The sequence below is a fragment of the Streptomyces sp. MP131-18 genome, assembly GCF_001984575.1.
Classification (GTDB): domain Bacteria; phylum Actinomycetota; class Actinomycetes; order Streptomycetales; family Streptomycetaceae; genus Streptomyces; species Streptomyces johnsoniae.
Map to the genome: position 1 here is coordinate 5,965,464 of NZ_LZNS01000001.1, position 55,918 is coordinate 6,021,381.

54 protein-coding genes, 1 tRNA gene and 1 pseudogene (1 of these 56 running past the window's edge) are annotated in these 55,918 nt (G+C 73.4%); 29 read left to right on the forward strand and 27 right to left on the reverse strand.

Annotation, left to right across the window (positions count from 1 at the left end; translation table 11 throughout):
* Positions 1-12: 12 nt before the first annotated feature.
* The 4 genes from STBA_RS26930 to STBA_RS26945 all read right to left on the reverse strand — a co-directional run bounded on the left by STBA_RS26930 (position 13) and on the right by STBA_RS26945 (position 4,337).
* Complete coding sequence (locus STBA_RS26930) at positions 13-1,041, reverse strand: hypothetical protein (RefSeq protein ID WP_253195031.1); 1,029 nt, start codon at positions 1,039-1,041, stop codon at positions 13-15.
* Between the two features lie 64 nt (positions 1,042-1,105).
* Complete coding sequence (locus STBA_RS26935) at positions 1,106-2,125, reverse strand: alcohol dehydrogenase catalytic domain-containing protein (protein ID WP_077061682.1); 1,020 nt, start codon at positions 2,123-2,125, stop codon at positions 1,106-1,108.
* The gene (locus tag STBA_RS26940) at positions 2,122-3,288 is read right to left on the reverse strand and encodes a mandelate racemase/muconate lactonizing enzyme family protein (RefSeq protein ID WP_077061683.1); all 1,167 of its coding nucleotides are present in this window, start codon (positions 3,286-3,288) and stop codon (positions 2,122-2,124) included. The genes STBA_RS26935 and STBA_RS26940 overlap by 4 nt, the downstream gene beginning before the upstream one ends.
* 143 nt (positions 3,289-3,431) lie before the next feature.
* The gene (locus STBA_RS26945) at positions 3,432-4,337 is read right to left on the reverse strand and encodes an SGNH/GDSL hydrolase family protein (protein WP_077061684.1); all 906 of its coding nucleotides are present in this window, start codon (positions 4,335-4,337) and stop codon (positions 3,432-3,434) included.
* Positions 4,338-4,580: 243 nt separating this feature from the next.
* On the opposite strand from STBA_RS26945, the gene STBA_RS26950 reads away from it, so the two are divergent.
* Both STBA_RS26950 and STBA_RS26955 read left to right on the forward strand, forming a co-directional pair.
* Positions 4,581-5,075: a DUF3145 domain-containing protein gene (locus tag STBA_RS26950; protein ID WP_077061685.1), complete on the forward strand. Its 495-nt coding sequence runs from the start codon at positions 4,581-4,583 to the stop codon at positions 5,073-5,075.
* Between the two features lie 22 nt (positions 5,076-5,097).
* Complete coding sequence (locus STBA_RS26955; protein ID WP_077061686.1) at positions 5,098-5,967, forward strand: NAD(P)-dependent oxidoreductase; 870 nt, start codon at positions 5,098-5,100, stop codon at positions 5,965-5,967.
* Here the strand turns inward: STBA_RS26955 and STBA_RS26960 are convergent.
* Entirely contained in the window at positions 5,934-6,587 is a 654-nt protein-coding gene (locus STBA_RS26960; RefSeq protein ID WP_077061687.1) for a TetR/AcrR family transcriptional regulator, read from the reverse strand. The two genes, STBA_RS26955 and STBA_RS26960, sit on opposite strands and share 34 nt — an antisense overlap.
* 45 nt (positions 6,588-6,632) lie before the next feature.
* Between STBA_RS26960 and STBA_RS26965 the strand changes: the two genes are divergently transcribed.
* Entirely contained in the window at positions 6,633-7,565 is a 933-nt protein-coding gene (locus STBA_RS26965) for a beta-ketoacyl-ACP synthase III (RefSeq protein WP_077061688.1), read from the forward strand.
* A 99-nt stretch (positions 7,566-7,664) separates the two neighbouring features.
* On the opposite strand, the gene fabF is transcribed toward STBA_RS26965, so the two are convergent.
* The 5 genes from fabF to STBA_RS26990 form a co-directional block, all read right to left on the reverse strand.
* Positions 7,665-8,927 carry a beta-ketoacyl-ACP synthase II gene (gene fabF, locus STBA_RS26970; protein ID WP_077061689.1) on the reverse strand — a complete coding sequence of 421 codons (1,263 nt, stop codon included), beginning with the start codon at positions 8,925-8,927 and terminating at the stop codon, positions 7,665-7,667.
* 95 nt (positions 8,928-9,022) lie between these two features.
* Complete coding sequence (locus STBA_RS26975) at positions 9,023-9,271, reverse strand: acyl carrier protein (protein ID WP_077061690.1); 249 nt, start codon at positions 9,269-9,271, stop codon at positions 9,023-9,025.
* A gap of 58 nt (positions 9,272-9,329) precedes the next feature.
* Positions 9,330-10,328: a ketoacyl-ACP synthase III gene (locus STBA_RS26980; RefSeq protein WP_077061691.1), complete on the reverse strand. Its 999-nt coding sequence runs from the start codon at positions 10,326-10,328 to the stop codon at positions 9,330-9,332.
* Complete coding sequence (locus STBA_RS26985; protein WP_077061692.1) at positions 10,325-11,287, reverse strand: ACP S-malonyltransferase; 963 nt, start codon at positions 11,285-11,287, stop codon at positions 10,325-10,327. The genes STBA_RS26980 and STBA_RS26985 overlap by 4 nt, the downstream gene beginning before the upstream one ends.
* Positions 11,288-11,375: 88 nt before the next feature.
* Entirely contained in the window at positions 11,376-12,557 is a 1,182-nt protein-coding gene (locus STBA_RS26990) for a helix-turn-helix domain-containing protein (protein WP_077061693.1), read from the reverse strand.
* Between the two features lie 75 nt (positions 12,558-12,632).
* Here STBA_RS26990 and STBA_RS26995 point away from each other — a divergent pair, with 75 nt between their 5' ends.
* Positions 12,633-13,310, forward strand: coding sequence for a pirin-like bicupin family protein (locus STBA_RS26995; protein ID WP_077061694.1), 678 nt, complete (start codon positions 12,633-12,635; stop codon positions 13,308-13,310).
* Between the two features lie 170 nt (positions 13,311-13,480).
* Positions 13,481-15,058, forward strand: a complete 1,578-nt coding sequence (locus STBA_RS27000; RefSeq protein ID WP_077061695.1) for a hypothetical protein — start codon at positions 13,481-13,483, stop codon at positions 15,056-15,058.
* A gap of 26 nt (positions 15,059-15,084) precedes the next feature.
* Here STBA_RS27000 and STBA_RS27005 read toward each other — a convergent pair whose 3' ends face one another.
* From STBA_RS27005 to STBA_RS27015, 3 genes are all read right to left on the reverse strand, one after another.
* A complete protein-coding gene (locus STBA_RS27005) occupies positions 15,085-15,621 on the reverse strand; it encodes an AAA family ATPase (RefSeq protein ID WP_077061696.1) in 537 nt (178 codons plus the stop codon).
* A gap of 8 nt (positions 15,622-15,629) precedes the next feature.
* Positions 15,630-16,331 carry a VOC family protein gene (locus STBA_RS27010; protein ID WP_077061697.1) on the reverse strand — a complete coding sequence of 234 codons (702 nt, stop codon included), beginning with the start codon at positions 16,329-16,331 and terminating at the stop codon, positions 15,630-15,632.
* An 80-nt stretch (positions 16,332-16,411) separates the two neighbouring features.
* On the reverse strand, positions 16,412-17,227 hold the full coding sequence (locus STBA_RS27015; RefSeq protein WP_077061698.1) for a serine hydrolase domain-containing protein: 816 nt from the start codon (positions 17,225-17,227) through the stop codon (positions 16,412-16,414).
* 132 nt (positions 17,228-17,359) lie between these two features.
* Between STBA_RS27015 and STBA_RS27020 the strand changes: the two genes are divergently transcribed.
* Positions 17,360-17,827 carry a MerR family transcriptional regulator gene (locus tag STBA_RS27020; RefSeq protein WP_077061699.1) on the forward strand — a complete coding sequence of 156 codons (468 nt, stop codon included), beginning with the start codon at positions 17,360-17,362 and terminating at the stop codon, positions 17,825-17,827.
* Positions 17,828-17,835: 8 nt separating this feature from the next.
* Positions 17,836-18,852: an aldo/keto reductase gene (locus tag STBA_RS27025; protein WP_077061700.1), complete on the forward strand. Its 1,017-nt coding sequence runs from the start codon at positions 17,836-17,838 to the stop codon at positions 18,850-18,852.
* Positions 18,853-18,878: 26 nt separating this feature from the next.
* Here STBA_RS27025 and STBA_RS27030 read toward each other — a convergent pair whose 3' ends face one another.
* The 3 genes from STBA_RS27030 to aceE form a co-directional block, all read right to left on the reverse strand.
* Positions 18,879-19,754, reverse strand: coding sequence for a DUF4429 domain-containing protein (locus STBA_RS27030; RefSeq protein ID WP_077063636.1), 876 nt, complete (start codon positions 19,752-19,754; stop codon positions 18,879-18,881).
* A gap of 65 nt (positions 19,755-19,819) precedes the next feature.
* Positions 19,820-20,986 carry an alpha/beta hydrolase gene (locus STBA_RS27035; protein ID WP_077063637.1) on the reverse strand — a complete coding sequence of 389 codons (1,167 nt, stop codon included), beginning with the start codon at positions 20,984-20,986 and terminating at the stop codon, positions 19,820-19,822.
* 125 nt (positions 20,987-21,111) lie between these two features.
* Positions 21,112-23,844, reverse strand: coding sequence for a pyruvate dehydrogenase (acetyl-transferring), homodimeric type (gene aceE, locus STBA_RS27040; RefSeq protein ID WP_077061701.1), 2,733 nt, complete (start codon positions 23,842-23,844; stop codon positions 21,112-21,114).
* 368 nt (positions 23,845-24,212) lie between these two features.
* On the opposite strand from aceE, the gene STBA_RS27045 reads away from it, so the two are divergent.
* The 5 genes from STBA_RS27045 (at position 24,213) to STBA_RS27065 (ending at position 27,982) form a co-directional block, all read left to right on the forward strand.
* Complete coding sequence (locus STBA_RS27045) at positions 24,213-24,647, forward strand: DUF3052 domain-containing protein (protein ID WP_077061702.1); 435 nt, start codon at positions 24,213-24,215, stop codon at positions 24,645-24,647.
* A 116-nt stretch (positions 24,648-24,763) separates the two neighbouring features.
* Positions 24,764-25,222 (forward strand): peroxiredoxin, encoded by a 459-nt coding sequence (locus tag STBA_RS27050; RefSeq protein WP_077061703.1) that lies wholly within the window; start codon positions 24,764-24,766, stop codon positions 25,220-25,222.
* 118 nt (positions 25,223-25,340) lie between these two features.
* Complete coding sequence (locus tag STBA_RS27055; protein ID WP_077061704.1) at positions 25,341-25,937, forward strand: TerD family protein; 597 nt, start codon at positions 25,341-25,343, stop codon at positions 25,935-25,937.
* Between the two features lie 48 nt (positions 25,938-25,985).
* The gene (locus STBA_RS27060; RefSeq protein WP_077061705.1) at positions 25,986-27,140 is read left to right on the forward strand and encodes a DUF475 domain-containing protein; all 1,155 of its coding nucleotides are present in this window, start codon (positions 25,986-25,988) and stop codon (positions 27,138-27,140) included.
* Between the two features lie 89 nt (positions 27,141-27,229).
* Positions 27,230-27,982, forward strand: a complete 753-nt coding sequence (locus STBA_RS27065) for a Tellurium resistance (protein WP_077061706.1) — start codon at positions 27,230-27,232, stop codon at positions 27,980-27,982.
* 22 nt (positions 27,983-28,004) lie between these two features.
* On the opposite strand, the gene STBA_RS27070 is transcribed toward STBA_RS27065, so the two are convergent.
* Positions 28,005-28,709, reverse strand: a complete 705-nt coding sequence (locus STBA_RS27070) for a TerD family protein (RefSeq protein ID WP_077061707.1) — start codon at positions 28,707-28,709, stop codon at positions 28,005-28,007.
* A gap of 115 nt (positions 28,710-28,824) precedes the next feature.
* Here STBA_RS27070 and STBA_RS27075 point away from each other — a divergent pair, with 115 nt between their 5' ends.
* Genes STBA_RS27075 through STBA_RS27085 form a run of 3 tightly spaced genes read left to right on the forward strand, consistent with a single transcriptional unit; the run spans position 28,825 to position 33,223 of the window.
* Positions 28,825-29,988: an HpcH/HpaI aldolase/citrate lyase family protein gene (locus STBA_RS27075; protein ID WP_077061708.1), complete on the forward strand. Its 1,164-nt coding sequence runs from the start codon at positions 28,825-28,827 to the stop codon at positions 29,986-29,988.
* Positions 29,985-32,369 (forward strand): phosphoribosyltransferase, encoded by a 2,385-nt coding sequence (locus tag STBA_RS27080; RefSeq protein WP_077061709.1) that lies wholly within the window; start codon positions 29,985-29,987, stop codon positions 32,367-32,369. The genes STBA_RS27075 and STBA_RS27080 overlap by 4 nt, the downstream gene beginning before the upstream one ends.
* 41 nt (positions 32,370-32,410) lie before the next feature.
* Positions 32,411-33,223: an HAD family hydrolase gene (locus STBA_RS27085; RefSeq protein WP_077063638.1), complete on the forward strand. Its 813-nt coding sequence runs from the start codon at positions 32,411-32,413 to the stop codon at positions 33,221-33,223.
* A 1-nt stretch (position 33,224) separates the two neighbouring features.
* Here the strand turns inward: STBA_RS27085 and STBA_RS27090 are convergent, their stop codons facing one another.
* Positions 33,225-33,842 (reverse strand): DUF4383 domain-containing protein, encoded by a 618-nt coding sequence (locus tag STBA_RS27090; protein WP_077061710.1) that lies wholly within the window; start codon positions 33,840-33,842, stop codon positions 33,225-33,227.
* A gap of 45 nt (positions 33,843-33,887) precedes the next feature.
* The gene (locus tag STBA_RS38035; RefSeq protein WP_171987796.1) at positions 33,888-34,061 is read right to left on the reverse strand and encodes a hypothetical protein; all 174 of its coding nucleotides are present in this window, start codon (positions 34,059-34,061) and stop codon (positions 33,888-33,890) included.
* Positions 34,062-34,142: 81 nt separating this feature from the next.
* Between STBA_RS38035 and STBA_RS27095 the strand changes: the two genes are divergently transcribed.
* A complete protein-coding gene (locus tag STBA_RS27095; RefSeq protein WP_077061711.1) occupies positions 34,143-34,751 on the forward strand; it encodes a TetR/AcrR family transcriptional regulator in 609 nt (202 codons plus the stop codon).
* On the opposite strand, the gene STBA_RS27100 is transcribed toward STBA_RS27095, so the two are convergent.
* Positions 34,735-36,075, reverse strand: coding sequence for a hypothetical protein (locus tag STBA_RS27100; RefSeq protein WP_077061712.1), 1,341 nt, complete (start codon positions 36,073-36,075; stop codon positions 34,735-34,737). The genes STBA_RS27095 and STBA_RS27100 overlap by 17 nt on opposite strands.
* Positions 36,076-36,206: 131 nt before the next feature.
* Here STBA_RS27100 and STBA_RS27105 point away from each other — a divergent pair.
* From STBA_RS27105 to STBA_RS27115, 3 genes and pseudogenes are all read left to right on the forward strand, one after another.
* A tRNA-Val gene (locus STBA_RS27105) sits at positions 36,207-36,281 on the forward strand.
* Positions 36,282-36,344: 63 nt separating this feature from the next.
* Positions 36,345-36,509 (forward strand): annotated as a pseudogene (locus STBA_RS39035) (DNA-binding response regulator); the annotation flags it as partial.
* A gap of 126 nt (positions 36,510-36,635) precedes the next feature.
* Positions 36,636-37,691 carry an acyl-CoA desaturase gene (locus STBA_RS27115; protein WP_077061713.1) on the forward strand — a complete coding sequence of 352 codons (1,056 nt, stop codon included), beginning with the start codon at positions 36,636-36,638 and terminating at the stop codon, positions 37,689-37,691.
* Between the two features lie 337 nt (positions 37,692-38,028).
* Here the strand turns inward: STBA_RS27115 and STBA_RS38040 are convergent, their stop codons facing one another.
* On the reverse strand, positions 38,029-38,205 hold the full coding sequence (locus STBA_RS38040) for a hypothetical protein (RefSeq protein ID WP_171987797.1): 177 nt from the start codon (positions 38,203-38,205) through the stop codon (positions 38,029-38,031).
* A 255-nt stretch (positions 38,206-38,460) separates the two neighbouring features.
* Between STBA_RS38040 and STBA_RS27120 the strand changes: the two genes are divergently transcribed.
* The 8 genes from STBA_RS27120 (at position 38,461) to STBA_RS27150 (ending at position 48,013) form a co-directional block, all read left to right on the forward strand.
* On the forward strand, positions 38,461-38,784 hold the full coding sequence (locus tag STBA_RS27120) for a hypothetical protein (RefSeq protein ID WP_077061714.1): 324 nt from the start codon (positions 38,461-38,463) through the stop codon (positions 38,782-38,784).
* A 23-nt stretch (positions 38,785-38,807) separates the two neighbouring features.
* Positions 38,808-39,728, forward strand: coding sequence for an SDR family oxidoreductase (locus tag STBA_RS27125; RefSeq protein WP_253195033.1), 921 nt, complete (start codon positions 38,808-38,810; stop codon positions 39,726-39,728).
* A gap of 111 nt (positions 39,729-39,839) precedes the next feature.
* Positions 39,840-40,313 carry a carboxymuconolactone decarboxylase family protein gene (locus tag STBA_RS27130; protein ID WP_077061715.1) on the forward strand — a complete coding sequence of 158 codons (474 nt, stop codon included), beginning with the start codon at positions 39,840-39,842 and terminating at the stop codon, positions 40,311-40,313.
* Positions 40,314-40,576: 263 nt separating this feature from the next.
* Complete coding sequence (locus STBA_RS27135) at positions 40,577-41,377, forward strand: SAM-dependent methyltransferase (RefSeq protein ID WP_253195035.1); 801 nt, start codon at positions 40,577-40,579, stop codon at positions 41,375-41,377.
* 100 nt (positions 41,378-41,477) lie between these two features.
* A complete protein-coding gene (gene lanKC / locus STBA_RS27140) occupies positions 41,478-44,090 on the forward strand; it encodes a class III lanthionine synthetase LanKC (protein WP_077061717.1) in 2,613 nt (870 codons plus the stop codon).
* Between the two features lie 83 nt (positions 44,091-44,173).
* A complete protein-coding gene (locus tag STBA_RS36805) occupies positions 44,174-44,314 on the forward strand; it encodes a SapB/AmfS family lanthipeptide (protein ID WP_107485122.1) in 141 nt (46 codons plus the stop codon).
* A gap of 101 nt (positions 44,315-44,415) precedes the next feature.
* Complete coding sequence (locus tag STBA_RS27145; RefSeq protein ID WP_077061718.1) at positions 44,416-46,161, forward strand: ABC transporter ATP-binding protein; 1,746 nt, start codon at positions 44,416-44,418, stop codon at positions 46,159-46,161.
* The gene (locus STBA_RS27150; protein ID WP_077061719.1) at positions 46,154-48,013 is read left to right on the forward strand and encodes an ATP-binding cassette domain-containing protein; all 1,860 of its coding nucleotides are present in this window, start codon (positions 46,154-46,156) and stop codon (positions 48,011-48,013) included. The genes STBA_RS27145 and STBA_RS27150 overlap by 8 nt, the downstream gene beginning before the upstream one ends.
* Here STBA_RS27150 and STBA_RS27155 read toward each other — a convergent pair.
* Entirely contained in the window at positions 47,900-48,505 is a 606-nt protein-coding gene (locus STBA_RS27155; protein ID WP_077061720.1) for a response regulator transcription factor, read from the reverse strand. The two genes, STBA_RS27150 and STBA_RS27155, sit on opposite strands and share 114 nt — an antisense overlap.
* A gap of 395 nt (positions 48,506-48,900) precedes the next feature.
* Positions 48,901-49,566, reverse strand: coding sequence for a VTT domain-containing protein (locus tag STBA_RS27160; RefSeq protein WP_077061721.1), 666 nt, complete (start codon positions 49,564-49,566; stop codon positions 48,901-48,903).
* A 197-nt stretch (positions 49,567-49,763) separates the two neighbouring features.
* On the opposite strand from STBA_RS27160, the gene STBA_RS27165 reads away from it, so the two are divergent.
* Complete coding sequence (locus STBA_RS27165; protein WP_077061722.1) at positions 49,764-50,342, forward strand: superoxide dismutase family protein; 579 nt, start codon at positions 49,764-49,766, stop codon at positions 50,340-50,342.
* Between the two features lie 156 nt (positions 50,343-50,498).
* On the opposite strand, the gene STBA_RS27170 is transcribed toward STBA_RS27165, so the two are convergent.
* Entirely contained in the window at positions 50,499-51,188 is a 690-nt protein-coding gene (locus STBA_RS27170) for an HAD-IA family hydrolase (protein ID WP_079252199.1), read from the reverse strand.
* A 175-nt stretch (positions 51,189-51,363) separates the two neighbouring features.
* Positions 51,364-53,370, reverse strand: a complete 2,007-nt coding sequence (locus STBA_RS27175) for an MDR family MFS transporter (protein ID WP_077063640.1) — start codon at positions 53,368-53,370, stop codon at positions 51,364-51,366.
* 209 nt (positions 53,371-53,579) lie between these two features.
* Between STBA_RS27175 and STBA_RS27180 the strand changes: the two genes are divergently transcribed.
* Entirely contained in the window at positions 53,580-54,479 is a 900-nt protein-coding gene (locus tag STBA_RS27180; protein WP_077061723.1) for a peptidoglycan-binding domain-containing protein, read from the forward strand.
* Positions 54,480-54,489: 10 nt separating this feature from the next.
* Here the strand turns inward: STBA_RS27180 and STBA_RS27185 are convergent, their stop codons facing one another.
* Positions 54,490-55,329 (reverse strand): ECF transporter S component, encoded by an 840-nt coding sequence (locus tag STBA_RS27185; protein WP_077061724.1) that lies wholly within the window; start codon positions 55,327-55,329, stop codon positions 54,490-54,492.
* Positions 55,326-55,918 carry the final stretch of an ABC transporter ATP-binding protein gene (locus STBA_RS27190; protein ID WP_077061725.1) on the reverse strand. Its footprint extends 1,057 nt past the window's final position, so the window shows 593 of its 1,650 coding nt (coding positions 1,058-1,650); the start codon falls outside the window, past its right edge; it ends in the stop codon at positions 55,326-55,328. Before STBA_RS27190 ends, STBA_RS27185 begins: the two co-directional genes overlap by 4 nt.

The following is a 55,918-nucleotide window of genomic DNA, read 5'->3' on the forward strand; positions in this document are numbered from 1 at the left end:
GAACACGAGCAATCACGACCTCTCAGCAGGCGGAACCTCATCAAAGCCGGCAACGCCGACAGAACCAGCGGAGCCGATGGAGCCGGTGAAACGGTTGAGCGGGCCGGGCAGGCGGGAGCCGAGCGGCGACATGCCGCCGTCGGCGCCGAGCCTGGCCAGCAGATCGAGGGCGAGGCGCCCGCGGCGCACGCGTTCCTTCGCGGTGCTCAGGGTCACGTCGCGCAGGTGGGCCCCGAAGGGGTAGATGCCGGGCGCCTTGCTGAGGCCGAACTTGAGATAGATCGGCGCGCCGCGGCGGATCAACTCGGCGGCGTCGTACATCCGCACGTAGCCGCCGAGATCGTCCGGCGCCTCCAGGTAGAAGTCCAGGGGCACGCGGGTGACCCGGCGGATCTCCGTCAGGTGCTCCAGCGTGAGGTCGGAGGGGATGTTGACGGAGTCGGCGCCGAGCCCCTCGTGAACGGTGACGGCCGCCGGGTTCACCGGGCCGATGAGGGCCGAGACCTTGAACGTCGTCTCCGCGGGCAGCAGGCCCTGGTCCCGCAGCCGGTGCAGCACCCACAGCACGCCCTCGTCGGCCACCAGCAGGCAGCGGACGCCGAGCGAGGCGGCGCGCAGCGCGTCCTCGACGCAGCCGGCCACCGCGCCGTGGCCGCGGGCGCGCAGGCCGCCGCCGCCCGAGGCGGTGCGGGTGGAGGCGCCGATGTCCCAGGAGCCGCGCGGCCCGGTGAACAGGCACAGCTCCACGTTGGCCGCGGCGCACGCGTCGACCATCTCGGTGATCTCCGCGTCGGTGAGCATCCACACGCCGCTGCCCTGGCTGATGCGGTGGATGGGAACGTCGAGCCTGGCCGCCTCGGCCAGCACGGTGTGAAGGGCCTCCGGGCCTTCCACGGACGGTATTTCGGTGCGCCAGCCGCCCCCGTCTGAGAAGGCGTGCGGCGATGCGTCGGCGGGGTCGGCCACCGGGGCTGCGTAGCCGAGCGATGCCAGGGCGGCCTGGCCCGGAAGGCGGGGATGGGCGGGGGCGGACTCAGACACGGTGCTCCAGTGTTCGCGGTGGTTCGGAATTTCGTACGCGGTTCGGATCGTTGAGGTCGGCGCCCTAGGGCTCCAGCAGGACCTTGCCCACTTCGGGGTCGCCGCTACCGACGAGCTCGACGGCTTCCCCGAACGATTCGAGGGGAAGCCGGTGCGTGATCAGCGGGGCCGGTCGCAGCAGGCCCGCGGCGAAGGCGCGCGTCGCGTAGGCCCAGGCGGCGGGCGGGGCCCCGAACACGCTCGCCACGGTGAGCTGGCTGACCGACAGGTGGACGGCGTCGATGCCGTGGGCGCCCGGCGCGGGCAGGCCCGTCAGCACCACCCGCCCGCCGCGGCGGGCGAGCAGGCAGGCGTCGCGCGCGGTGCCGGGCGCGCCGGCGGTCTCCACCACCAGGTCGAACCGGCCGTGCAGCTCCGCGGCCTCCGCCGGGGTCGCGGCCCGGTCCGCGCCGAACGTACGGGCCTGCTCGCCCGGCCGGTCCCTGGGGTCGACGGCGACCAGTTCGGCCGGGGAGGAGGCGGCCAGCAGCTGGACGGCGAGCAGGCCGAGCGTGCCCGCGCCCACCACCGCCACCCGCTCCGCGGGCCGCGGCGCGGCGCGCAGGACGGCCGCCGCGACCACCGCGGCGGGCTCCAGGAGGGCCGCGGCGGTCAGGTCGGCGTCGTCGGGCAGCAGGTGCAGCAGCCGCGCAGGCAGCACGAGGTGGTCGGCGAACGCGCCGGGCCGGGTGAAGCCGGTCTCCTCGTAGCCCGCGGTGCACAGACTCGTCTCGCCGGAACGGCAGCGCGCGCAGACCTGGCAGGCGCGGAATCCCTCGCCGACGGTCCGCGCGCCCACCAGCGCCGGGTCGGTGCCGGGCCCGACGGCCTCGACCGTTCCCGACCACTCGTGCCCGGGCACCACGGGGTAGCGCACGTAGCCGTCCGCCCGGGTGCCCTCGTACACCTCGCGGTCGCTCGCGCACACCCCGGCCGCGTGCACGGCCACCCGCACCTCGCCGGGGCCCGGCTCCGGCGGGTGGTCCGCCGTCGCCAGCCGGTGCCGCCGCGGCGCCTCGACGATGACGCTGCGCCCGGTCGTCATCGTTTGGCCTGCCCGTCCCGCTTGTGCCAGTCCTCGGCCCACAGGTCGAAGCGCGCCTGCTGCTGCGGGAACTCGGCCGCCGCCTCGGTGTCGAGCTCCACGCCGAGTCCCGGCGCCTCGGAGAGCGTGAAGTAGCCGTCGACGACCTGCGGGGCGTTCTTGACGACCTTCTTGATCTCGGCGTCGGCGAAGTCGTTGAAGTGTTCGAGAATCTTGAAGTTGGGCGTGCAGCCCGCCAGCTGGAGGCTGGCCGCGGTGAGCACAGAACCGCCTACGTTGTGCGGCGCCATCAGGACGTAGTGGGTCTCCGCGGTGGCCGCGAGTTTGCGCATCTCGCCGATGCCGCCGAGATGGCCGAGGTCGGGCTGGATGATGTCGACGGCCTGCGACTCGAACAGCTCGCGGAACTCGATGCGGTCGTGGATGCGTTCACCGGTGGCGATGGGCAGTGTCGTCTTCTCCGCCACCTTGGCCAGCGCCTTCAGGTTCTCCGGCGGCACCGGCTCCTCCAGCCAGGAGGGCGCGAACGGCTCCAGCTCCCTGGCCAGCCGGATCGCCGTCGCGGGGGAGAAGCGGCCGTGCATCTCCAGCAGCAGCTCGGCCTCGGGGCCTATCGCGTCGCGGACGGCCTCCACCAGCGACAGCGAACGGACCGTCTCGGCGTGGTCCAGCTCGAAGCTGCCGGTGCCGAACGGGTCGAGCTTCAGCGCCCGGTAGCCGCGCTCGACGACGGTCTGCGCCGCCTTGTGGAACGCCTCGGGGGTGCGCTCGACGGTGTACCAGCCGTTCGCGTACGCCTTGACCCGGTTGTCCGAGACGTCGGCCCGGCCGCCGAGCAGCTGCCACACCGGCACGCCCAGGGCCTTGCCCTTGATGTCCCAGCAGGCCATCTCGACGCAGGCGATGCCGGACATGACGATCTCCCCGGCCCGCCCGTAGTCGCCGTACTTCATGCGGCGCACCAGGTCCTCGACGGCGAACGGGTCGGACCCGGCGATGTGGTTGACCTCCGCCTCCCTGAGGTAGCCGATCAGGGCGTCCGTGCGGCCGAGCATGCGGGTCTCCCCGACTCCGGTCAGCCCCTCGTCGGTGTGGACCTGGACGTAGGTGAGGTTCCGCCAGGGCGTTCCGACGACATGCGTACTGATTCCGGTGATGCGCACGGGAGTCAACCTCCGCTGTTCGAAATTTCGTCAACCGTTCGAAATGCTGACGAGAACGTAATGAGCGGGTGCGTGACCTGTCAATGGTTACGCCCCGCCCCACGGCTTGGGAACCCCGCGTACCCGGGTGGCCGGGACAGGACCTAGCCCTGCATCGTGACCTGCTCGTAGGCCAGTGCCGCGAGCGTCGACTGGCCCTCCCGGCTCGGGTGGAACCAGTCCCAGTCGCTCAGGTGGTGGGAGGTGAAGTCGAAGTCGAAGACAGCACCTCCGTCGTACCGGCACAGCACATCCGCGTTGCACACCTCGGCCAGCACCTCGTTGTACTCCTGCACCCGCGTGCGCACCGCCTCGCGGCGCTCCTCCGCGGCGGCCGAATCGTCGCCCGCGTCGCCGAGCATCGAGGGGCAGATACTGGCCATCTGCCACACCGAGCGCGCCAGCATCGAGTCGCTGCCCTCCGACCACAGCTGCATCAGGTCCGGCACGCTGGAGACGTACACCTGCGACTGCGGCAACTGGCCGCGGATGATGTCCACCGTCTCGGTGAAGTACGCGCGGAAATCCGCGACCGGCGTCATCGACTCCACGTCCGGCGCACAGGCGTCGTTCCCGCCGATCATCACGGTCACCAGCGCCGGCTCGTGGGCGACGGCCTCCCGCGCCTGGGCCGGCAGATCGGCCGCCTGCGCGCCGGACTCCGCCAGGTTCCACGAGCGCTCCGCCACCGACGCCTCGTCGCCCAGTAACTGCTGCGCGAGGCTGGCCATCCCGCTGTCGGTCCCGGTGGCCCACGAGACCTCGGGGCAGTCGGACAGCAGCGAACAGGCGTCGAAGGCGCGGGTGATGGAGTCGCCGATGGCCGCCAGGGACTGAGGGCTGGTGTTCCACTGCGGCGCCGGTGCCGGCTCCGCGCCGCTCCCGGCGGGTGCGCCGCGGTCGGTGTCCTCGGAGCCGTCCTGGCCGCCGGAGGTGCACCCCGCCAGCAGTAGGGCGGCGGCGACGGGCAGGGCGAGCGCGCGGCGGCGCGCGCGGCGGCGGGGCGGCATGCGGACTCCTCGTGTTCTGGGTGACGTCCTTGTGGTGGCGGAGCGGGGCGGTAGCTTGGGTCCTGGCAGGGGCGGCGCCCGACGTGCGCCCACATCAAGAGTAGAAGATGACCGCACGTCACACGCTGTCCAGTTTGCCGAGATATGGCGTGAATGCTGTTTACTGTTCGTGCGCGACGTCGGGGTCATCGGGGGCGCCTTGAGGATCGCGGTGGGCGCAGGCTGGGAAGAGTGGAGGTCCCGATGACGACACGCGGTGTTCTGTATGTGCACTCCGCCCCGCGCGCACTGTGTCCGCACATCGAATGGGCCGTGGCCGGAGTCCTCGGCGCCCGCGTCAGTCTGGACTGGACCAGACAGCCGGCGTCGCCCGGCACCTGGCGGGCCGAGCTGTCCTGGCAGGGGGAGGCCGCCGCCGCCTCCAAGCTGGCCTCCGCGCTGCGCGGCTGGCACCTGCTGCGTTTCGAGGTCACCGCCGACCCGTCGGCCGCGGCCGAGGGCGAACGGTACAGCTGCACCCCGGAGCTGGGGATCTACCACGCGGTGACCGGAGTCCACGGCGACATCATGATCCCCGAGGACCGGCTGCGCGCCGCCGCCGCCCGGGCCGAGACCGGGGAGAGCGACCTGGCGGCCGAGATCGCCCGGCTGCTCGGCAAGCCCTGGGACGACGAGCTGGAGCCCTTCCGGCACGCGGGGGACGGCGCGCCGGTCCGCTGGCTTCACCAAGTGGTCTGACAGAGCTGATCAGGGGGCAGACATGACCTCGGTGGCAGTGCTCGGTACGGGCATCATGGGCGCCGCCATGGCCCGCAACCTCTGCGGCGCCGGGCTCGACGTCCGCGTGTGGAACCGCACCAGGGCCAAGGCCGAGCCGCTGGCCGAAGCGGGCGCCCGCGTCGCCGACGACCCGGCGGGTGCCGTGGACGGCGCCGACCTCGTGCTGACGGTGCTCCACGACAGCGCCGCCACGCTGGCCGCCGTGCACGCCGCCGCTCCCGCGCTCACCGCGGGCACCGTGTGGCTCCAGTGCACGACCGCGGGGCTCGAAGGACTGCCGCCGCTGGCCGGGTTCGCGGCCGAGCGCGGCCTGCTGTTCGTCGACGCCCCCGTGCTCGGCACCCGCGGCCCGGCCGAGGCCGGGCAGCTCACCGTCCTCGCCGCCGGACCCGAGGCGGCCCGCGGCCCCGCCGCGCCCGCGTTGGACGCCGTCGGGGCGCGCACCGTCTGGGTCGGCGAGGAGCCGGGCGCGGCCACCCGGCTGAAGCTGGTCTGCAACAGCTGGGTGCTCGCCCTCACCCACGGCACCGCCGAGGCCCTCGCCCTCGCGGCGGGACTCGGGGTCGACCCGCAGGACTTCCTGGACACGATCGAAAGCGGCCCGCTGGACAACGGATACCTGCGGGTCAAGGCGGCGGCCATCCGTTCCGGCGACCTCGACCCGAGCTTCGCCGTGGACACCGCGGAGAAGGACGCCCGCCTCATCGTCGCCGCGGGCGACGCCGCCGGCGTCCGCCTCGACGTCGCGGCCGCGGGCGCCGAGCGCCTGCGGCGCGCCTCCGAGCTGGGCCGCGGCGGCCAGGACATGGCCGCCTCCTACTGGGCCAGCTTCCCGCCGGACGCCGGCTGAGCGGGGCGGGCGGCCGGTCCTTCCCGGGGGAGCAGGCGGGCGACCGCCGTGGTGGCGCGGGTGGTCGCGGCGTGGTCGCCGTGCAGCTGGATCGCGTGGTTGAGGCTCATCATCACCCCGTACAGCTCGAAGACCAGCTGCGCCGGGTCCGTTCCCCGCGGCAGGCCGCCGTTCGCCACGGCGGTGCGGACCTCGGCCGTCAGCCGCCGGTTCCACGCGTGGAACTGCCGCTGGAGCAGGGCCCGCACCGGACCGCTGCGGCCGTCCTGCTCGAAGGTGGAGCTGACGAACAGGCACCCGCCGGGGAACACCCCGCGGGTGAGGTAGGAGATCCACGCGTCGCACACCGCGCGCAGCCGCGGCAGACCGGGTGCGGCGCCCGCGGCCGGCCGCCAGACCTCCGCGTTGAAGATGACCGCGGCCCGCTCGAGCGCGGCGAGCTGGAGGGCCTGCTTGGTGCCGAAGTGCCCCAGCAGGCCGGACTTGCTGATGCCGAGCCCCGCGGCGAGGCGGCCGATCGTGAGCCCTTCGAGCCCCTCCACGGAAGCGAGGTCGAGTCCGCGTTCGATGATGCGCTCGCGCGTGCGGGCCGCCTCCGCGGCGGAGTGACGGGGACTCATGCCATTCACTATAGAGTCCGACCGATCGGTAGCTATATTGCTTTCATGACGCGAATCTCCGCTCTCGGCCACCATCAGCCGGAGCACGTGATGACCAACGAGGATCTGACGCGGCTGGTCGACACCAGCGACGAGTGGATCGTCCGGCGCACCGGCATTTCCGCTCGCCGCATCGCCCGCGATGAGTCGGTCACGGATCTGGCGGCGGCCGCGGCGGGCAAGGCCCTGGCCGGGTCCGGGACCGACCCCGCGGCCATCGGGCAGGTGATCGTCGCGACGTGCAGCGCCATCGACCGGGTGCCGTCCATCGCCGCCCAGGTCGCCGGCCGCCTCGGCATACCGGACGCCGTCGCCTTCGACCTCAACAACGGCTGCGCCGGGTTCACCACCGCCCTGGCCACCGCCGACCACACCGTCCGGGCCGGCGCGGCCAGGCACGCCCTCGTCATCGGCGCCGAGAAGATGTCCGACGTCACCGACTGGAGCGACCGCACCAGCTGCGTGCTGCTCGGCGACGGCGCGGGCGCGGCCGTCGTCAGCGCGGGCGAGGCGGACGGCATCGGCCCGGTGGTGTGGGGGTCCGACCCGGCCAGGCGGGATGCGGTGCGGATGCGGGACGCCTGGCAGCCGCGGTTCGCGCAGGACGGGCAGAGCGTCTTCCGCTGGGCCACCACGGAGCTGGCCCCGTTCGCCCGCGAGGCGTGCGAACGGGCCGGGATCGGCACGCACGACCTGGCCGGGATCGTCACCCACCAGGCGAACCTGCGGATCATCGAGGCCCTGGTCCGCCAGCTGGACGCCCCGCAGGCGGTCGTCGCGCAGGACGTGGTGGAGTCGGGGAACACCTCGGCCGCGTCCGTTCCGCTGGCCCTGGCCAAGCTCGTGGAACGCCGTGCCGTCCCGGCGGGCGCCCCGGTGCTCCTCTTCGCGTTCGGCGGTGGCCTCTCCTGGGCCGGGCAGGTCGTGCGCTGCCCCTGAACCCGTAGCACGGCGAAGGCCCGCCCCGGCGCGGACACGGAGGAGAGCCGGGCGCGGGCCGCGGGTGCCGCCCGGCGCTGCCGGTGCCGCCCGTGTGCGTCAGACGGTGCGCAGCGCGAGCACCACGTTGTGCCCGCCGAACCCGAACGAGTTGTTGATCGCGGCGATCGTGCCCGAGGGCAGCGTCCGCGGGCCGTCGCGCACCACGTCCGCATCGACCTCCGGGTCCAGCTCGGAGACGTTGATCGTCGGCGGGGCCGTGCGGTGGTGCAGCGCGAGCACGGTGGCGACCGTCTCGACACCGCCGGCGCCGCCCAGCAGGTGGCCCGTCATCGACTTGGTGGCGGAGATCGCCACGTGGTCCAGATCCTCGCCGAGCACGTGCCGCAGTGCCTTGATCTCCGCGATGTCGCCCTGCGGGGTCGACGTGGCGTGCGCGTTGAGGTGCGTGAGCTGTTCGGGCTTGAGGTCCGTGCCGTCCAGCAGATTCCGCATGGCGGCGGCGATGCCGCGCCCGGTCGGCTCCGGCTGCGCGATGTGGTGGGCGTCGCTCGACAGGCCCTGCCCCAGCATCTCGCAGTAGACGCGGGCACCGCGGCGCGCGGCGTGCTCGGCGGACTCCAGCACGACCACACCGGCGCCCTCGCCGAGGACGAAGCCGTTGCGCCCGGTGTCATACGGGCGGGAAGCACGCCGGGGGTCGTCGTTGTCCTTCGACATGGCCATCATGTTGGCGAAGGCGGCGATCGGCAGCGGGTGGATGCACCCTTCCGTGCCGCCCGCGACCACCACGTCGGCCCGGCCGGTGCGGATCATCTCGCCCGCGTAGCCCACCGCCTCCGCGCCCGAGGCGCAGGCGCTGACGGGCGTGTGCACGCCCGCCTGCGCGCCGAACTCCAGGCTCACGTTGGCCGAGGGGCTGTTCGGCATCAGCATGGGCACGGTGTGCGGGGAGACGCGTCGCGGACCGTGCTGCTTGAGGATGTCGTACTGCTCCAGCAGCGTGGTGACGCCGCCGATGCCGGAGGCGATGACCGCCCCGACACGCGTCGGGTCCGCCGAGCTGTCCTCGCCCGCCCGCGCGGTGAACCCGGCGTCGGCCCACGCCTCCCGGGCGGCGAGCAGTGCGAACTGGGCGGTCCTGTCGAGCCGTCGGGCCTGGGGACGCGGCAGCACGTCGGCCGGGTCGACGGCGGCGGAGGCGGCGAAGCGTACCGGCAGGTCTGCCGCCCAGTCCTCGGTGATGTTGCTGACGCCGGAGCGGCCCGCGAGCAGGCCCTCCCACGTCGACGCGCTGTCGCCACCCAGCGGTGTGGTTGCGCCGACACCGGTGACAACCACCGTTCGATTGGTCGCGTTCACAGGAATCATTACTCCGCTAGTCGGGGATGGTGGTGCAGCGCCACCCCCGGGGGTGGCGACACGCGCTGTGGGTGAACAGGGACGGGGCGAGCGGGTCAGCTCTGGTGCGATTCGATGTAGCCGACGGCGTCGCCCACGGTCTTCAGACCCTTGACGTCGTCGTCCGGGATCTTCACGCCGAAGCGCTCCTCGGCGGCCACGACGACCTCGACCATGGACAGCGAGTCGACGTCGAGGTCGTCGGTGAACGACTTGTCCTCGGTCACCTCGTCGTTGGGGATGCCGGCGATCTCGTTCACGATGTCGGCGAGACCGGCGACGATCTCTTCCCTGGTGGCAGCCATTGCGGCGCTCCTTCTCATGCTGCGGTGGGGTACCGCGTGGATGGTGATGGGATCTTGCTTAGGGGAGCGTAACGACCGTCGCGGCGTAGACGAGACCCGCCCCGAAGCCGATGACGAGCGCGGTGTCCCCGCTCTTGGCCTGCCCGGTCGCCAGCATCCGCTCCATGGCGAGCGGAATGGAGGCGGCCGAGGTGTTGCCGGTGGTCTCCACGTCGCGGGCGACCGCCACGTGGTCCGGCAGTTTGAGCGCCTTCACCATCGAGTCGATGATCCGCATATTGGCCTGGTGCGGAATGAAGACGTCCAGTTGATCCACGGTGATCCCGGCGGCGTCCAGGGCCTCCTGCGCCACCTTGGCCATCTCGAACACCGCCCAGCGGAAGACCGTCTGGCCCTCCTGCCGCAGCGCGGGGAACTTGTCCCCCGGCCGGTACCGGTCCCAGGGCACCGTCTGGCCGATGACGCCGGCCTTGTCGCCCTCGGAGCCCCACACAGTGGGGCCGATCGCCGGCTGCTGCGAGGGGCCGAGCACGGCCGAGCCCGCGCCGTCCCCGAACAGGAAGGCCGTGGAACGGTCCGTCCTGTCGGTCAGGTCGGACAGCCGCTCGACGCCGATGACCAGCACGTGGCGCGCGCTGCCCGCCACGATCAGGCCGGTGCCGATGGTCAGCCCGTAGCCGAAGCCGGCGCACGCCGCCGAGATGTCGAACGCGGCCGGCCGGACCGCGCCGAGCCGGTGCGCGATCTCGGTGGCGACCGACGGGGTCTGCGAGAAGTGCGAGACGGTCGAGACGATCACCGCGTCCACCTGCTCAGCGGTGATCCCGGCGTCGGCGATGGCCTTGCCCGAGGCGGCCAGCGCCATCTCCGCCACGGTCTCGTCCTCGTCGGCCCAGTGCCGCGTCGCGATGCCGGAACGGGACCTGATCCACTCGTCCGAGGAATCGATGTGCTTCAGGATCTCCTCGTTCGGGACGACCCGAGTCGGCCGGTAGCCGCCGACGCCGAGGATGCGCGCGAACGGCGCCCCCTGCCGGGCGTTGAGTGAGGCGGTCATGCTCCATGCTCCTGTTCGGCGGCCTGCGCGGGGTGCGCGGCGATCAGCTCGCGGGCCGCGGCCAGGGTATCCGGGCCCTTGACGGCCACCCGGGAGACATCGGGCAGATTGCGCTTGGCCAGGGCGGTCAGCGTGCCGCCCGGGCAGAGCTCGACGATGGCGGTGGCACCCAGGCGGGAGAACGTCTCCATGCACAGGTCCCAGCGCACGGGGCTGGAGATCTGGGACACCAGCCGCCGCACGACCTCCGCGCCGTCCGTCACCACGCCGCCGTCGGCGTTGGACACGTAACGTATGCCCGGCGTTCCCGGGGTGATGCCCGCGGCGGCGGCTTCCATGTCGGCCACGGCGGGCGCCATATGCCGGGTGTGGAACGCGCCGGCCACGTTCAGCGGCCTGACGCGCGCCCGGTCCGGCCGGTCGGCGGCCAGCACGGCCAGCTGCTCCAGGGTGCCCGCGGCGACGATCTGCCCGCCGCCGTTGTTGTTCGCCGGGGTCAGGTCCAGCTCGGCCAGGCGCGCGGCGACCGCGTCCGGGTCGCCGCCGAGGACGGCGGACATCCCGGTCTCGGAGACGGCCGCGGCCTCGGCCATGGCCTGCGAGCGGCGGCGCACCAGCGTCATGGCGTCCTCCGCCGAGAAGACGCCGGCGATGGCCGCCGCGGCCAGCTCGCCGACGCTGTGCCCGGCGACGGCCCCCACGGCCGCTCTCGGCGCGGGCAGCGCCTCGTCGTCGAACAGCGCGGTGGCGGACACGAGCGCGGCGGCGACCAGCAGCGGCTGGGCGACCGCGGTGTCCCGGATCTCATCGGCGTCGGCCTTGGTGCCGAGCCGGACGAGGTCCTGGCCGACGAGGTCGGACCAGCCGCGCAGGCGGTCGGCGACGCCGGGCAGTTCGAGCCACGGGTTCAGAAAGCCAGGTGCCTGGGAGCCCTGGCCGGGAGCGACGAGTACGAGCACGCTCTCACTCTCTCCCGTAGGCGCCGCTCACCGCCGGTGGCGGCGAGAACGAAGAACCGTCGAGGGATTTGTCGAAGCCGAACAAAACCTATGAGCGGAGTTCTTCGTCGGCGAGGCGACCGAGCATGAGCGCGATGCGCAGGGTGAAGGCCGATCGGACGTCCGACGGGGGCCATCCGGTGACATCGGTCACGCGCCGGAGACGGTAGCGAACGGTGTTGGGGTGCACAAAAAGCATCCTGGCGGCACCCTCCAGGCTGCTGGCCTGTTCCAGGTAGACGCTCAGCGTCTCCAGGAGCGCGGAGCCCGCCTCCTGGAGCGGTCTGTAGATCTCCTCCACCAGCAGGGTCCTGGCCGCCGGGTCGCCCGCCATCGCGCGCTCGGGCAGCAGGTCGTCCGCGAGCACGGGGCGGGGCGCGTCCGGCCAGGCGGCGCAGGCGCGCAGCCCGGCCGCGGCGGCCCGTGCGGAGCGGGTCGCCGCCAGCAGGTCGCCGACGAGCGGCCCGGCCACCACGGGCCCGGACGCGAACGGGCCGATCAGCGCCTTCGCGGCCTGCACCGGGTCGTCGCTGCCGCCGGCGATGACCACGAGCCGCTTGCCCAGCACGCCCGTGAGCACCTGGAGCTTGGCGTACCTGGCGGCCCGGCGGATCGCCTCGACGGTCAGCTCGCTGTCGCCGTTCGGCGCGTTGCCCAGCACCACCGTCACATGTTCGGGAGCCTTCCAGCCCAGGGCGGCGGCCCGCGAGACGTCGCTCTCGTCCGCCTCGCCCGAGACCACGGCGTTGACCACCAGCGACTCAAGGCGCGCGTCCCAGGCGCCGCGCGCCTCGGCCGCCTGCGCGTACACCTGCGCGGTCGCGAACGCGATCTCGCGGGCGTAGACCAGCAGCGCGTTGCGCAGCGCGCTCTCGCCACCGGGGATGGCCAGCTCGTCGACCGCGGTCTCCACGACCTCGATGGTGGTGCGCACCATCTCCACCGTCTGCCGCAGTGTGATCGCCCTGGTCAGCTCGCGCGGGGCGGTGCCGAAGACGTCGGTGCTGATGGCCTGCGGGGTGTCCGGGTGCCGGAACCACTCGGTGAACGCGGCGATTCCGGCCTGGGCGACGAGCCCGATCCAGGAGCGGTTCTCCGGGGGCATGGCGCGGTACCAGGGCAACTGGTCGTCCATGCGCGCGATCGCGGCGGCGGCCAGCTTTCCCGAGGACTGCTCCAGTCTGCGCACCGTGGCGGCGTGCGCCTGTTTTTCATCATCGGCATCGGACACGGGGACCAGCCTGCCTCATTTCCCGTCCGCTCATACCCGGCGGGGGTGGGTGCGGCCGACGGATACGGTGATTCCATGCTTCAGGTACGGCGCGCGGACGTGCGTTACCGCGGCGGCGACCCGGCCGCCGGCATCGACACCAGGCACGCGTTCTCCTTCGGCGCCTTCTACGATCCGGACAACGTGCGCTTCGGCGCGCTGACGGCCTGCAACGAGGAACGCCTGGCGCCCGGCGCCGGGTTCCCGCCGCACGCGCACCGGGACGTGGAAATCGTCAGCTGGGTGGCCGAGGGGCGGCTGTGCCACGAGGACGCCGAGGGGCGGGCCACGGTCATCGGTCCTGGCGACGTGCAGCGGCTGACCGCGGGCTCCGGCACCAGGCACGCCGAACGGAACGCGGGCGAGGAGCCGTTGCGTTTCGTGCAGATGTGGCTGATTCCCGACCGTCCGGGCGGCGAGCCGGAGTACGAGGTGGTCCGCGGCATCGCGGACGGCACCCCGTACGCGCTGCCGCGCACCGACGCGGTGCTGCACGTGCGGCGGCTGGCCGCCGGCGAGCGCACCGCGGTGCCCGCGGCGCCGCTGGTCTACGTGCACGCCGTGCGCGGCACCGCGGTCCTGGGCGGTGGCGAACGGCTGTCGGCGGGCGACGCGGCGCGGCTGACGGGGGCCGGCGAACTGGCCTTGTGCGCCGCGGAGGGCCCGGCGGAGCTGCTGGTGTGGGAGCTGGGGAGCGCCGGCGGGGCGCGCTGACCGCCGCGGCTCCGGAAGGATGCGCGCCCGCGGGAACCGCGCGCCCGCCCGTCACCGTCGGTTTCTTTGCGGGTACCCACGGCAGCCCTCGAGGCAGCCCCCGCGGCAGGCACCCACGGCGCGTACGGCCGCGCGCCACCGTTCCCGAGTGAGCGCACGAGGAGACCGAGATGACCGTCTTAGGCAGCGACAGACCGATCCCCCCGCCGCCCCCGCAACCGCCCACCGTCGGCCTGCCCAGGGACCGTGGCGTCGCGGCCACCGCGGCACTGCTCAACCTCAGTGGCCTGGGCGCCGGTTACCTGTACCTGCGGCACTGGCGGCGGGCGGTGGCCGCCTGGCTGCTGACCGGCGCCCTGCTGTTCGTCGCCCTCCCGGTGCCGGCCGAGGGCATGTCCGGGTGGTGGGCCGTGCTGTACGCGGCCGGTCTCCTGGTCCTCGCCGCCGACGCGTGGCGGCTGGCGCGCCCCGCGGCGCCCGGCCGCCGCGCCCTGCTGACGCCGGTGACGGCCGGGGTGCTGCTGCTCGCGCTGCCCGCCAGCGGCACCGTGCTGTTCAACGACGCGCAGGAACGGGCCCTCGAAAGCGCGCTCCAGGACCGGCTGACCGCGGCCGACGGGCTGGTCGAACGGGCCGGCGGCTCGTCGTTCGACGGCGCGGAGGACCGTTACCGCTCGGCCCTCACCGAGTACCTGGCCGTGCGCGGCGACCACCCGGACACCGACGCGGCGGCCGAGGTGCCCGACCGGCTCGACGCGCTCTACGGCCGGGCCACCGAGGAGCGGCCGGGGGAGGACGCCTGCGCGGCGCTCGCGCCGCTGCGCTTCTTCCAGGACCTGCCGGACGACTTCGAGGACCCGGAGGCCGGACGGCTGGCCGAACGGGCGGGCGGCGACCTCCCGGAGCCGCTGCACGGCTGCGGGATCGCGCGGACCGGGCAGGCGGACATGACGGGCGCCGAGGAGCCGCTCGGCGAACTGCTCAACGACCACCCGGAGTCCCCGTACGCCACGGGTCTGGCCGAGGAGCTCGGCGGCCTGCGGGACACGGCCGTCGACGGGCTGGCCGGGGACGCGCCCTGCGAGTCGCTCGAGGAGCTGCGGGGCTACAACACGCTGCTGGCGGCACTGCCGGGGGACGACTTCGGCCAGCTGGCCGCCGGGGGTGAAGCGCCGGTCCCGGACGGCCTGTTCGCCTGCGGCAGCGCGCGGTTCCTCTCCGGCGACTACACCGGAGCCGAGACCTCGCTGACCGAGCTGGTGACGGACCACCCGGAGCACGACCGCGCCGGCCACGCAGGGGACATCCTGATCGCCGCCCAGATCGCGGCCGAACTCCCGGCCGCGGGCGAGGAACTGCCGCCCGCGCCCGGCTCCGGCGGGGGCGGCGCGACCGTGATCGTCGAGGTGCTGAACGACTCGCCGAACGAGCTGGAGCTGCTGTGGACCGGGCCGCGCACCGGAAGCGAGACGGTGGCGCCCTGCCCGGACTGCTCCATCTACCCGGCGGACCCGGGCACGGACTCGTGCACGGCGAACATCGACTATCCCAGCACCACGCTGGAACTCCCGGCGGGTGACTACCACTTCCTGCACCGTTCGCCCGAACTGTCCGCCAGCAACCTGGCCGAGACCACCGGACTCGACGCCGACTACATCTACACCTGGTGCTCGTACACCACCGAGCAGGACCTCCTCTGGCCCGGCCTGGAGGACCTGGAGGACCTGACCGAGGAAACCGGCATCTGACCCACCCGAGGCCCCCCGGCCCGCCGTCACATCAGGCGGACCAGGGCGGCCACGTCGACCGGAACCGAGGTGTCCACGCGGTGCACCGTGCCCAGGGCGAGCGGTCGTGCGTGCCGCGCCCAGAACCGCCACTCCTCGTCGGTCGCCCCGCTGCCCGCGGCGTGCACGCCGTGCCGCGCGCCGGCGCGCGCGGTGAAACGCGTCCGCGCCAGCTCCACCGGCACTTCGCACCACACCTCGTGCGTCCCGGCCGGTGCCACGCCCGCGCGCCGCAGCCCGGCCACGACCACCGGACGCAGGTGCGCGAGCCACGGGCTTTCCAACACGGCCCGGCCGCGCGCCTCGCCGAGCAGCGTCCACAGCGTCTCGGCCGCGGCCGCGCCCAGCGCGCGGCTCCACTCCTGCGGGTCGAGTCCCGCGGGCCGCACCCGCGCCAGGCCGTCCGCCAGGGTCTCCTTCACCGCGTCCTTGGCGAACAGCGGCAGCTCCAGCTCGTCCGCCAGCGCCCTGGCCAGGGTCGTCTTCCCGGCCCCCGGGAGGCCGTTCACCAGTACGGCGGGCATCGTTGCGACTACTGCCGCAGCTCGGCGAGGCGGCGGGTTTCGTCGGTGAGGGCGGCGCGTTCCGCCTCGTCGAGGGGGACTTCGGCGGCTTGTGCCAGCCAGTCGGCGGCCTCTTCGTCCCGGCCGAGGCGGTGGGCGAGATCGCCGCGGAGGACCAGGATGCGGAAGCGCTGAACGGCGGTGGGTTTCTCGTTGCGCAGGGCCAGCACGCGGTCCAGGACCTTGACGGCGGCCTCGGGGTCCTCCTTGGAGTCGGCGAAGGTCACGGCGAAGTGCAGCGCGCGGGCGAACGTCTCCTTCGGCGGCGGCGCGTGGTCGGGGCCGCCACCGTTCGGCTGCCCGATGCGGATGCTGTTGCCCGCGGGGTCGGTCACGATGAACTGCCTGACCCCGTAGGACATCTCCCGCACCGGCCCCATGCGGGGTATGCCGCGGGCGGGGACCTTGCCGAACGCCGCCTTCCAGCCGGCGCGGAACCGTTCGTGGAGGGCGTCGACCTCGTCGGTCAGGATGTAGCAGCCGCTGTAGGACTCGGCCGGGTCGTACTCCTTCATGGCGAAGAACTGGAGCTCCATGGTGCCCCGTTCGACCACGGCGTACGCGTAGGGGCTCTTCTGGAGGTAGGTCACCTCGAAGCCGAGGGCGGTGTAGAAGTCGACCACGGGCTGAACGTCGCGGCAGGGGAGGAGAGGAATCATCTTCTCGGTCACGCCGCCAGTCTAGTCAAGTTTGATTAGCTGCGGCCTGTGAGGCCGCGGCCCCCGCGGGCCGCGGCAGAACCGGAACGTGCTCAGACCGCGGGCAGCTCCGCCAGCACCGCGTCGGTGAACGCGGGCCACGCCTCGGCGGCCCACGGGCCGAAGGCCCGGTCGGTCAGCACCACGCAGGCGGCCCGCACGGCCGGATCGACCCACAGGAACGTCCCGGACTGGCCGAAGTGCCCGAACGTGCCGGGCGAGGACGTGGCGCCCGTCCAGTGCGGGGACTTGTGATCCCGCAGCGAGAAGCCAAGACCCCAGTCGTTCGGCCGCTGATGGCCGAAGCCGGGCAGCACCCCGCTCAGCCCGGGAAAGACCACCGCGGTCGCCTCCGCCAGCGTCTGCGGCGCCAGCAGCCGCGGGGCCAGCAGCTCCGCGGCGAACCGGCTCAGGTCGTCCAGCGTGGCAACGCCGTCCTTCGCGGGCGAGCCGGGCAGGCCGGTGCCCGTCATGCCCAGCGGGTCGAGCACCGCCTGCCGCAGGTACTCCGCGAACGGCATGCCGGTGGCCTTGGCGACGTGGTCGCCCAGCACCTCGAACCCGGCGTTGGAGTACAGGCGCCGCGTGCCGGGCTCCGCCACCACGCGGTGCTCGTCGAAGGCGAGTCCCGAGGCGTGCGCCAGCAGGTGGCGCACGGTGGCGCCGGGCGGGCCCGCCGGCTCGTCCAGCTCCGTCGCCCCCTCCTCCACGGCGATCAGCACCGCGTACGCCGCCAGCGGCTTGGTGACGGAGGCCAGCGGGAACGGCCGCGCCGCGGGGCCGCGGGCAAAGGTGCGGCCGTCGGCGGTGACCACGGCAGCGGCGGCGGTGGACACGGGCCAGCTGTCGATCAACTCCAGGCTGCGCATGGCCCCGAGCGTAGCGCGGGCGGCGGATGCGGCGACGAGCGGGCGGTGAGGGCGGCAGCGAGCGGGCAGCGGTACGGAAAAAGTTACGTTGCGGCTTGCCTGGAGTGCACTCCAACTCTTTAGCGTGCACCTATGACCGTGACACAGCATGCCGTACCCGAGCTGGAGGAGACCACCGACCACTGCGCGTCGGCCGAGCGCCCCCACCCGCGCCCGGACGGGCAGGACCGCTACACGATCAGCGAGGTGGCCGCGCACACCGGGCTGAGCGTCCACACGCTGCGCTGGTACGAGCGGATCGGCCTGATGCCGCACATCGACCGTTCGCACACCGGCCAGCGGCGCTACCGCAATACCGACCTGGAATGGCTCACCTTCGTCAACAAGCTGCGGCTGACCGGCATGGCCGTGGCGGACATGGTCCGCTACGCCGACCTGGTGCGGCAGGGCGACCACACCTACCCCGAGCGCCGGGCCCTGCTGGCCGCGACCCGGCAGGGCGTGCTGCGCCGCATCGGGGAGCTGCACGACGCCCTGACCGTTCTCGACTTCAAAATCGCGCTTTACAGTGACGCCCCCAAGGCGCAGGAAAGGCACTGAACCACCGCATGAGCGCCACCACGATCGCCACCGCCCCGCTCGGCACGCACGGCCCCAGGACCGGTATCCAGGGACTCGGCTGCATGGGCATGAGCTTCGCCTACGGACCCACCGACGCCACGGAGGCGAGGGCCACCCTGGAACGGGCGCTGGAGCTGGGCGTCACCCTGTACGACACCGCCGACATGTACGGCTCGGGGGACAACGAGACGTTCCTCTCGCCGTTCTTCCTGGCCCACCGCGACGAGGTCGTCATCGCGACCAAGTTCGGCATCGTGCTCGACCCCGCCGACCCGCTGAAGCGGGGCGTCCGCAACGACCGCGCCTACCTCAGGGCCTGCGCCGAGGGCAGCCTGCGGCGGCTCGGCGTGGACGCGATCGACCTGTACTACCTGCACCGGCGCGATCCGCAGGTGCCGATCGAGGACACCGTCGGCGCGATGGCCGAGCTGGTCGCCGAGGGCAAGGTGCGGCACCTGGGCCTGAGCGAGGTCACGGGCGCCGAGCTGCGCGCGGCGCACGCGGTGCACCCCATCGCGGCGGTGCAGTCGGAGTGGTCCCTGTTCTCGCGCGACGTGGAACGGACCGCCGTGCCGGCGGCCGCGGAGCTGGGCGTCACGTTCGTGCCGTACTCGCCGCTCGGCCGGGGATTCCTGACCGGCTCGTTCACCGACGCGAGCGCCGAGCTTCCGGCCGGGGACTTCCGCCACCACCAGCCCCGCTACAGCGGCGCCAACGCGGTGGCGAACTCCGAGCGGCTCGCCCCCGTCCGCGCCATCGCGGAGGCCCGCGGCGCGACGCCGGGGCAGATCGCGCTGGCCTGGGTGCACCAGCAGGCGGCGGTGCGCGGTCTCGCGGTTATCCCGATCCCGGGAACGCGGCGCAGGGCGCGTGTCGAGGAGAACACGGCGGCCACCCGCATCGCCCTGACCCCGGACGAGCTGGCCGCCCTGGAGCCGATCGCCGCCGGCGTCAGCGGCGACCGCTACCACGACATGAGCTTCACCTCGGCCGCCCGCGAATAGCCCGTCAGGACGCGGCCGGCGGGGCTTTAAAGCTCGGCCAGGAGCTGCGTCTTCTTCGCGGTGAACTCCTCGTCCGTCAGCAGCCCCGCCGAGTGCAGCTCGCCGAGGTGGCGGATGCGGTTGGCGATGTCGCCCGGGTCCGCCCGCCGGTGGCCGTTGTCCAGGTGGCCCTCCCCGGCGGGCTCCGCCGCGCGGATCGCCTCCGACACGGCCGCGGCCAGCGGCAGCGACTCGTGGACCAGGCCGTAGCCGAGGCCGAATACGACGGCCGCCGGGTCCTGGTCGGCCGTCCCGTTCTGCGGCTCGGGCTGCCCGTCGGGGCCGCGCCGCCGCAGGCGCAGGTGGCCGCCGGCTATCTCCGGTGAGCGCCAGTCGACCTCGGCCAGCTCGCTCACCGGGAAGGACTGGTCGCCGGCCTTCCACTTGGCGGACGAGGCGCCGGTCCAGAACCAGCGGAACGAGACCACCTTGCCGTCGAAGGACACCTTGGCGTCGTATGCCTTGAACTGGAGCGGCGCCGGCGGGGCCGCGACCAGGTACTGGTCGGCGGGCTCGTCCGCGTGCGGGCCCAGGGCCGCGCGCAGCTCGGTGGCGTAGTAGTCGCCCAGCGTCTCGCGCTCGGCGGGCAGGACCAGCCGGTAGGGGTCGGCCGCCTGCCGCAGCTGGCCCGCGGCGGTTTCGAGCAGCGGGTCGGCCCCGGGGCGGGGCACGGCGTGCAGGACCACGGTGCCCTTGCGCGTTCCCGGGGCCAGGTCGACGGTGCTCAGCGCCTCGAACGGGATACGGCGCTCGCCCAAGACCTGGAACAGTTTTGGTGTGCGTATTCCCCGTTCGAAGCGGATGAGCACGGAGTCGGTGTCAAACTCCCACGTGGAGTGGATTCCGGCCAGCACATCACCCATGCGGGTCATCGTATGCGCCGGGGCTGACGATTCGGCTTCCCCCGGATGGGTGTGTTCCTGTCAGCTCAGGCGGTCGCGGGCCTGGCACAGGGGTCGGCGGGGGCGCAGCCCGTGGTGCCTGAGGCACAAGTGACGTCATTTACCTCACCGGCGCCAATGAGCGCCAGATTTTCCAGGCTTCTCGCCTCGGGTTCGAAATAGCCGCTGTGTCCCTCCGCGTCGCCCGCGGACAGCACGCGCGCCCCGAAGGACTCCGCGGCCGGGTCGGCGCCGTGGCCCAGGGGGCCGAGCGCGAGGTGCGGAATGTCCGCCACCCAGTCGTCCTCCGCCCGTATCGCCCACACCCGCGCCGAGGTGTCGAGGCCGTGCACGTCCGAGGCGCGCATGCCGGGGCTCCCGGTGACCGCGATGTCCGTGACCCGGTCCGGCAGCCCGGCGGCGGCCACGCCGCACACCACCGAGCCGTAGGAGTGGCAGAACAGCGCGACGGGCGCCTCGCCCGGCAGCGCGCGCACGGACTCCGTGAGCCGGTCGGCGCCTTCCCCGGCCAGTTCGGCGGTCGCGGCGGACATGCCGAGCCCGTCCGGGCTGTCGTAGTCGGCCCAGGCGATCACGGCGGTCGACTCGCCGGGGTCGAGCGACCGCTCGCGGGTGTACAGGGCCTCGGCCATGCCGGAGGGCGCCCGGTACTTCCCGCGCGTCCGTTCGAACGTGAGCAGTTCGGTGTCCACCCCCGGCACCACGAGCGAGATCCGGTCCGCGCCCTGAAGGTCGCCGAAGACCTCGGCGGCCCGGCCGCGGCCCGTCGGGTCGAAGGACAGGAACTGGCGGCCCGGCGCCAGCATCGACGTGAAGCGGTTCATGCGCCGGCCCGCCTCGTGCTGGCCGGCCGGGGAAAGACGTTCGTCGTGCATGCGGCGGCGCTCGTTGTCCCGGGCGTCGGCGAGCGCCTGCCGGTTCGCCTGGTAACGCAGGGCGACGGGGGCGCCGGGCAGGTTGCCGACGACGAGGGGGTGGCGCGCGGCCAGGCGGTCACGTTCCGCGGCGGTGAGCCCGGCGAAGAAGGCGCTGATCCGGCCGGGCGACGCCGCCGGGTCGGGCAGCGGCCTGCCGCGGACGCTGCCGCGCTCCCAGCCCGCCAGCTGAACGTCGTAGGCGTCGGGGGCCGGATCGGCGCCGCCGGCCACCCAGCCGGCCGTCGCCAGCACGGCGAAGACCACCGTCAGCGGCATCACGACCCGGCGGACGGTGCGGGAGAGAACAGGACGAAACTTCAGCACAGACGGGACAGCATACGGGGGGCGGACCACCGGTCGTTCCGGTGGTCCGCCCTTGCACGCCTGCTGTCCCGCGCGCCCTAGGCGTCGCCGCCGGCAGGGCCCGGGTCGGCCGCGGCCACGTCGAGCAGCTGGTAGCGGTCGATGGCCTGCTTGAGGACCGAGCGGTCGATCTTCCCCTCCTTGGCCAGCTCGGTGAGCACGGCCAGGACGATCGACGGGGCGTCGATGTGGAAGAAGCGGCGCGCGGCACCCCTGGTGTCGGCGAAACCGAAGCCGTCACCGCCCAGCGACTGGTAGGTGCCGGGCACCCAGCGCGCGATCTGGTCGGGAACGGACCGCATCCAGTCGGATACCGCCACGATCGGTCCCTGAGCGCCCTGGAGCTTGCGCGTCACATACGGAACGCGCTGCTCCTCCTCCGGGTGCAGCAGATTGTGCTCCTCCGCCGCGACGGCGTCCCTGCGCAGCTCGTTCCACGAGGTGGCCGACCACACGTCCGCCTTGACCTGCCACTCCTCGGCGAGGATGCGCTGGGCCTCCAGGGCCCAGGGCACGGCCACGCCGGAGGCCAGGATCTGCGCCGGAACGCCGTCGCCGCCGCCCTCCTGGTACCGGTAGAGGCCCTTGCGGATGCCCTCCACGTCGACGCCCTCGGGCTCGGCGGGCTGGCTGATCGGCTCGTTGTAGACGGTCAGATAGTAGAAGACGTCCTCGGAGTTCTCGCCGTACATGCGGCGCAGGCCGTCCCGCACGATGTGCGCGATCTCGAAGCCGAACGCCGGGTCGTAGGCGACACAGGCCGGGTTCGTCGAGGCGAGCAGCTGCGAGTGGCCGTCCGCGTGCTGCGTGCCCTCGCCGGTCAGCGTGGTGCGGCCGGCGGTCGCGCCGAGCACGAAACCGCGCGCGAGCTGGTCGCCCATCTGCCAGAACTGGTCGCCGGTCCGCTGGAACCCGAACATCGAGTAGAAGACGTAGATCGGGATGAGCGGCTCGCCGTGTGTCGCGTACGCCGAGCCCGCCGCGATCAGCGAGGCCGTGCAGCCCGCCTCCGTGATGCCGTCGTGCAGCATCTGCCCGGTGGGCGACTCCTTGTAGGAAAGGAGCAGATCGCGGTCCACCGACTCGTAGGTCTGCCCCAGCGGGTTGTAGATCTTCGCGGACGGGAACAGCGAGTCCATGCCGAACGTGCGGTACTCGTCCGGGGCGATCGGCACGAAGCGCTTGCCGATCTCCTTGTCCCGCATCAGGTCCTTCAGCAGCCGTACGAACGCCATCGTGGTGGCGACCTGCTGCTGTCCCGAACCCTTGCGGACGGCCGCGTACGCCTTATCGCCCGGAAGGGTGAGCGGCTTGGCGCGGATGACGCGCGTCGGCACGTAGCCGCCCAGCTCGCGGCGGCGGTCGTGCATGTACTGGATCTCTTCCGAGTCCCGGCCCGGGTGGTAGTACGGCGGCAGGCCGGACTCCAGCTCGCTGTCCGGGATCGGCAGGTGCAGCCGGTCGCGGAAGCCCTTCAGGTCGGCGACCGTGAGCTTCTTCATCTGGTGGGTCGCGTTGCGCCCCTCGAAGCTCGGCCCGAGCATCCAGCCCTTGATCGTCTGGGCGAGGATCACCGTGGGCTGGCCCTGGTGCTCCTTGGCGGCCTTGTACGCCGCGTAGACCTTGCGGTGGTCGTGCCCGCCGCGGCCCAGGTGCAGGATCTGGTCGTCGGACATGCCTTCGACCATCCCGCGCAGCCGCTGGTCGCCGCCGAAGAAGTGGTCGCGGATGTACGCGCCGGTCTCGGTGGCGTAGGTCTGGAACTGCCCGTCCGGCGTGGTGTTCAGCTTGTTGACCAGCACGCCGTCCCGGTCCTGCGCCAGCAGCGGGTCCCAGGAGCGGTCCCAGACCAGCTTGATCACATTCCAGCCGGCGCCGCGGAAAACGGACTCCAGCTCCTGGATGATCTTGCCGTTGCCGCGCACGGGGCCGTCGAGGCGCTGGAGGTTGCAGTTGACCACGAACGTCAGGTTGTCCAGGCCCTCGCGCGCCGCGATGGACAGCTGGCCGAGCGACTCGGGCTCGTCCATCTCACCGTCGCCGAGGAACGCCCAGACGTGCGACCTGGAGGTGTCCGCGATACCGCGGGCCTGCATGTAGCGGTTCATCCGCGCCTGGTAGATGGCGCTGATCGGGCCGAGCCCCATGGAGACGGTCGGGAACTCCCAGAAGTCCGGCATCATCCGCGGGTGCGGATAGCTGGACAGCCCGTACGGCGCCTTGGAGCGCTCCTGGCGGAACGCGTCCAGGTGCTCGTCGGAGAACCGGTCCAGGAGGTAGGCGCGGGCGTAGATGCCCGGCGAGGCGTGTCCCTGGAAGAACACCTGGTCGCCGCCGTCGCCGCCGTCCTTGCCGCGGAAGAAGTGGTTGAAACCGACGTCGTACAGCGACGCCGAGGAGCCGAAGGTGGCGATGTGGCCACCCACCCCGATCCCGGGACGCTGGGCGCGGGAGACCGTCACGGCCGCGTTCCAGCGGGTCGCGTTGAGGATCTTGCGCTCGATCTCCTCGTTACCGGGGAAGAACGGCTCGTCCTTGGTCGCGATCGTGTTGACGTAGTCCGTGCTGCGCATCTCGGGCACGGCCACCCGCTTCTCACGGGCGCGCTCGATCAGGCGGAGCATGAGATAGCGGGCCCGCTCCCGGCCTCGCTCGTCGACGGCGGCGTCGAGCGAGTCGAGCCATTCCTGAGTCTCCTCAGGGTCGAAATCCGGGACCTGGCTGGGAAGGCCGCCAATGATGATCGGGTTGCGATCTGATCCGGAAGCCACGCTGTTCCTTCACTGTGAGTTGTCTGCTCTGCTTGTGTCGCGCCGCCTCCATCGTGGACCGCCGACGGCGAAACGTCATCTCTACTGGGCGGTAATCCTCACTTCATGATCCTCACCGATCCTTGGCGGAGCCTTGCCTCGGCCATGGGCCAACGGGCCACCCTACGCCCCGGGCGAGGGGCGCTGCGAACAACCGTTCGCGACACTATGGTGCAGATCACGCGGCCGACGGGGGCCAAGACGTCAACGTTTGGGCAGGCTCGGCGGCCGGGTACTTGCGCGATCCGTCCCGCGCGTGTGGACTACGGCCAAGCCGCGCGCACGCGCGGGACCGACCCGTACATTCCGAAACAGGACAGGAGCTATCCGTGAGCGCGACCGCGGACCACGCGGAGGAGCGGACCAACCCCGCCGCTCGGCTGGGTTTCCAGCCCGGGCAGGTGGTCCAGGAGCTCGGCTACGACGAGGACGCCGAGCAGGAACTCCGCGAGGGAATCGAGGCCATCACGGGCCAGGAGCTCGTCGACGAGACATTCGACGACGTGGCCGATGCCGTGGTGCTGTGGTTCCGCGAGGAAGACGGCGATCTGACCGACGCGCTGGTGGATGCCACCACGATGATCGATCCCGGGGCACCGGTCTGGCTCCTGACACCGAAGACGGGCCGGGACGGCTACGTCGAGCCCAGTGACATCGGCGAGGCCGCGCAGACGGCGGGGCTGGCGCAGACCAGCAGCGTCAGCGCCGGCCGGGACTGGTCCGGCAGCCGCCTGGTCACACCCAAGGCCGCGGGAAAGAAATAGCCCGCGGGGCACACACGCGAGCACACGGGTCCCCGGGGGCGCACAAGCCGCCGGGGACCGCGTCGTAGGCTGGGCGGTGCCACTTTACCTCTCACAGGGAAACGGATGACTCGCCCATGGCGATCGAGCCCGGTACCAAGGCGCCCGACATCAGCTTGCGGGACCAGCACGGCCAGACGGTGACGCTCGCGGACTTCCGCGGCGAGAAGAACGTCGTGCTGCTCTTCTACCCCTTCGCCTTCACCGGCGTCTGCACCGGGGAGCTCTGCGCGCTGCGCGACGAGCTGCCCACCTTCGCCAACGACGACGTGCAGCTGCTCGCCGTCTCGAACGACAGCCCGTTCGCGCTGCGCGTGTTCGCCGAGCAGGAGGGCCTCGACTACCCGCTGCTCTCCGACTTCTGGCCGCACGGCGAGGCGTCCAGGGCCTACGGCGTGTTCGACGAGGAGAAGGGCTGCGCGGTGCGCGGCACGTTCATCATCGACAAGGAGGGCGTGGTCCGGTGGACCGTCGTCAACGCCCTGCCCGAGGCCCGCGATCTGAACGATTACGTCACGGCGCTCGGGGCGCTGTGAGCCCGCGGTCGCGTCCGGGGAGGATCAGGGCGTCGCGGCGGCAGTCGGCCGTCGCGGCCCCGCCGGGCGCGGCCGCGGACGTCGGGGACCGACAGGACAGGGTGAACAGGGAGAACTCGTGGGCGGAGTGAGCCTCACCAAGGGCGGCAACGTCTCGCTGACCAAGCAGGCGCCGGACCTTACCGTGGTCACGGTCGGGCTCGGCTGGCAGGCCCGCAGGACCATGGGCGCCGCGTTCGACCTCGACGCGAGCGCGCTGCTGACCGACGCGCGCGGCAAGGTGCTCAGCGACCTGCACTTCGTCTTCTTCAACAACCTCACATCTCCCGACGGTTCCGTCACACACCTCGGCGACGAGCTGATCGGCTCGGCCCACGAGGCCGGCGGGGACGTGGGCGACGCGGAGGAGATCACGGTCGACCTGGCGGGACTCGCGCCCGAGGTCACCAAGATCGTCTTCCCCGTGTCCATTTATGAAGCGGAGTCCCGGCAGCAGAACTTCGGCCAGGTCTCCCACGCCTATATCCGCATCATCAACCAGGCCGACGGCAGGGAGCTGGCCCGCTACGATCTGACAGAGGACGCCTCGTCGGAGACCGCCATGGTCTTCGGTGAGCTGTACCGGCACGCTGGCGAGTGGAAGTTCCGCGCCATCGGCCAGGGATACGCCTCAGGACTGCGCGGGATCGCCCTGGACTACGGGGTCAACGTCTGACATGTCAGCCTGCATATCCGCGGCCCCGCGCGGGAGACTGGAATTTTCGTGATTTGGAAAACCTTCGGCTGGTCGTTCGGCGTCACCGCCGCCGGCCTCGCCGCCGCCCTGATCTTCTGGGGCTGGGAAGCGCTCGCCGTCGTGGCGATCCTCTCCATCCTGGAGATCTCCCTCTCCTTTGACAACGCCGTGGTCAACGCCGGTGTCCTGAAGAGGATGAACGAGTTCTGGCAGCGGATCTTCCTGACGATCGGCATCCTGATCGCCGTCTTCGGTATGCGGCTGGTCTTTCCCGTGGCCATCGTCTCGATCACCGCATCGCTTGGGCCGATCGAGGCCGTCGAGCTGGCGCTCGACGACCCCGACCAGTACGAGCAGCTCGTGACCGACGCGCACCCGTCCATCGCCGCGTTCGGTGGCATGTTCCTGCTGATGATCTTCCTCAACTTCATCTTCCAGGAGCGGGAGCACCGGTGGATCGGCTGGCTGGAGCGCCCGCTCGCCAAGCTCGGCCGGATCGACGGCTTCGCCGTCGGCGTCGCGCTGGCCGCGCTGCTGCTGACCGCCACCACCGTCGCCACCAGCGCCTACCAGCACGGCGGCGCCCACCTGGACAAGTCCGACACGGTGCTGCTGTCCGGCGTCGCGGGCGTGTTGACGTACCTCCTGGTCGGCGGCCTGTCGGGATTCTTCGAGCACCGGCTGGAGGAGGGTGAGGAGCGGGCGGCCGAGGAGGAAGAGGCCGCGAAGCGCGCCGGCAAGGAGCCCACCGCGGTCGGCCTGGCCGGCCGGGCGGCGTTCTTCCTGTTCCTCTACCTGGAGGTGCTGGACGCCTCGTTCTCCTTCGACGGCGTCATCGGCGCGTTCGCCATCACCAACCACATCTTCTGGATGGCGATCGGCCTGGGCGTCGGCGCCATGTACGTCAGGTCCATCACCATCTACCTGGTCCGCCAGGGCACGCTGGACGACTACCGCTACCTGGAGCACGGCGCGCACTACGCCATCGGCGCCCTCGCCGTGCTGCTGCTGGTCAGCATCCGCTGGCACCTGCACGAGGTGATCACCGGGCTGTTCGGCGTCACCCTCATCGGGTTGTCGTTCTGGTCCTCGGTCCGGGCCAACCGGATCGACGCGGCGAACGAGGCGTCCGGCGGCGGCGGGGACGCGCAGGAACAGCCGGAGGTGCGCTCCGGGGTGTGAGCCCCGGCGGATTGCGGAAGCCTTACGTAGCGGGACGGTGACCGCCCGTCCCGCTACGTGCGCGACAAAGTCGAGGGGGTGGGGCGGCCATGGCGTCCCTGTGGTCGTACTGGCGCGGAGGCGGCATCGCGCGGCAGAAGTTCGACACCGTCGGCGGGATGTCGAGCTATGCCGTGGAGCTGACCAAACGGTCGCCGACGGCGCCGCTCACCTCCCAGGGCGCGGAGACCGGCACGCTGCGCGTCGACCTGTCCTGGCGGATGCGCACCAACATGGACTTCGACCGCGCCCACGGGCGTGCGCGCTTCCTGCGGCACCCGCTGGAGATCTTCAAGCCCGCGGAGATACAGGGGCATTCGCAGGGCGTGGCCAGCATCGACTTCGACCTGGCCTGCCTCTACGAGCTGACCGACGGCAGCAAGGGCGTCGTGCAGTCCCTCGGCGGTCTCCAGGGCGACTTCAGCGCGCCGCCCTACCTCAAGCTCAGCGGCGACGACAGGTTCGGCACGGCCTCGGGCGAGACGCTGTACCTCAACCTCGACTACGCCGAGGAGTTCAAGCGGCTGCTGGTCTTCGTCTACATCTACGACGGGGTGCCCGCGTTCGACCGCGCCGATGTCGTCGTCACCCTGGTCACCGCCGACGGCAGGAACGTGGAGATCGGCCTCACCGACCCGCCGCCGCAGGCCAGGGCGTGCGCGGTCGCCCTGATCGAGCCCCACAAGGGGCAGCTGATCGCCCGCCGCGAGGTCAAGTACGTCTACGGTTTCCAGTCCGAGATCGACCGCCTCTACGGCTGGGGCATGTCCTGGGGCCGCGGCGCCAAGCAGACCCGCGCCTGAGGCGCGCGGGCGCTGGTGCGGCTCAGCCCGCCTCAGCGCCGTCCGGCGGCAGGAACTGCGGGCCCTGCGGCGGCAGCGTGAACGCCGGGTCGGGCTGCGGGTACCCGTAGGTCAGCGGGGCTGTTCGCGAATCGCGGGGCGGCGGGTGGCCCGTCGCGGTGATCCCGAAGTCGGCGGCGAGGGCGACCAGGCCGCCCCGGTACCCGCGCCCCGTCGCGCGGAACTCCCAGCCGCGGGCACCCCGCAGCACCTCGCCGCACACCACCGCCGTCTCCCCTGGCCGCGGCGTGAGCGGCAGCACCGCCAGCGGCGCCGCCGCGCCCGCGCCGCCGTCCGCCCCGCCCGCCCCGCCCGCCGCGCCGTGCAGCAGCAGCCGCGGCCGGCTGGCCTCCGCCTCGAAGCCGCCGTCCGCCGAGGCGGCGAGCACCACGCGCGTCACCGACGTCTCAAGACGCGCGAGATCCGCCTCCACCGTGTCCCGCAGCCCCTCCGCGTCCCGCCGCTTCGGCAGGCGTCTGACCAGGCCCGACGGATGCCGCGGCTGGTTGTAGAACACGAAGTCGCCCTCGGAGCGCACCCGTCCCGACGCGTCGAGCAGCAGCGCGGAAAGGTCGAGGTCGGGAACTGGGCGCCGTGCGCCGGAAGCCGTGGGCGTCCAGCGCAACACGGCGCGTAACGCGGTGAAGGGAAGATGAATTGTGGCTCCCCTCTCCAAGCCGTGCGTCATATAAGGAATCCTGCCTGCCGCCATACTTCCGAAACAATGCCGCGCTTACGATTGCCACGGGAAGCCGGTGCCGCCAGCCGGGCGGCAGGACGGCCCGACAAAACCGGGGAGACCGATGCAGCATTACGGGCACCTCTCGCCTGCACGGCGTCGCGCGCTGTTTCACCAGGAGCCCGCCGAGTTCGGCCCCGAGTCCCACGTCAGAACGCTCGGGGCCGCGCTCGGCGCCACCCTCTACAGCCCGGCGACCCGCCCCAGGCTGGCCGCCGACATCGGCAGACAGGCGGCCGCCGGGGTCGTGTCCATGGTGCTCTGCCTGGAGGACTCCATCGGCGACGACGAGGTGGCCGGCGCCGAGGACAATCTGGTGCGCCAGTTCGAGGAGCTGCACCGGAACGGGCCGGGGGGCCCGCTGCCACTGCTGTTCGTCCGCGTCCGCCTGCCCGAGCAGATCACGCGCCTCACCGCCCGGCTCGGTGCCGCGGGACGGCTGCTGGCCGGCTTCGTGCTGCCCAAGTTCACGGCGGCCTCGGGACCCGCGTTCCTCGAGGCCGTCACCGGGGCCGAAGTCCTCGCCGGGCGGCGCCTGCTGGCCATGCCGGTCCTTGAGTCGCCCGAGCTGCTGCACCTGGAGACGCGCGGCGCGAGCCTGACGGCCGCGGCCCGCGCCGTGGAGAAGTACCGGGACCGCATACCCGCGGTCCGCCTGGGCGTCACCGACTTCTGCGCCGCGTACGCGCTGCGCCGCAGCCCCGACATGACCGCCTACGACGTGCAGCTCGTCGCCTCAGTCATCAGCGACGTCGTCAACGTCTTCGGCCGCGCCGACGGAAGCGGCTACGTCGTCACCGGCCCGGTCTGGGAGTACTTCCGCACGCAGGAGCGGATGTTCAAGCCGCAGCTGCGGTACAGCCCGTTCAGCGGCCGGGCCGAGGGCCTGCGCAGCCGCCTCATCAAGCACGACATGGACGCGCTGCTGCGCGAGATCGCCCTCGACCGCGCCAACGGCCTGCTGGGCAAGACCTGCATCCACCCCTCGCACGTCGCCCCGGTGCACGCGCTGTCCGTCGTCAGCCACGAGGAGTTCAGCGACGCCGCCGACATCCTGCGCACCGGCCCGTCCGGCGGCGGCGTCCTGCGTTCCGCCTATACCAACAAGATGAACGAGGTGAAGCCGCACCGGGCGTGGGCCGAGCGGACCATGCTGCGCGCCGAGGTGTTCGGCGTCTCCCGCGACGGCGTCGACTTCGTCGACCTCCTCACGGCGGGCATCGGATGAGCGCCGACGCGATATGGCCCGGGACCTGGGTCACCAGCCGCCTCGGCGTGCGGCTGCACGGCGACGCGGCCCGCGGCCTTCTCGGTCTGGCCCTGCGGCACAACCCCAAGCGCGCCCACCTGCTGGTCTCCGAAGTCCTCGGCAAGCACGTGCCGCAGTCGCCGCGCACCGTGTACGGCACCGGCGTCGAGCTGGGCCGCCGCGTCAAGGACCTGCTCGGCGAGGCGGCGCCCCGCGCCCTCGTCCTCGGCTACGCGGAGACCGCGACCGGGCTCGGCCACTGCGTCGCCGACGGCCTCGGCGGCGTGCCCTACCTGCACTCCACGCGCCGCCCGGTGCCCGGCGTCGCCCGGGCCGGCGGCTTCGAGGAGGAGCACAGCCACCACACCTCGCACCTGCTGCTGCCGAAGGACCCCGCGCTGCTGGCCGGCGACGGGCCGCTGGTCCTCGTCGACGACGAACTCTCCACCGGCCGCACCGTGCGCAACACCATCGCCGCCCTGCACCGGGCCCGCCCCAGGCAGCGCTACCTCGTGGCCGCCCTGGTCGACATGCGCACCGAGAGCGACCGGGCGGCCCTCGCCAAGTTCGCCGCCGACCTCGGCGTCACCGTGGAGACCACCGCCCTGGCGGTCGGCCGCATCGACCTGCCGGAGGACGTGCTGCGCCGCGGTGCCGCGCTCGTCGACGCGCACCGCGCCCCCGACCACGACGTCCGCGGCCGGCCCGCCGCGCGCCCGGAGCGCGTCGCCCTCGACTGGCCCGCGGGGCTGCCCGACGGCGGGCGGCACGGCTACCTGCCCGCCGACCTGGCCCGCCTGGAGGCCGCCCTGCCGGGCCTCGCCGCCGGGCTCACCGCGGCGCTGCCGCCCGGCGCGCGGCGCGTTCTCGTCCTGGGCACCGAGGAGTTGTCGTACACGCCGCTGCGTCTCGCCGCCGCCGCGGAGGCGGCGCTGCCCGGGGCCGAGGTGTACTTCTCCACCACCACGCGCTCCCCGGTCCTCGCCGTCGACGACCCCGGCTACGCGATACGCAGCCGCCTCGTCTTCCCGGCCCACGACCGGCCGGCCGACGGGCCGGGGCCCCGTTACGCGTACAACGTGGCGGGCCGCGACTGGGACGCGGTCCTCCTGGTCACCGACGCCGCGGGCGACACCGCACAACTGCACGCGCCCGACGGGCTGCTGGCCGTGCTCGCCGCCCACACCCGGCACCTGCTGTTCACCGTCGTGCCCTCGCTGCCGCACCCGCTGAGGGGTCCCGCGTTCTCCTCCTACGCGCCCGAGGACGTCGGCTGGCTCCTCCAGGACCTCTCCGGCGTCACCCTGGAGGCGCCCGCGGAGGAACGCGAGGAGGCCATCCAGTCCGGCGGTGCCCACTACGCGGAATCGCTGCCCGTGGAGTACCAGCCGAGCCCGGCGTATCAGCGTCTGTTCCACCAGGCCCTGGAGACCTCCGCGGCCCGCGTGGCCCGCGCCGTCGGCACCGTCACCGAGGCCGTCCTGGCCGAACGCGCCCGGCCCGGCGGCACCCCCGTGCTGGTCTCCCTGGCCCGTGCGGGCACGCCCGTCGGGGTCCTGATGCGCCGCTGGGCCCGGCACGCGCACGGGCTCGACCTGCCGCACTACGCCGTCTCCATCGTCCGCGGCCAGGGCATCGACACCACCGCCCTGCGCTGGCTGGCCGCCCATCACGACCCGGCCGACGTCGTGTTCGTCGACGGCTGGACCGGCAAGGGCGCCATCACCCGGGAACTGGCCGACGCGCTGGCCCCGTTCCCCGGCTTCGACCCCGCCCTCGCGGTGCTCGCCGACCCCGGCGGCTGCGTGGCCACCTACGGCACCCGCGAGGACTTCCTCATCCCCTCGGCCTGCCTCAACTCCACGGTGTCCGGGCTTATTTCGCGTACCGTGCTGCGTTCCGACCTGGTCGGTCCGCACGACTTCCACGGCGCCAAGCACTACCGGGAGCTGGCCGGCGCCGACCTCTCCCGCCACTTCCTGGACGTGGTGGCCGGCCGGTTCGCCGAGGTGGCCGCGGGCGTGGCCGCCGACACCGCCGCGCTGCTCGCCGCGGACCGCACCCCCACCTGGGCGGGCTGGCGCGCCGTGGAACGCATCAGCGCCGCCTACGGCATCGACAACGTCAACCTGGTCAAGCCCGGCGTCGGCGAGACCACCCGCGTGCTGCTGCGCCGCGTTCCCTGGCGCATCCTGGCGCGCCGCGGCGCGGGCGCCGACCTCGACCACATCCGGCTGCTCGCCGAGCAGCGCGGCGTTCCCGTCGAGGAGACCGACGACCTGCCCTACAGTTGCGTCGGGCTCATCCACCCCCGTTACACCAAGGGCGCCACCGGAGCCGACGGAAAGGCCGCGCAGTGACCGAGACCGCGCCGCCGCGCGCGAGCACGCGCGCGAGCACCATCGTCGCGAGCGACCTGGACCGCACCCTCATCTACTCCGCCGCCGCGCTCGCGCTCGGCATGCCGGACGCGGAGGCGCCGCGGCTGACCTGCGTCGAGGTGTACCGTTCGCTGCCGCAGTCGTTCGTCACCGAGGCCGCGGGCGGCCTCCTGGCCGAACTCGCGGCGCACCCCGGCGCGTTCTTCGTGCCCACGACCACGCGCACCCGCGAGCAGTACCTGCGGATCAGCCTGCCGGGGCCCGTTCCGCGCTATGCGATCTGCGCGAACGGCGGCCATCTGCTGGTCGACGGGCGCACGGACGAGGACTGGCACGCCGCGGTGCGCCGCGCCCTGGCCGCGGACTGCGCGCCGCTCGCGGAGGTGCGCGACCATCTGCGCCGCACCGCGGACCCGGCCTGGCTGCTGCGCGAGCGCGACGCGGAGGGCCTGTTCGCCTACCTGGTCGTCGACCGCGGGCTGCTGCCCGACACCTGGCCCAAGGAGCTGGCCGACTGGGCCGCTCCCCGCGGCTGGACCGTCTCGCTCCAGGGCCGCAAGCTGTACGCGGTGCCGCGCCCGCTCACCAAGAGCGCGGCGGTCGCCGAGATCGCCCGCCGCACGGGGGCCGGCACCGTGCTGGCCGCGGGCGATTCGCTGCTCGACACCGATCTGCTGCTCGCCGCCGACCAGGGCTGGCGGCCGGGACACGGCGAGCTGGCCGCCGCCGGCTGGGCGGCGCCGCACGTCACGGCGCTGACCGGGCAGGGCGTCGCCTGCGGGGAGGAGATTTTGCGGGCTGTGCTGCGTCGGCTCGACGGCGGCGCGCGCTGAGCTACTTGCGTTCGCTGAACTCCTTGCGTTCGCTCAGCTCCTTGCGCCGGCGTTCCGCGAGTTCCTGCCGTTCCGGCGCGCCGTTGCGCGCCTCCGGGTGCCTGGCCTGCCAGTACGGGTTGTCGTGCGGCAGCCGCCCGCTGACGCGGCCGTACATGCCGAACGACATCAGCAGCAGGCCCGCGGCGAAGCTGAAGATCACGTTCTGCATGCCGAAGTTGAGGACGTTGGCGCCGGTCTCGAGCAGCGCCAGGTTGACGAAGCCGCTGAGCACGAACGCGACCCCGAGCAGCATGTTGAGCGTCGAGGCGAGGTTTCCGCCCTTGACCATGCCGAAGAACAGCAGGAGACCGACGACGATCGACAGCCAGCTCAGCGCGCCGTTGGTGTACAGCCCCCAGATGGTGTCCTCGCGCGTGGAGAACATCCCCAGGTTTCTCGTCAGGCCGAGCGCGCCGAAGACCACGAGCGCGAGCCCCATCAGACCCGCCCCGATGCGGTAGACGCGGCTGAGCCTCCGGTCCACCGGCAGGTGCTCGTCCAGGCGGGCCCGCCGCAGCAGTGCCAGCGGTCCTGCGCTCGGCAGCCGCGGCGACCCGCTTGTGCTGTACGTACCCATGGGGGAACCTCCTTCGGCCCCCCGCGTACCCGTGCAAAACGGGCTCTAACGCGTCGGGCCCCACCGTGCGTGCTCGGCCTGCGGGCGGGGGAGCGTCCAGGCCGTGGCGTTCGCGGTGGCGCGGTCCGGGGTGACGTTGTGCCGGATGGCGTTCGCGGCCTTGATGCCGTGGCCGAACGCGCGGGCCGCCTCGACGAACGGTTGCAAGATCGCCTTCATGGTGTCCCTCCAGGTACACTGATCTGTGAAGTTCCGTGTTCCACGGTAGGTATACAGATCTGTGAAGTCAAGGGGTGTGCCATGACCACCAACGATCAGCTCACGCCGGGCGCCCGGCGGATTCTCGACGTCGCGTCCGAGCTGTTCTACCGGCGCGGCATCCACACCGTCGGCGTCGACACCATCGCCGCCGAGTCAGGCGTCACCAAACGGACCCTGTACGACCGCTTCGGCTCCAAGGACGGCCTCGTCGTCTCCTACCTCGAAACCCGCGACCGCCGCTGGCGCGACATGATCACCGCCCGCCTCGACGCCGCGCAGGGCGACCCGCTGCGGCGCGTGCTGGTGCCGTTCGAGGTGATGCCCGAATGGCTCGGCGGGTCCGAGCGGGGATGCAGCTTCATCAACGCCTTCGCGGAGCTGCCCGAGCCGGAACACGAGGGACGGAAGATCATCGTGGCCGAGAAGAAGTGGCTGCACACGCTGTTCCACGAGCTGCTCACCGAGGCGGGCGCCCCGGACCCCGGCACCCTCGCCACCCAGCTGCTCAGCCTCCACGAAGGCGCCATCGTCGCCACCGCCATCGCCGACGCGCCCGACGCCGCCGCGGCCGTCCACGCCGCCGCGGATGCGCTCGTGACCGCCGTCCTCGGCGGCGCCGGCCCGTCCTCGGCTACCGGCCCGACCTGATGTCGTCCACCACCGCGGCCACCGCGCTGCGCACGGCCTCCAACTCCGTCAGGAACAGCCAGTAGTCCGGGTTGCGGCCCCCGTTCTCCAACGTGGCCACGGCCCGGTCCAGCCGCTCGACCGCCGCGTCCAGCGGCCGCGCGTGCCGCGGCTCGGGAATCGTCCGCCCCGTCATGGCCAGCCGCTGCGCGTCCCGCAGCACGAAGCGGGTCCTGTCGATCTCCTTGCGCGGATCGAACGACACCTCGTTCAATCGCCGCAGCCGCTCCCCGGCCGCCGACACCGCCTCGTCGGTGCGGCCGAGCAGCGCGTGCACCGTCGTCAGCCGGGCCGTCGCGTCCGCGAACCGCTGCTCGTCCCGCGCCCGCTGCGCCGCCGTGAGCACCTGCTCCGCCTGCCGCACCGACTGCGCCGCCTGCTCCGGCACCCGCTGGAGGTCCTGCCAGCACGCCACGCTGAACCGGCGGCGCAGCTCGCTCAGCACCGGCTCCACCTTGCCGGCGCGCGTGATGATCGCCTCCGCCCGCGTCCGCAGGCTGAACAGCCGCCGGTCGATCTCCGCCGCCCGCTGCGGCAGCCGCGCCGCGTCCGCCGCGATCGACTCGGCCCGCCGCCGCACGTCCTCCGCCCGGCGGATCGTCGGCTTGATGCCGTGCTGCCCCGCCCCCTCGTTCAGCCGCCGCAACTCAGGACCGAGCGCCGCCAGCGAAGCCGCGAGATCCTCCGCGCCGAGACCGGCGCCGCGCGCCGCGTCCAGCGCCTCCGTCGCCGCCCGCAGCGCCTGCCTGGCCCGCTCCACCGCCGGCGCCACCTGCGCCAGCTGCGACTCGGCCCGCTCGAGCAGCGGCCCCAGCGACTGCCCGAACCGCTCCAGATCCTGCCGGGTGCGCGCCAGCTCGTCGCGCGCCCCCAGCAGCTCCCGCGCCGCCCGCGACGCGCCCCCGGCGTCCAGGCCCTCCGCGTCCAGGTCGTGCGCGTCCATCGCGGTGATGTACGCCTGGCTGACCTGGTCGATCCGCTCGCCGAACGCCGCGAAATCCGCCGCGGCCCGCGCCGCCTGCCGTGTGTCGTCGGCCGCGGTGATCGTCTCCACGGTGATCCGCAGATCCCGCTGCGCGGTGTCAAGCTCGTAGAACGCGGCAGCCGCGGCGTCCTTCGCCTCCTGCGCCTCCGCCCGCAGATCCTCCACCCGCCCCCGCCCCCACCGGCGCGTCCCCCCACCGGTGAAAGCCGCGGGCAGCGCGGCACCCGCGAGGGCCAGCACGGACAGCGGCGGAAGCAGCAGGAGTGCGGCAAGCCGTTTCGCGGTGCGCGTCGCTGTCACGTGTCCCACTCCCCGCCGGTGGATTGGCCATGTGAGTACCACGGCCATTCTCCCACCAGCCTCACGAAGCGGGGGCAACCCGGCGTTTACTGCACGCCACGGACGGCCGTGTAGGCTGTGGCCCCGATCCAGGGTGCATAGCTCAGCGGTAGAGCGCCGCCCTTACAAGGCGGATGTCGGCGGTTCGAACCCGTCTGCACCCACCAGGCAGTATGTCGCCTGCCGGCACTCTGGCGTGCGGTAAGAGTCCACACAGGGTCCACATCCCCACGGCGCGGGTGATCGCCGCGGCGGCTCGGCCGCGGTCCTCCGACGCTCGCGACCCGGCCCGCGAAGCCGCGCGGAAACAGCTGTCCGCACTGACCGAACGGGAACTCGCCACCGCCCGGGCCATCGCGGACGGGCTTGGCAAGGGCAACCCGGCGGTCGCGGACCGGGTGCGGATCGCACTCCTGTTCCATGGTGTACCCAGCATCACCTGCATCAGGGGGTGCAGGCCCCCATGAGGGCGGGGGGCAGGCGGCTGTCCCGCCGGCGCCGGGGGCCGAAGACTTGGCGGCATGACGACGAGCACGGAGACGGTGTCCGCAGCGGCTGCTGAACCGGGGAGTGCGAAAGGCAGTGACTTCGCCCGGCTGTCCCGGCGGATCGCCGCGGAGGGGCTGATGCGGCGGCGGCCGGGGTACTACGCGGTGCGGCTGTCCCTGGTGGCCACGGCGTTCCTGGGCGCCTGGGTGGCTTTCGCTCTGGTGGGGGACAGCTGGTGGCAGCTCGCCGTGGCGGCGTTCATGGCACTGGCCTTCGGGCAGGCCGCGCTGGTGATGCACGATCTGGCGCACCGGCAGATCTTCTCCCGGCGGCGGCCGAGCGAGATTTGGGGCCGGCTGTTCGGGAATCTCGGGGTGGGCATGTCCTACGGCTGGTGGATGAACAAGCACACCCGGCACCACGCCAATCCCAATCACGAGGAACTGGACCCGGACGTCGCGCCCGACATCCTGGTGTGGTCGCAGGAACAGGCGCGGGCGGCACGGGGAATACCGCGTTTCATCGGCCGTGTGCAGGGCTGGATCTTCTTTCCGCTGCTGACTCTCGAGGGTTTCAACCTGCACGTCGCGAGCTTTCGGGCATTGCGCTCAACGCCGATGAAACGGCGTGGACTGGAAGGCGTGCTGCTGACCGCGCACGTGCTGATCTATCTGGGCGTGCTGTTCACCGTTCTGTCCCCTGGCAAAGCCGTGGCCTTCGTGCTGGTGCACCAGGCTCTCTTCGGCGTGTATCTGGGCTGCTGCTTCGCGCCGAACCACAAGGGCATGCCGACGCTCAAGGGTGACGATCGCCCGGACTTTCTGCGCCGCCAGGTGCTCACCTCGCGGAACGTCACGGGCAGCGTGTTCAAGGACATCGCGCTGGGCGGACTCAACTACCAGATCGAGCACCACCTCTTCCCGTCGATGCCGACCCCGCACCTGCGCAGGGCCGCGCCGATCGTGAAGCAGTACTGCGCGGAGGTGGGCGTGCCCTATCACGAGACGGGGCTGTTCGCCTCCTGGGGCGAGGCGGTCCGGCATCTGCACACCGTGGGCGTACCGATCCGGCAAGAGCCGCGTTCCTGACCGCGACCGGGGGCGGCCATCGTGCGCGGGCCGCGGTGCGCAGGGCAGGCTCCCAGGGAGGGCCTGATGGCGCCTATCCGATCCCGTCATCCTCTCCGATCCTGTGCCGGGCAGTACGGCAAGCGCGTTGTTGCCTGCGGCAAGGGCCTCGTCCAGTTCGGCGGCTGCGGCCAGGATGCCTCCCAGGTGCACGTAACACCCCGGTCATGCTGTGCGCGAGAGGGAGCGCGAGAGCCGCACTTTTCGGCGGGCTGCCCGGACATGTGGCCGGCCGTTCGCGGATCTCGTGCGAGAGCCCCGGCCGCCGCAGTGACGGCCGGGACGCGGTGCTGTTCGTTCAGTCGGACGTCGGGGGGCGGCGGTCCGGCGGTAGCTCGTACATGAACGCGCGCATCGGGCGTGGTCCGCTGCGCTGTTTCGAGCGGCGGCGCTCCGCATAGACCCGCTCGACCATGTCGGCGTAGCGCGGATCGGCCCACTCACGCCGGTCGCCGTGGTCCTGCTGCGCGTTCATCGCTGCCCGCTTTCCGCGTCCGTACCGGTCAGACCGTACCGGCCGGGGCCGGTGCGGGGTCCGCCTTCCGCGGATTGCCGCCAGGCCCGATCGGGATGCCCGCCGGTCCGGGGGAGTGCTGCGCCTGGGGCTCCGACCTGGATCGGGTCGTCGTCGGGACCGCGCCACAGATCCTGGTCGACTGGCGTTGGTGGTGCGGGTGAGCCAGTCCGGGGAGTGGGTCTCCCGCGTGCTTTCGGGGCGCTGAGGAACGTGGTGCGCGAACTGACCCAGGCGGTCGAGGACCAAGGCGGGCCGGCTCTCGTCGACGGCCAGGGATGGTGCGAGGGGCAGTTCGGTCTGCGCGGCCGTGGCGACGAACGCAAGGGCCTGGTCGACGATACGTTCGGCGATGTCCGTCCGCTCGCGCCTGCGTCCCGGCCGGTGGCTGCCGCCACCGTCGCCCGTGGCGACCACGTCGTGATCGGGGGCGAGACGTTCGCCGTCGTCGACATGACGGGTGGTGTTCGCGACTGGTGCATCACTGGTCATGATGCGTACCACCACCCTGTGGGCCGGGCTCCCACTCGGGTGCGATAGCTTGCGGGTATGCGTTCCTGACTATGCCCACCCCCATGTGCGCGGCGTGTTGCCCCGTGGGGGAAGTGCCAGCAGATCAGATCTTTCCTGCCCTTATCTCTTCCGCCGGGCCCCCGCTCGTGGCGGGACCAATGGCAGAACACCCCCTCACGGAGACGAACGTGATCGATACCCGGCTCGAAGGCAAGAACGTCTTGGTCACCGGTGGCGCAGGGAACATCGGTGCGGCAATCAGCCGTGCTTTCGCGGTGCAGGGGGCGCGGGTGGCGATTCACTATCTCGCGCAGGACCTTCCGGCCCCGGAGGGTGCGGATTGGGGCCACATCACGCCCGTCCCGGGTGAAGCCGGGAAGCTGGCACAGGAACTCGGCAACGGCTCGGTGGCCATCAGCGCGGATCTGTCCCGGCCTGACGGGGCGCGCCAGTTGGCGGTGGCGGCCGCGGAACGCCTCGGCTCGATCGACGTGCTGGTCAACAACGCGGCCCACTGCGAGACGCCGGACACCGTCGACGCCCTGACCCCTGATTCGCTGGAACGGCACTACCGGGTGAACACCATCGCGCCGGCGCTCCTCATCGCCGAGGCGGCACGGCTGCGCAGCGGCGATCAGCCGCTGTCCATCGTCAACATCTCGACCGACGCCGCCAGAGCGTTCCCCGGGCAGATCGGCTACGGAACGTCCAAGGCGGCCCTGGAGGCACTCACCCGGGCCACCGCGCTGGACCTGGCCGGTCGGGGTGTCCGCGTGAATGCCGTCGCACCGGGTCCGGTGCAGACCGGGTGGATCGGAGAGGATCTCATCGCCCAGGCGACAGCGATCGTGCCCATGGGGCGGGTGGGCGAACCGGAGGACATCGCGGACGCCGTGGTCTTCCTGGCCTCCCACCAGGCCCGCTGGATCACCGGACAAGTCCTCCAGGTGGCCGGCGGACACGCTCTCTGACTGCGCCGGTCCGTTCCCCGCGGCGGCGTCCTCCCCGACCAGCGGCTGTCACATCTGATCGGGCTGCGGCGTCAGAGGTGCGTACCCACCGACAACGCGGAGGAGCTGGCCATGGAAGCTCGTTTGAACCTCATGCAGATCCCGGGCGCGGCCAAGTTCGGGAAGCAACTCGCAGCCGCCGACCATACGTTCCCCCGCTCGACGGTGCCGGGCACGACGCTGGAGCTGGTGAAGATCCGCGCCAGCCAGATCAACGGCTGCGGGTTCTGCACGGACATGCACACCAAGGAGGCCGCGCAGGCGGGGGAGACCTCGGTACGTCTGAACCTCATCGCGACCTGGCGGGAGGCCAAGGTCTTCACCGGCGCCGAGCGTGCGGCCCTGGAGCTGACGGAGCAGGGCACCCGTATCGCGGACGCCGCCGGCGGGGTCGCGGACGAGGTCTGGGCGAACGCCGCCACGTACTACGACGAGGACCAGCTCGCCGCCCTGGTGTGCGCGATCGCCCTCATCAATGCCTTCAACCGCCTGAACGTCCTCGTCCAGCAGCCCGCCGGGGACTACCAGCCCGGCCAGTTCGGGTAACGGGGGCCACCCTCGGCCGGGCGTGGTCGCGGTATTGCCGCACCAGGCCGTCGGTGACCGTGCCCACGACGCGCCGGAATGCCATGGGGTCCGGCTTTCCGGTGCCGTCCCGGCGCGGGCCGAGCGCGGCCCGGGGGCGGCCAAGGGGCGCGCGGGCTAGGCTGGGGGCGGTCGGCCATGCGTTGCGATCGACGGACGGGTGTAATCCGCATTATTCTTCGGCCCGTTGATCCACAGTTCAACCAGCCAAGAGGGGCGTGCCCGTGAACGGCGACTCGCCGGTCGTTCCCCGGACCGACCGACCGCATTCGGCCCGGATGTACGACTACCTGCTGGGCGGCAGGGACCACTACGCGGCGGACAGCGAGGCCGCGGACAAGGCGCTGGCGTCGGCCCCCACGCTGCGCATCGCCGCCCAGGAGAACCGCAAGTTCATCGCCCGCGTCGTGCGCCACCTCGTGCAGGAGGTCGGGATTCGCCAGTTCCTCGATCTCGGGCCCGGGCTGCCCACGTCCCAGAACGTGCACCAGGTCGCGCAGGAGGTCGAGCCCGAGACCCGCGTCGTGTACGTGGACAACGATCCGATCGTGCTCGCGTTCGGCGGGGCCATGCTGGAGCAGAACGAGCGCACCACCGTCGTGCGCGGCGACATCCGTGACCCGCTCGCCGTGCTGCACCACCCGCGCACCCGCGAGCAGTTGGATCTGTCCCGGCCGGTGGGCGTGCTCGCGGTGGCGGTGCTCCACTTCATAGGGGACGACGAGGACCCGGCGGGCATCGTGCGCGCACTCACCGGAAGCCTGGCGCCCGGCAGCCACTTCGTGCTGTCGCACGGCACCGCCGACCTCTCCGCCGAGGCGGCGATGGGGGTACAGGCCGCCTACCGTTCGCACGGGGTGCCGCTGACGCTGCGCAGCAAGGAGCGGTTCACGGAGCTCTTCGCGGGTCTCGACCTGATCGATCCCGGGATACAGGTCGTCTCCGAATGGCGCGCCACCGAGCCGCCGGAGGAGCGGCCCTCGCACGCCGACGTCTCCTGGTACGGCGGTGTCGCCAGACTGTGAGGGGAATGTGTGTGTTCTGCACGCCCCCGACGTGACACCGGTGACTGTCTGACCAGCCTCCCGCCGTGGAAACCTCATTGTCACTTCCCGAGGGAGGGCAATGGACAAGCGGTACGAGGTTTTCTGTCTGGTCGACAGGCATTTCTACGAGGCCCCCGAACGCGCCACCGCGCAACTCGGCGGCGAGGGCCACCAGGAAGGGCTGTACGAAACGGCGCGGCGCGCCGTGCCGCAGGGCTGGTTCTCCGAACGCTTCGGTGATTGGCTGCACTTGCAGCCGCGTGATGCGGTCATGCCGCCGCAGGGCTGGAAAGTTCACGTATCCGCCTGCCTCGACAACGCCGACAAGACCGCCGCGAAAGTCTGGGACTATTGCGTTCCCCGCCGCATTCCCTTCAAATTCGTACCGGCCGCGCATCTGCTCTACCTCCGCAACTCCAAATACGCCGGGCGTCATTCGAGCGGCAAGTTCGTCACGATCTACCCGGCCGACGAGGCGCGGCTGCGCGACGTGCTCACGGAGCTCGGCGACCTGCTCGCGGGGGAGCCGGGGCCCTACGTCCTGACCGATCTGCGCTGGGGGCGCGGCCCGCTGTACGTCCGCTACGGCGGCTTCGTCCCGCGCTTCTGCGACGACGGAACGGGCGCGGTGGTGCCCGCGATCGAGAACGCGGAGGGCCGACTGGTGCCCGACCGCCGCGGGCCGGCGTTCACCGTTCCCGACTGGGTCACTCTGCCGCCGTTCCTCGCCCCGCACCTGGCGGCGCGCAACGGGGTCACGCTCGCGGACCTGCCGTACCGCATCGAGAGCGCGCTGCACTTCTCCAACGGCGGCGGCGTCTACCGCGGCACCGACCCGCGCACCGGCGAGGCGGTGGTGCTGAAGGAGGCGCGCCCGCACGCCGGTCTCGCCGCGGACGGCGCGGACGCCGTCACCCGGCTCCAGCGCGAGAAGGACGCCCTCGACCTGCTGGCCGGGCTCTCCGTGGCCCCGGCCGTGCGGGACTGGCTCACCGTCGGCGACCACCGTTTCCTGGTGATGGACCACGTGCCGGGCCGCACGCTCAACTCGTTCTTCGCCGAACGCCACCCGCTGCTGGCCACGGACCCGGAACCGGCCGCCGTCGCCGACTACACCCGGTGGGCGCTGACGGTGCACGGCAACGTGGAACGGGCCGTCGCCGCCCTCCACGGCCGCGGCCTCGTCTTCAACGACCTGCACATGTACAACATCATGGTCGGCCCCGACGGAACGTCCGTGACCCTGCTCGATTTCGAGGCGGCGGCCCCGGCCGGTGACGGCGTGCGGCAGATCGTCGCGCACCCCGGCTTCGTGGCCCCGGCCGGCCGCACGGGCTTCGCCATCGACCGTTACGCGCTGGCCTGCCTGCGGCTCGCGCTGTTCCTGCCGATGACCACGCTGCTCGCGGTCGACCCGGCCAAAGCCGCGCATCTCGCGCGGGTGGCCGCCCGGGAGTTCCCCGACGTGCCCGGCGCGTTCTTCGACGAGGCCGTCGCCGAGATCGAGGGCCGCCCCGGGACCGAGGTGGGGACGCCGCCGCGCGCCGCGCCGCCGTCGCCGGGCGACTGGCCCGCCGCCCGCGACTCCATGGCCCGCGCGATCCTGGCCTCGGCCACCCCGGAACGCGACGACCGGCTGTTCCCCGGCGACATCGCCCAGTTCGCGCCCGGCGGCGGCCTGGGGCTCGCGCACGGCGCCGCGGGCGTGCTGTACGCGCTGGCCGAGACCGGCGTGGAGCGGTACGCGGAAGGCGAACGCTGGCTGCTGCGCCATGCCGCGGACCCGCCGCGCAACAGTCCGCTCGGCCTGTACGACGGCCTCTTCGGCGTCGTACACGCCCTGCACCGCCTCGGCCACACCCCGGCCGCGCTCGATCTCGCGTCCCGGGCGCTGGGCGAGGGCTGGGAGCGGCTGCCCGTCCACCTGTTCGGCGGTCTCGCCGGTATCGGCCTCGTGCTGGACGAACTGGCCGCCGACACCGGCAATCCGGCGCTCGCCGTGCACGCCGGGCGTGCGGCAGGTCTTGCCGCGGAACGGCTCGCGGCCCCGCCCGAGCCGCGCGGCCACCGGCGGGCCGGGCTGCTGTACGGCGCGTCCGGGGCGGCGCTGCTGTTCCTGCGCCGGTACGAACGGACCGGCGACGAACGGCTGCTCGCCCAGGCCGCCGACGCGCTGCGCCGCGACCTGGCGCACTGCCGGACCGACCGTTCCGGCTCGCTGCTCGTCGACGAGGGCGACCGGCTCATGCCGTACCTCGGCGAGGGCAGCGTCGGCATCGCGGCCGTCCTGGACGACTACCGCGCCGCGGCCTTCGCGGCCGGCCGGCCCGCCGAGGAGGACCTGATACAGGTCGGCCGGCAGGTGCTGCCCGCGGCGCGGCTGCGGTACTACGCGCAGCCGGGGCTGTTCCGCGGCCGGGCCGGGATGATCTGGCACCTCTCACGCACCGGGGCCGCGGGGGCCGCCGCGCAGATCGAGGCGCTGGACTGGTACGCCATGGCCTACCGCGGCGAACTGGCTTTCCCCGGCGAGCAGATGATGCGCCTGTCCATGGACCTGGCGACCGGCACCGCCGGCTGCCTGCTGGCGCTCGGCGCCGCCCTGCACCCCGCCGGGGACGCCGGGGACGTCCCGCGGCTGCCCTTCCTGCCGCGTCCGCGGCACCCACAGACCCGGCCCCCGTCCGCCTGACGGGACGCCGTGGGCACGACCGCACCACCAACGCACCACCACGCACCACCAACCCGAGTATTCGCCCGAGGAGAGGAACTGCCATGTCGCTTCTTGACCTGCAGAGCATGGAGCCCGAGACGGCCACCGATGGCGGTGGCGGTGGCGGCGGTGGCGACATCAGCAGCGTCAGCCTGCTGATCTGCGACACCCACAGCTCCAACAGCGTCATTCTCTGTCTCTGATTCCGTTCCGGGGCAGCCCGGCGGATTCCGCGGCCCCGCGCACACCGCGCGGGGCCGCGCCCGTTCCCGGCCCAACCGTTCCGAAGGAGCCGCGACCGCCCATGCCCCAGACCCCCGCGGAACCGACCCCCGCGGAACCGGCCCCGGCCGGCCCGACTCTGCGCGCCACCGCCAGGCACGGCGCCGCGCGCATGGCCGTGCTGTGCCTGCTCGCCCTGGCCGGCGCGGGCGCCGCGCTCGCGCTGCCCGCCGCGCTCGGCCGCGCCCTCGACCTGCTGCTGACCTCGGGTGACGCGGTCACCGGCTGGAGCCTGCTGAGCGCCGCCCTGATCTGCGGCCAGGCCGCGCTCGGCGCTGTCACCACCGTCCTGACGGCGAGCGCCGACGCCCGCGCCGCCGCCTGGCTGCGCGGCCGGCTCCTGCGGCGGCTGCTCGCCGCCGGGCCCGGCGCCGCCGACCGCTTCCCGCACGGCGACCTCGTCACACGCGCAGGCGGCAACGCCGTCCACGCGGGCGCCGCGCCCGCCGCGCTGGCCGCGGCGGTGGCCGCCGCGGTGACCCCGGCCGGAGCCGTCGTCGCCCTCGCGCTCACCGACCCGCGGCTCGCCCTGGTCTTCCTCGCCGGGCTGCCGCTGCTCGCGCTGCTGCTGCGGGCGTTCGCCCGGTCCGCGGGCGACGCGTTCGCGGACTACCAGCACTGCCAGGCCGATATCGCCGGCCGCCTGGTGGACGCGCTGCGCGGCGCCAGAACGATCGCCGCCGCGGGCACCGAACGCGCGGAACGCCGCCGCATCCTCGCCCCGCTGCCCGGCCTCGGCGCCCACGGACACCGCATGTGGCGGGTCACCGCCCGCGCCACCGCCCGCGCCGCCCTGCTCACCCCGCTCCTGACGCTGTCCGTCGTCGCGACCGGCGGGCTGCTGCTCGCCGCCGGGGACCTCAGCGTCGGCGGGCTCCTCGCGGTCGCCAGGTACGCGGCGCTGGCCGCCGGCATCGGCCTGTTCGTCGGCCACCTCAACCGCCTCGTGCGCGCCCGCGCCGCGGCCCGGCGCGTCGGCGAGGTGCTGGCCGTTCCCCCGCCGCGGTACGGCGCGCGGACGCTGCCCGCGGACGGCCCCGGGCGGCTGGAGTGCCGCGGGGTGACGGCCCGCCGCGGCGGGCGCGAGGTGCTGCGCGGCCTGGACCTCGTGGTGCCGGGCGGCACCACCGTGGCGCTCGTCGGCCGTTCCGGCGCGGGCAAGTCGCTGCTCGCCGCGCTCGCCGGCCGCCTGGCCGAGCCGGACGGCGGCGGCATCCTGCTGGACGGCGTGCCCCTCGCCGACCTCGACCGGGACGCCCTGCGCGGCGCCGTGGGCTACGCGTTCGAACGGCCCGCGCTGGTCGGCGGCACCCTCGCCGGCACCATCGGCCTCGGCCCCGGGCCCGCCCCGCCGCCCCGCGCGCACGTCGAGGCCGCGGCCGTGGCCGCGCGCGCCGACGGGTTCGTCCGGATGCTGCCCGAGGGCTACGCGACCCGCTGCGCCGACGTGCCGCTGTCCGGCGGGGAGCTGCAACGGCTCGGCCTGGCCCGCGCGTTCGCGCACGGCGGGCGGCTGCTGATCCTGGACGACGCGACGTCGAGCCTGGACACGGTCACCGAACTGCACGTCGCGCGCGCCCTGGCCGCGCACTCCGCGGCCCGCACCCGCCTGATCGTCGCCCACCGCGCCGGTTCCGCGGCGCGCGCCGACCTGGTGGCCTGGCTGGACGACGGCCGCATCCGCGCCCTCGGGCCCCACCGCGAACTGTGGCGGCGCGCCGACTACCGGGCGCTGTGGGCGGGGGAGCAGGTGGCCGCGGATGCGTGACCACGGGGCCTTCGCGTTCCTGCGGCGCCGCCGCCGCGCCCTGGCCGCCCTCGCGGCCTGGTCGCTGCTGCCCGCCGCGCAGACGTTCCTCCTCGGCTACGGGCTCGCGCGCGCCCTGGACGACGGGTTCCTGGCCGGGCGCACCGGGGTGGGCCTCGGCTGGCTGGCCGCGGCCGCCGCCGGTGCGGCGGCGGGCGCGTTCGGCACCGGCCGCGTGCACCGGGCGGTGGGCGCGCTCGCCGAGCCGCTGCGCGACCAGCTGGTGCGCGAGGTCGTCGCCCGGGGGCTGCACCGCGCGGTGCGGGCCGGCCGCCCGGACGGCGGCACCGCCGACGTCTCCCGCCTGACCCACCAGGTGGAGATCGCCCGCGACAGCTTCGCGGGGCTGATCCTGGTGCTCCAGATGTTCCTGTGCACGGCCGCGGGCGCCCTGGCAGGCCTGGCCTGGCTCGCGCCGGTGCTGCTGCCGTTCGTGCTGGGGCCGCTGGCGCTGGCCCTGGCCGTCTTCTGCTGGTCGCTGCGTCCCCTGGCCAGGCGGCAGCGCGCCGTGCTGGTCGCGGACGAGGCGCTGGCCGACGCGTTCGGTGCGACCGTCGCGGGGCTGCGGGACGTCACGGCCGCGGGCGCGGAGGAACGGACCGCCGCGGGCGTCGCGGCGCGCGTCGACGCGGAGCTGGCCGCCGCCCTCGCCCTGGGCCGCTGGGGCGCGGTGCGGGTGGTGGCCGTGGCGATCGGCGGTCATCTCCCGGTGCTGCTGCTGCTGTTCCTCGGCCCGTGGCTGCTGCGCAACGGCGTCACGCCCGGCGGGCTGCTCGGCGCCCTCACGTTCGTCACCCAGGCGCTGCTGCCCGCGCTCCAGGCGCTGATCGGAGGCATCGGCAGCGCCGGAACCCGGCTCGCCGTGGTGCTCACCCGCCTGCGCGGCGACCCCCTGCCGCCGGACGGCCCGCCGCCGGACGGCCCGCCGCGCGCCGCCCCGCCGCAGGACGGCCCGTCGCTCGCCGCCGGTCGGCGGGCGCGGGCGCCGCGCGGGAACGCGGTGGAGCTGCGCGGCGTCACCTTCGCCTACGGCGGCCGGGCCACGCCGGTCCTCGACGGCGTCGACCTGGCCGTGCCCGCGGGGCAGCACCTGGCCGTCGTCGGGCCGAGCGGCGCGGGCAAGTCGACGCTCGCGGCGCTGGCCGCCGGGCTGCTCGCGCCGCGGGCCGGCCAGGTGCGGCTGTGCGGCGAGCCGGTCGCCGGGCGCGGGGCCGCCGACCTGGCCGCGCTGCGGGTGCTGATCCCGCAGGAGGCGTACGTCTTCGGCGGCAGCGTCGCCGACAACCTCGGCTGCCTGCACCCCGGGCCGCCGGGCGACGCGGCGCTGCTCGCCGCGGTCGGGGCCGTCGGCGCGGAGGAACTCGTGGACCGCCTCGGCGGCCCAGGCGGAACGGTCGATCCGGCGGCACTGTCCGCGGGCGAACGCCAACTGATCGCGCTGGCCCGGGCGTTCCTCTCGACCGCCCCGGTCGTCCTGCTCGACGAGGCGACCTGCCACCTGGACCCGGCCGCGGAGGCGCGCGCCGAACGCGCCTTCGCGGCCCGCCCAGGCGGCACGCTCGTCGTCATCGCCCACCGCATCAGCTCGGCCCGCAGGGCGGAACGGGCGCTCGTGCTCGACGGCGCGGACCTGCTCACCGGCACCCCGCGCGACCTGCTCACCCGCTCCGCCCTGTTCCGCGACCTGGCCGCGGGCTGGTCAGACCCAGCCGGCGCCCCTGGCGATGCGGATGGCGTCGACCCGGTTCCTGGCGCCGGTCTTGCGTATCACCGCGGCGAGGTAGTTGCGCACCGTTCCCTCCGCAAGCCATAACTCCCCGGCGATCTCCGGCACCGGGGCGCCGTCCGCGGCCAGGGACAGAACGCGCAGCTCGCGCGGGGTCAGCGGCATGCGGGAGGCGCTGAGGAAGTCGTAGGCCAGGGCGTCGTCCACGTAACGGCCGCCCTTGGCGACCGTGCGGATGGCGTCGAGCAGGCGCTGCGGTGCGGCCTCCTTGCTGACGTAGCCGAGCGCGCGCGCCTCGAAGGCCCGGTGCAGCAGGCCGGGTCTGCCGGCCGGGGCCAGTACCACCAGGCCGTGGTCCTCCGGGTCGTAGAGCCGGTGCGGCGCCGCGGCGTCCGCCAGCCGGGCGAACCCGGCGCAGGTCGCGTCGACGAGCCAGACGGCCTCCTGGCGGTGCGGCTCCATCCGTGCCCATTCTTCCCAGGACGCGGGAATGACGTCGATGTCCTCCTCCGCACCGAGCAGTGAGGTCAGCGCGCAGCGCAGCAAGGTGTCATCGTGCACGAACAGCAACCGGATCACGTGTGGTGCCTCCTTGGGCGGTGACTCGGACTCGTCCCTCGACCACCTAGTTTCCTCATATCCGTGCCCTGCGGTCCGGGGAACGCCGACCCGGCCCGGTATGGGCAGGAAGCACGCCGGGGCGCACGGGGGCGCACGGAAGAAATGCGGCCCGCGTATTCCGGACAGTTTTCCGGGGCACCGGCGGGAAAACGCGTCCAACGGGGGGCATTTTCCCCGGGCAATTTCCTGCCCGATACCACGGAATTGCGTTCGGCGGGGCCCGAATGCGGAATCACGCGTAATGCGGAAACGGGGGGAGCGGGCCGTCCGGACGGCGCCGGGGCAGGGCCGGCGGGCAGAGCCGACGAGGCTCAGGCGGCGGGACTCGGCCGCCGGGACTCAGGCGGCGGGGCTCAGGCGGTGGGTGCCGCCGTGGAGGTGGCCGCGGCGCCCTTGGCGGGCGCGCGGCGCAGCAGGCGGACGGCGACGGCGCCCGCCGCGATCAGGGCCACCATCGACAGGCCGGTGCTGAACCAGCTGGCGCCCAGCAGCTGACCGCCGAGGTAGCCGATGCCGACGCTGTACCCGGTCCACACCACGGCCGCGAGCGCCGACCAGGGCAGGAAGTCCCGCGTGCGCCGCTGGGCCACGCCCGCGCCGAGGCTGACCACGGCGCGTCCGGCCGGGGCGAACCTGGCCAGCACGACCAGCGGCCCGCCGCCGCGGACCAGGGCGGACTCCAGCCGCTTGTGGGCGGCGGACAGCCGCCGCGAGCGCGCGATGGCGCTGTCGAAGCGGCGCCCGCCGCGGAGCGCGAGCCGGTAGGCGAGCAGGTCGCCGACGATCGAGGCGCTGGTGGCGCACAGGACGAGCACGAGCAGGTGCGGCAGCCGGGGGTCGGCGGAGCCGGGCCCGGGCAGGCCCGCGACATCGGCGGCGGCGCCGGCGGCCACGGTGGCCGCGGTCACGACCAGCGCGCCGCTGGGCAGGAGCGGCACGAAGACGTCGAGCAGGATGGAGGCGGCGACGATCACGTAGATCCACGGGGCGTACAGCAGTATCCCCAAGGTCTCCTGCACGGTGTCCCCGATTCCCCTGTCCGGTGCCGTGTGCGGCTGCGTGTTCGATCTGACGCGCTCTTGCACGGCTTTGGTTCCGCCGTACAGCGTACGCCTGGGTCCTCCGCGCGGTGCACGCGGGTGCGTGTGGTGGGCATCTCAAAGTCTGCACTGTGCAGGGTGAACCGGGGGAAGGCAATCACCATGAAGGAGATCGGATGAAAATTCTCGCGACGGGCGCGGCCGCCATGGCGGCGGTGCTCGCCACGGCGGGCGCCGCGGTGGCCGCTGCCGGACAGGGCGATGTGCTGCTGTACGACGCCGGGCGCTTCGCCCCGGTGGGCGAGGCGGGCGGCGAGGTGCCGAAGGCGGTGACCTACGACGAGGAGCTGGTGCCGGCCGGTTCCACGATCCACGTCGCCCAGGCCATCAGGGGTGAGGCCATGCAGATCGAGGTTGCCGCGCTCGGCCTGGTGCCCGGCCACACCTACGGCACCCACGTGCACACCGAACCGTGCGGTGCCGACCCGGCCGACGCGGGCGGCCACTACCAGGACCAGCCGGGCGTGGTCGACGCGCGGAACGAGGTCTGGCTGGACTTCACGGTCGACGCGCAGGGCGTGGGCAAGGCGGAGGTCGGCAAGAACTGGCTGTTCCGCACGGGCGGCGCGGGCTCGGTGGTGCTGCACGAGCGCGCCACGTCCGAGGGCCACGACGAGCACCCGCCGGGCGACGCGGGCGGCCGGGTGGCGTGCTTCACCCTCCCGTTCGCCGGCGAGGACGCGGCCGCCCGCTGAGACGGCGGCGGCGCCACGGCCCCTTCCCGCCCGGCCCACCCGGGCGGGAACCCGCCCGGCGCGCAACGCCGTTCACACCTGTGCGCCCCCCGGTGAACGGTCGCCGGTGAACGGCCGTCGGCGGGCGGTCAGGGGCAGGCGGTCAGCGGCGGACGATCACGGGCTGACGGTGAGGCGGATGAGGCCGTCGGCCGGGGGGAAGCCCTCGGGGCGTGCCCGGGGGGCCGCCTCGACCCGCACCTGCTCCAGGGTGGCGGCGTAGGCGGTGGGGGCGAGCGCCGCGGCCCGCGGGCCGACGCCGATCACGCGCATCCCCGCGGCGCGGGCCGCGGCGATGCCCGCGGCGGAGTCCTCGAAGACGAGGCAGTCGGCCGGGTCCACGCCGAGCTCGGCGGCGCCCTTGAGGAAGCCCTCCGGGTCCGGCTTGCTCGCGCTGACCGACTCGGCGGTGATCCGCACGTCCGGCATCCGCAGCCCGGCCGCCGCCATGCGCGCGTCGGACAGGGCGGTGTCCGCGGAGGTGACCAGCGCGTGCGGGGCCGCGGCGATGGCCGCGAGGAAGTCCTGGGCGCCGGGGATGGGCACGACGCCCTCGGTGTCGGCGGTCTCCCGGGCCAGCAGCCGGGCGGCGTCCGCCCGGTGCTCCGCCATCGGCCGCTCGGGCAGCAGCTCGGCCATGGTGGCGTACGCCTGCCGTCCGTGCATGATCGCGAAGACGCGGGCCGGGTCGACGTCCCGCGCCTCGGCCCACGACCGCCAGACGCGTTCGACGACCGCGTCGGAGTCGAGCAGGGTGCCGTCCATGTCGAGGAGGAGTGCGCGGGCCGTCAGGGTGAGGGGCGACATCGGTGGCAGGCTCCTGGGGCGATGCGGGCGGACGGGAAGCCAGTGGCCCCGCCCGTTTACGGTCGGGGAAGCGGGCGGAACCACTTTGTTTTTCAACGGTACAAAACCGGGGGCGGGTTGCGCCACCCCCCACCGGCATCCGGAACGAAAGCGTCGCCGCGCGTTCGACCCCGGTTCACGTCGGGCCGCCCCGCGGCCACTCGGCCCGTGAGCCGCCCAGCTCCCGGCTGAGGTCGTGCACCAGCTCGGCCAGATCCCGCGGCCGGTCCGGGCCCCACCAGTCGCCGAGCAGCTCGCCCAGCGCGTTCTCCCGCGCCTCGGCCAGCCGGTCCGCCACGCGGCGGCCCGCGTCCGTGAGTACCAGCGACAGGCCCTGCCGCACGGCGAGCCCGCGTTCCTCCACCTGCCGCGCGGCCGCCGTCACGACGTCGAGCGGCACCGCGGCCCGGTCCGCGAGCAGCCCCGGCTCCGCCGAGCCGTCCCGCGCCATGCGCAGCAGCAGCCAGCACGCGGCCGGCAGCAGGTCCACGCCGGCCGCCGCGGCGATCCGCCGGTACATGTCGCGCCGCCCGGCGCGCGAGCCGAGCGCGGACAGCGCGCGGGCGCACTCCTCGCGGGACGAACGCTGAACGGGGCTCGGCGGCACCGCCTCGCCGAGGTCGGGGGCGTGGACGCTTTCGCGCAACGGGTCCTCGCGCAGCAGCCAGGCCAGCACGTGGGCGAGCACGACCACCGGGACCGCGTACAGGAACACGGCGGTGATGGCGTCCGCATAGGCGCCGAGCGCCGCCGCGCGGGCGGCGGCGGGCAGGGCGCCCAGGCCCTCCGGGTCGTGCAGCAGCGACTCGACCGTCACGCCCGCGGGCAGTTCCGCGCCGCCCAGCGCGTCGTGCAGACCGTCCCGCAGGCGGCCGGTGAACACCGTGCCGAGCACCGCCACGCCGAAGGCCGCGCCGATGGAGCGGAAGAACGTCACCCCCGACGTCGCCACGCCCAGGTCGCCGTAGGGCACCGCGTTCTGCACGGCCAGCACCAGCACCTGGAGCACCATGCCGATGCCCATGCCGAACACGGCGAAGCAGACGCCCATCTCCAGGTTGCCGCTGTCGCGGTCGAGGGTGTGCAGGAGCACCAGGCCGACGGCGGTGACGGCCGTGCCGAGCACGGGGAAGACCTTCCACCGGCCGGTGCGGCTGATCAGCTGCCCGGAGAGGGTCGAGGTCAGCAGCAGCCCGAGCACCATCGGCAGCAGGTGCACGCCGGAGAGGGTGGGCGAGATGCCGTGCACCACCTGGAGGAAGGTGGGCAGGTAGGTCATGCCGCCGAACAGCGCGAAGCCGACGACGAAGGCGATGGCGCAGGACAGCGTGAACGTCCGGTTGCGGAAGAGGGCCGGCGGCAGCACCGGTTCTGCGGCGCGGCGTTCCACCCGCACGAACGCGGCCAGGCACACCGCCGCCGGCACGGCCAGGGCGGCGATCTGCCACGAGCCCCAGTCCCAGGTGGTGCCGCCGAGCGAGGCGATGACGACGAAGGCCCCGGCGGCCGCGGCGATGAGGAGCGAGCCCGCGTAGTCGATCACGTGCCGCTCCCGGCGGGCCGGGAGGTGCAGGACGGCCGCGATCACCGCCAGCGCCACGCCGCCCACGGGCACGTTGACGTAGAACACCCAGCGCCAGCCGAGGTGGTCCACGAACAGCCCGCCGAGCAGCGGCCCCAGCACGCTGGTGGCGCCGAAGACGGCGCCGAACAGGCCCTGGTACCGGCCGCGTTCGCGAGGCGGCACCAGGTCGCCGACGATGGCCATGGAGAGCACGATCAGCCCGCCGCCGCCGAGCCCCTGGAGGAACCTGAAGGCGATCAGCTCGGGCATGTTCCGCGCGAGACCGCACAGCACGGACCCGGCCAGGAAGATCACCACGGCCGTCTGGAACAGCCTCTTCCGGCCGTATTGGTCGCCGAGCTTCCCCCAGAGCGGTGTGCCTGCCGTGGCGGCCAGCAGATAGGCGGTGACGACCCACGAGAGGTGGTCGAGGCCGCCGAGATCACCCACGATCGTCGGCAGCGCGGTGGCGACGATCGTCTGGTCGAGCGCGGCCAGGAAAAGGCCGAGCAGCAGGGCACTCATCGACAGCCACAGGGTGCCGCGGGACTGCCGGGCGGGCGGGGGCCGCACGGTCATGGGCGCCTCCTCGCGCTCGTCGCGGGCGCCGGCCCGGTGCCGGCGCCGCACCGCTGTCACGCGGGTGTCCGGCGCACACGTGGTCTGCACGTGCAGCGTTGAGGCCATTTTGTCCGGAATCTGCGTGTCCGGCTTGTTGAGCGACTCCCCGGCCACCCCCACCCGGGTGGTGCATAATCGCTGCCAATCGACCGGGAGGGGAGCGCGCGATGACCGACCGGGCCGAGTGTCTGATATGCGGTCGGCCCTCGCTGTCCACCGGAGAGCCGGACTGCCGGTGCTGGACGCACTCCCTCTCCCACCCGGTCGACCCCCCGCAGCACGGCCCCGATCCGGCCGACGTCGCGCTGTTCCCCCTCGACCCGTCCGGCCCGCCCGGCCCGCCGGCCCCCGCCGCCGCGCCGCCGCCGCGGGACGCGGATTCCGTGGTCGTGCACGGCTCGCACCGCCCGCCCGCCTCCCACCGCAAGCCGCGGGAACGCCACCGCATCGCCGTGGCGGCCGGCGGGGCCGTCGCCGCGGTCGTCGGCTGCACCGCGCTCGCCGCCTCGCTGCTCGGCGGCAACGGGCGCCACGAACAGGTCCTCGACACCGACGGCACCGGGCCGAGCGTCGCCCTGCCGGACGGCCAGGAGGTCCTGCCCGACCGCGGGGAGCCGCCGCCCGAGCCGGAAGGGGACACCCCGCGGCCGGGGCCCACCCCGGAGACCGAAGGGACCGAACGGCCGGACACCGGGGAACCGGAGCCCGACCCCTCGCCCACGACCGGCGGCCCCGACCCCACCCCCACCGACGAGCCGGAGCCCACCGGCCCCCCGGCCACGCCGGACCCGCCGCCCACCACGCCCGCACCCACGACCCCACCGCCGCAGGAGGAGGTGGACCCGGTACTCGACGCGGGCGACGAAGGCCCCGAGGTCGCCGAGCTCCAGCTGCGGCTGCGCCAGCTCAACTGGGTCTACAACGGCGAGGCCCACGGCCGTTACGACGAGGAGACCAGGGCCGCCGTCGCCCGCTTCCAGTCGGCCTACGGCGTGCAGGGCGACCCGGAGGGCGTCTACGGCCCCCACACCCGGCAGGCGCTGGAGCAGCACACCACCGCGCCCTGACGCGCCGCCCTCACTCGAAGCGGACCGGCTCCTCGAACGCCGCCCGCCGCGTGGCCCGGCGCAGTGCCCGCAGCACGCTCCCGCCGCAGACCAGGATCAGCACCACGGTCAGCAGCGCGCGCGGCACGTCCCAGCCCAGCGACGTCGTCGCCACGTAGGCCGCGTAACGGGCCAGGTTGTCCGGCAGCGGATCGCCGGGAACGAAGGAGATGCCGCTGCTCATGCCCGCCAGGTACGGCCAGCCCTGGAGGTTCATCACCAGCCCGTAGGCCAGCGACGACACCGCGCCGTACGCGGCCAGCAGCGCCAGCTCGCCCCGGCCGCGGAGGCTGTGCGGCCCCGGCAGCAGCCCGGCGCCCATCGTCAGCCAGCCCATCGACAGCATCTGGAACGGCATCCACGGGCCGACGCCACCGGTCAGCAGCGCCGAGGCGAACATCGACACCGCACCGAGGACGAAGCCGAAGCCGGGGCCGAGCACCCGGCCGGACAGGACCATGAGGAAGAACATCGGCTGGAGCCCGGCGGTGCCCGCGCCCAGCGGGCGCAGCGCGGCCCCGGCCGCGGCCAGCACCCCCAGCATTGCCACGGCCTTCGCGTCGAGACCGGTGTCGGCGACGGTGGCGACCGCGACGGCCAGCAGCAGCGGCAGCATCAGCGCGAACAGCCAGGGCGCGTCGCCGGAGTGGGCGAGCCCGGAGCCCGAATCGGCCAGCAGCGGCCAGCCGAACGCGGCCACCCCGGCCGCGGACACCAGCGCCAGCGCGGCGGCCGACCGCGGCCCGAGCCGCACCGCCGCCGGCCGCCGCGCCACGGGCCGCCGCGCCGGCCGTTCCCGCGGCCCGTTCATGCCGTGCCCCCGCGCCCGTTCAGCGCGGCCCGCACCTGGGGCACGGTCAGCCACGGCTGCGGCGCGAGCACCTTGGCGACCTGCGGCGCGAAGGCGGGGGAGGCGACCACGACCTCCGCGGTGGGGCCGTCCGCGACGACCTCGCCGTCCGCCAGCACGACCGTGCGGTGGGCCAGCTCGGCGGCCAGCTCCACATCGTGCGTGGCGAGCACCACGCAGTGCCCGCGGCCGGCCAGTGCGCGCAGCACGTCCACCAGGCGCGCCTTGGCGGCGTAGTCCAGGCCGCGCGTCGGCTCGTCGAGCAGCAGCACCGGCGGCGCCGCGGCCAGCACCACGGCGAGCGCGAGCACCAGCCGCTGCCCCTCGGACAGGTCCCTGGGATGAACGGCGTCCCGCACCTCGGGCAGCAGCCGCGTCACCAGCGCGCGGCAGGTGCCGGGTGCGGCCCCCGCGTCGTCGTCGGCCGCCGCGCACTCGGCGGCGACGGTCTCCGCGAACAGCAGGTCCCGTGGGTCCTGCGGGACGAGCCCGGCATGCCGCAGCAGCCGTCCCGGCGCGGTGCGGTGCGGAACGACCGGCGCCGCGCCGC

Coding starts and splice junctions, on each gene's coding strand:
- STBA_RS26935 (WP_077061682.1), bottom strand. CDS start 2,125: ATGACGACCGGGCGCAGCGTCATCGTCGAGGCGCCGCGGCGGCACCGG.
- STBA_RS26945 (WP_077061684.1), bottom strand. CDS start 4,337: ATGCCGCCCCGCCGCCGCGCGCGCCGCCGCGCGCTCGCCCTGCCCGTC.
- STBA_RS26950 (WP_077061685.1), top strand. CDS start 4,581: ATGACGACACGCGGTGTTCTGTATGTGCACTCCGCCCCGCGCGCACTG.
- STBA_RS26955 (WP_077061686.1), top strand. CDS start 5,098: ATGACCTCGGTGGCAGTGCTCGGTACGGGCATCATGGGCGCCGCCATG.
- STBA_RS26960 (WP_077061687.1), bottom strand. CDS start 6,587: ATGAGTCCCCGTCACTCCGCCGCGGAGGCGGCCCGCACGCGCGAGCGC.
- STBA_RS26965 (WP_077061688.1), top strand. CDS start 6,633: ATGACGCGAATCTCCGCTCTCGGCCACCATCAGCCGGAGCACGTGATG.
- STBA_RS26975 (WP_077061690.1), bottom strand. CDS start 9,271: ATGGCTGCCACCAGGGAAGAGATCGTCGCCGGTCTCGCCGACATCGTG.
- STBA_RS26980 (WP_077061691.1), bottom strand. CDS start 10,328: ATGACCGCCTCACTCAACGCCCGGCAGGGGGCGCCGTTCGCGCGCATC.
- STBA_RS26995 (WP_077061694.1), top strand. CDS start 12,633: ATGCTTCAGGTACGGCGCGCGGACGTGCGTTACCGCGGCGGCGACCCG.
- STBA_RS27000 (WP_077061695.1), top strand. CDS start 13,481: ATGACCGTCTTAGGCAGCGACAGACCGATCCCCCCGCCGCCCCCGCAA.
- STBA_RS27005 (WP_077061696.1), bottom strand. CDS start 15,621: ATGCCCGCCGTACTGGTGAACGGCCTCCCGGGGGCCGGGAAGACGACC.
- STBA_RS27015 (WP_077061698.1), bottom strand. CDS start 17,227: ATGCGCAGCCTGGAGTTGATCGACAGCTGGCCCGTGTCCACCGCCGCC.
- STBA_RS27020 (WP_077061699.1), top strand. CDS start 17,360: ATGACCGTGACACAGCATGCCGTACCCGAGCTGGAGGAGACCACCGAC.
- STBA_RS27025 (WP_077061700.1), top strand. CDS start 17,836: ATGAGCGCCACCACGATCGCCACCGCCCCGCTCGGCACGCACGGCCCC.
- STBA_RS27030 (WP_077063636.1), bottom strand. CDS start 19,754: ATGGGTGATGTGCTGGCCGGAATCCACTCCACGTGGGAGTTTGACACC.
- STBA_RS27035 (WP_077063637.1), bottom strand. CDS start 20,986: ATGCCGCTGACGGTGGTCTTCGCCGTGCTGGCGACGGCCGGCTGGGTG.
- STBA_RS27050 (WP_077061703.1), top strand. CDS start 24,764: ATGGCGATCGAGCCCGGTACCAAGGCGCCCGACATCAGCTTGCGGGAC.
- STBA_RS27065 (WP_077061706.1), top strand. CDS start 27,230: ATGGCGTCCCTGTGGTCGTACTGGCGCGGAGGCGGCATCGCGCGGCAG.
- STBA_RS27070 (WP_077061707.1), bottom strand. CDS start 28,709: ATGACGCACGGCTTGGAGAGGGGAGCCACAATTCATCTTCCCTTCACC.
- STBA_RS27075 (WP_077061708.1), top strand. CDS start 28,825: ATGCAGCATTACGGGCACCTCTCGCCTGCACGGCGTCGCGCGCTGTTT.
- STBA_RS27080 (WP_077061709.1), top strand. CDS start 29,985: ATGAGCGCCGACGCGATATGGCCCGGGACCTGGGTCACCAGCCGCCTC.
- STBA_RS27090 (WP_077061710.1), bottom strand. CDS start 33,842: ATGGGTACGTACAGCACAAGCGGGTCGCCGCGGCTGCCGAGCGCAGGA.
- STBA_RS38035 (WP_171987796.1), bottom strand. CDS start 34,061: ATGAAGGCGATCTTGCAACCGTTCGTCGAGGCGGCCCGCGCGTTCGGC.
- STBA_RS27095 (WP_077061711.1), top strand. CDS start 34,143: ATGACCACCAACGATCAGCTCACGCCGGGCGCCCGGCGGATTCTCGAC.
- STBA_RS27115 (WP_077061713.1), top strand. CDS start 36,636: ATGACGACGAGCACGGAGACGGTGTCCGCAGCGGCTGCTGAACCGGGG.
- STBA_RS38040 (WP_171987797.1), bottom strand. CDS start 38,205: ATGAACGCGCAGCAGGACCACGGCGACCGGCGTGAGTGGGCCGATCCG.
- STBA_RS27125 (WP_253195033.1), top strand. CDS start 38,808: ATGCCCACCCCCATGTGCGCGGCGTGTTGCCCCGTGGGGGAAGTGCCA.
- STBA_RS27130 (WP_077061715.1), top strand. CDS start 39,840: ATGGAAGCTCGTTTGAACCTCATGCAGATCCCGGGCGCGGCCAAGTTC.
- lanKC (WP_077061717.1), top strand. CDS start 41,478: ATGGACAAGCGGTACGAGGTTTTCTGTCTGGTCGACAGGCATTTCTAC.
- STBA_RS36805 (WP_107485122.1), top strand. CDS start 44,174: ATGTCGCTTCTTGACCTGCAGAGCATGGAGCCCGAGACGGCCACCGAT.
- STBA_RS27145 (WP_077061718.1), top strand. CDS start 44,416: ATGCCCCAGACCCCCGCGGAACCGACCCCCGCGGAACCGGCCCCGGCC.
- STBA_RS27150 (WP_077061719.1), top strand. CDS start 46,154: ATGCGTGACCACGGGGCCTTCGCGTTCCTGCGGCGCCGCCGCCGCGCC.
- STBA_RS27165 (WP_077061722.1), top strand. CDS start 49,764: ATGAAAATTCTCGCGACGGGCGCGGCCGCCATGGCGGCGGTGCTCGCC.
- STBA_RS27170 (WP_079252199.1), bottom strand. CDS start 51,188: ATGTCGCCCCTCACCCTGACGGCCCGCGCACTCCTCCTCGACATGGAC.
- STBA_RS27175 (WP_077063640.1), bottom strand. CDS start 53,370: ATGACCGTGCGGCCCCCGCCCGCCCGGCAGTCCCGCGGCACCCTGTGG.
- STBA_RS27180 (WP_077061723.1), top strand. CDS start 53,580: ATGACCGACCGGGCCGAGTGTCTGATATGCGGTCGGCCCTCGCTGTCC.
- STBA_RS27185 (WP_077061724.1), bottom strand. CDS start 55,329: ATGAACGGGCCGCGGGAACGGCCGGCGCGGCGGCCCGTGGCGCGGCGG.